The sequence below is a fragment of the Arthrobacter jiangjiafuii genome (assembly GCF_018622995.1).
Classification (GTDB): Bacteria; Actinomycetota; Actinomycetes; order Actinomycetales; family Micrococcaceae; genus Arthrobacter_B; species Arthrobacter_B jiangjiafuii.
The window spans coordinates 3,514,718-3,570,897 of the sequence record NZ_CP076022.1 but is presented as its reverse complement, the minus strand read 5'-3'; the positions used below and the strand labels follow the sequence as shown (position 1 = coordinate 3,570,897).

Below are 56,180 nucleotides of genomic sequence, written 5' to 3'. Positions count from 1 at the left end.
ACCGTCTGCCCCAGTCCGGCTCCGCGCACACGGAAGGACGGCCGCAGCCCCAGGCCGAGCTTCCGCAGCGGAATCAGCAGCACGGCCGCCTGCAGCACCACGCCCAGGGTGGTGCTGCCGGCCAGGACCAGGGTTGCCGTAGAGGTCCAGTTCTCCGGCGAGAAGCTGTTGGCCTCCTGCGTTCCGACCAGGGTTATAAACAGCAGGATGCCGGCGATGGCGATGATGTTGTTAACCACCGGTGCCCACATGTAGGCACCGAAGCGGCCGTTGGCGTTAAGGGTCTGGCCGATGACGGCGTAGGCGCCGTAGAAGAAGATCTGCGGAAACAGCCAGTAGGCAAAGATCGTGCCCAGCGGAAGCTGCGATTCATTCAGGGACGTGACCAGCCGCAGGATCCACGGGGCGGCCAGGGTGGCGGCCAACGCCAGGACGGCAAGTCCGAGCAGGCTCAGGGTCATGATCGAGGAGACAAACTCCCGGCCCCGGTCCGGCTGCTTGCTGGCCTTGATGATCTGCGGGACCAGGACGGCGTTGAACACGCCGCCGGCAAGCAGCAGGTAGATGAAGTTGGGCAACACGTTCGCGGAGCTGAAGATGTCAGTGACCAGGCCGGTGTTGCCGATGGCCACCGCCAGCAGGGCCGTGCGGACAAGGCCAAGGACGCGGGAAACCAAGGTTCCGGCGGCCATCACCGCGCTGGAACGCGCCGTACTGGGGGCAATATTCTTTTCGGCCATGGTGTCCCTATGCTCTCACTCCAACCGGGCAGTGCTTAAACCCGGTGGCCAGGGACTCAGAGGTAGCGGGGAAGAATCTCGCGGGCGAGGTCCGCGATGCGGCGCTCATTTGGAAAGGAAAGACGCTTGCCGAGCTCGGCCAGCGGAACCCAGGCGACGTCCACGGCTTCGTGGTCCGGATCGTTCTCGATGGTCAGCTGCCCGCCGGTGGCCTGCAGCAGGAAATGGTGCACCGTTTTGTGCACCCGGTGCCCGCTGACCGTGAACCAATAATCAATGCTGCCCAGCGCGGTCAGGATGCGGCCGTCGATGCCGGTTTCCTCGGCGATCTCCCGGACCGCCGCTTCCCGGCTGTCTTCCTCGTTTTCCGGGTGGCCCTTGGGCAGGCACCATTCCAGCCGCCCGCCCCTGTTCAGCCGGGCGATAATCGCCACGGGCAGCTCCGATGAGGAGGCATCCACCACAATTCCGCCCGCGGAAACCTCTTCCACGGTGGGCAGCGAGGCATGCACCGGATGCGCACCTGCGCCGCCCATTGACGCCGTCAATGGGGTTCGCTTGGGTGCGCTCGGTACGGGATGGGCCATACGACCACTCTAACGATCTTTGTCCGGCGATGATGACTGCCTGCCGGCACCCCGGAGGGGAAGCGGCAATGGTCGGCGTGTCCGCACCTCCGGCGTTGCCCGGTGTGCATCTTCGGCCCTTTTATCTGGCAGGCTTAAAGCACTATGGTGCACCTTTTTGATAGTTCGGCCCTGAAGACTCCCCTGCCCTCCGTCGTCGGTGAACTCGGGGAGCTGTTCCGGGACGCAGGATTCGAGCTGGCCCTTGTCGGCGGGCCGGTGCGTGACCTCTTCCTGGGCCGGGTTTCCCCGGACCTGGACTTCACCACCAACGCCCGGCCGGACGACATCATCGCCGTCATCCGCCGCTGGTGCGACACCTATTGGGAAATCGGCCGCGCGTTCGGCACCATCGGGATGCGCAAGGCCGGATACCAGATCGAAATCACCACCTACCGCGCCGATGCCTACGACCCGGACTCGCGCAAACCCGCCGTTGCCTTCGGCGACAAGCTGGAAGACGACCTCTTCCGCCGCGACTTCACCATGAATGCGATGGCGCTGCGGCTGCCGTCGATGGAACTCGTGGACCCCTTTGGCGGGGCCAAGGACCTGCAGGCGGGCCTCGTGCGCACCCCCGGTGCGCCGTCGACGTCGTTCTCCGATGACCCGCTGCGGATGATGCGCGCCGCCCGCTTCGCCTCCGCGCTGGAAGTGGACGTGGCGCCGGAGGTGTTCGAGGCCATGAAGGACATGGCCGGGCGGATCACGATCATTTCCGCCGAACGGGTCCGCGACGAGCTCGTGAAGCTGATCAACGGCAAGGCACCCTGGGCCGGGATCGACCTGCTGGTGGAAAGCGGGCTGGCCGAGCATGTGCTCCCGGAAGTCTCTGCCCTCAAGCTGGAAATCGACGAACACCACCGGCACAAGGACGTTTACCAGCACTCACTGACCGTGCTGCGCCAGGCCTGCGGACACGAGACAGGGCCCGACGGCGATGTTCCAGCCCCGGACTTCGTCCTGCGGTTCGCGGCACTGATGCACGACGTCGGCAAGCCCGCCACGCGCCGGTTCGAGCCCAACGGCTCGGTCAGCTTCCTGCACCACGACGCAGTGGGGTCCAAGCTCACCGCCAAGCGGATGAAGGCACTGCGCTTCGACAACGACACCATCAAGGCCGTTTCCCGGCTCGTTGAGCTGCACATGCGCTTCTACGGCTACGGCGACGCCGGGTGGACCGACTCCGCCGTCCGCCGCTACGTCAACGACGCCGGTGAGCTGCTGCAGCGGCTGCACCGGCTCACCCGCTCCGACGTCACCACCCGGAACCGGCGCAAGGCCGAACGGCTGGCCTTCGCCTACGACGACCTTGAGGCGCGGATCGCGGCGCTGGCCGAGCAGGAGGAGCTGGCAGCGATCCGCCCGGACCTGGACGGGGAACAGATCATGGCGCTGCTGGGCATCCGGCCCGGACCCGTTGTCGGCCGCGCCTACCGCTACCTGCTGGAGGAACGGATGGAAAACGGACCCGTTTCCCACGCCGAAGCAGCCGCACTGCTCCGCGCCTGGTGGAAGGAACAGCCTGAAAGCCGGGAGGCCCCGGCCGCGGGCGGGGAGCAGTCCGGAGAAGGAGAAGGAAGTAAATGAGCGACGCTGAGGACTTCGGTCCGGCAGTTCCGGATACGACGCCGGCAGGCACCCGCCTGCCCCGCTTGTGGCTGCTGCGCCACGGCGAGACCGAGTGGTCCCGCGAGGGAAACTACACCGGCCTGACAGACATCCCGCTGACCGCGGACGGCGAAGCCCAGGCCCTCGCCGCCAAGGAAAAGATCGGTGCGGTCGACTTTGACCTCGTCCTGTCCTCCCCACTGATCCGTGCCCGCCGCACCGCCGAACTGGTGGGCCATCCCCATCCGCAGATCCTGCCCTATGCCCACGAGTGGGACTACGGGGACAACGAGGGCCGCAAGAGCACCCAGGTCCGCGCCGAGAACCCCGGCTACATCATCTGGAACGACGGCGTCCCCAACGGCGAGACGCTGGACCAGGTAGCCGAACGGGCAGACCGGATCGTATCGCTGGTACAGGCCGGATGCGGCACTCCGATGGACCGCAGCCCGGACTCGACCCCGGTGGAGAAGGTGCTCCTGGTGGCGCACGGGCACTTCCTGCGGATCCTGGCCGCCCGCTGGCTGGGACTTCCCGCCGACCAGGGGCGGCATTTCGTCCTTGGCACGGCTGCCGTCTGCACCCTCGGCTGGGACAAGCACACCCCGGCCATTGTCCGCTGGAATTATTAGGTCCGGAATAAAATAAAGGAAAGTTCCACAAAGGCCTTGGCAGGGTGCCCGGGGGTGTTGTATGTTTTTCCTGCAGCCGCCTTTCGGGCGGCAGAACTTTATTCACCGGCTATCATCCGCCAGTCCACGCACTCATGAAAGGGAGGTGGGGTTATGGACTTCCACGCATTCCTCACTGCCTCGACGGTTTCCTGCCCGCAGCGAATCACGTCCATCCCTTCGACTGCACGGCCGGCCCTGATGCCGGTCGGCTGGCGGATGGCCGGCACGCCGGGACGCAGTGTCCGGGCCCCGCACGGAATGGGCGGGCGCGACTAACCGCGCACCCGCCGTCCCGGGTCCCGAACCCTCCTGGTAGTCCCCGGTAGGCCATCGGTCCTGCCCGTCCTCCCGCTCTATTGAAGCGCCCAGGTCCGCTCCGCGGTCACCTCGGGTGGCTTTGCCGCCGTGGCTTTGGCGGTCCTGGAGGGGGCCGGGTATGGACCCGCCTACGGGGACCCGCTAAAGGCATCCCGGAAACCCCTGCGACGTACTGGGCTTCCGCCCTATCCCGGGCACGGTGCCCAGGATGGGCACCTTATTCCCGGACCTGCACGTTTCGAATGGCGCATTTCGTATGCCGTATTTCGAACGCGGCACGGCTGCCTTAATGATCCCTCTTTTGTTGAGGGTTATTCCTTTCTTTCGCCACACCTTCCCTTTGCGCACCCAAAAACAGGCGCGCCATTCTTTCGGAGCTTTATTGTGCGTTATTTCAACCTGCCCTCCCTTTCCATCGAACCCTCCCCGCACCTCCCGGCCGCGGGGGAGTGCGAAACCACCCCGCTGCCCGAATCGGACCAGACGCACCCGGCGCAGGAGCACCCGCCGTCGGACGTTGCCACCACGGCAACGGCGTCCATGAAACCCAGAAAGGAAAGGATCTCCGTGTTCAGCATGCTGGTCCGCCTGCACGCTTCATTTGCCCGGGCCGAAGCGGTCCACCAAGCCAGGTTGGATGACTTCTGGGCTGGCCCGGAGCGGCACATGCTGGCGCACTACACCTACTCCGCGAAGTAGCAGCCCTTCGTTGGGCGAGTAACCGCCCGCGTTAGACAGGTCACCCCTGCTGCCGGGGGAACAAAAACCGGGGAGCCCGCGCTGTACTGGAAAGTGGGTACGGCGCGGGCTCTTCGCCGTGCTGCCGCAGCGTGATCCGCGCAACGGAGGGCCGGCGGAAACCACGCCGCGGGCCTTGGCGTTATAAAGTCAGTAGGGAAAAAGTCAGCAGCCGGCCATGAAGGGAGTGTTGTTGCTTCAGGTAAAGCGTGTCGCCATGCTCTCCCTGCACACGTCACCCTTGGAGCAACCGGGTTCCGGTGACGCGGGCGGCATGAACGTCTATGTGCGTTCCGTGGCAATGGAACTGGCCAAAGCCGGCGTGGAGGTCGAGATCTTCACCCGCGCGTGGGATCCGGCGCAGCCCGCCGCAGTGGAACTTGCTCCCGGCGTCACCGTCCGGCACATCGACGCGGGTCCCCGGCGCAGGATCGCCAAGGAGTCGCTCCCGGGCCTGGCTCCGGAACTGGCCTCCGGCGTCGCCGACCTTCACCCCTTCCTGGCGAACCGCCACTTCGACGTCATCCACTCCCACTACTGGGTGTCCGGAACCGCGGGGCTGGCCGTGTCCCGGGCCTGGAACCTGCCCCTGGTGCACACGATGCATACGATGGCCCGGGTCAAAAACCTGCAGCTTCAGCCCGGCGAAAAGCTTGAGCCGCAGGTGCGGATCGACGGGGAACAGGAGATCGTCGACGGGGCAACCCGCCTGATCGCCAACACCAGCACCGAGGCCGGTGAACTCGAATCGCTCTACGGGGCTGATCCGCGGGCGGTGGACGTGGTGGCTCCCGGCGTGGACCTGCAGGTGTTCTCCAGCCGGGGCTCGGCCGCGGCGCGCGCCCGACTGGGCATACCCGACGATGTCTTCCACATCGTCTTTGCCGGGCGGATCCAGCCCATGAAGGGCCCGCAGGTGCTGGTCCGGGCCGCGGCGGAACTGCAGGCACGACGGCCGGACATCCCGCTGCGGATCAGTATCCTGGGCGCCGGCAGCGGCTCCGAAGTGCTGGAACTGCAGCCGCTGGTGGATTCCCTGGGCCTGAACGCGCACGTTGCCCTGTATCCGCCGGTTGAAGCCGCCGTGCTGGCGGACTGGTTCCGTGCCGCCGACGTCGTCGCCGTACCCTCGTTCAGCGAATCCTTCGGGCTGGTGGCACTGGAGGCCCAGGCCTGCGGCACGCCGGTGCTCGCGGCCAACGTGGGCGGACTGCCCAAGGCCGTGAGCCACGGCCGGACCGGCCTGCTGGTGGACGGCCACGACAGCGCGCGGTGGTCCGCCGAACTGGAGCGGCTGTACGACGACGCCGGGCTGCGCCGGGCACTCGGTTACGGCGCCGCCGTCCATGCCTCCGCGTTTGGCTGGAAGCGGACCGCGCAACTAACGAATCAAAGCTACCGACAGGCCGCGGAGCAGTTCTCCACACAGTCCGTCCGCTGATAGCTTGGCATCACCTTAAGCACCTCAGCACCGTTGATGGGGAACCGCCGTCGACGGTCATCGGAAGGAACGCATCGATGCGCACTGCCCCCGACATGCCCAGCGATCTGGAAATCTCCCGCCGGGCGGTGCTCAGGCCCATGGCTGAAATCGCCCGCGCCGCCGGAATCCCCGAGGAAGCACTGGAACCGTATGGCCGGCACAAGGCCAAGGTGGATCCGCTGCTGGTGCCCCCGCGGAGTACCCGCGGCAAGGTGGTGCTGGTGACCGCCATGAGCCCCACTCCGGCCGGGGAAGGAAAATCCACCGTCACCGTGGGGCTCGGGGACGCCCTGGCCAAGGCCGGCGTCAATACCGTCATCGCCCTGCGGGAACCGTCTTTGGGCCCGGTCCTGGGCCTGAAGGGCGGGGCCGCCGGCGGCGGCTACTCCCAGGTGGTGCCGATGGAGGACATCAACCTGCACTTCACCGGCGACTTCCATGCCATCACCACGGCCAACAACGCCCTGACCGCGCTGCTGGACAACCATATCTACCAGGGCAACCTGCTGGGCATTGATCCTCGCCGCATCACCTTCCGCCGGGTCATGGACATGAACGACCGCTCGCTGCGGGACATCGTGATCGGCCTCGGTGGACCGACCCAGGGCACGCCGCGCCAGGACGGCTTCGACATCACGGTGGCTTCGGAGATCATGGCTGTGTTCTGCCTGGCCCGGGACCTCGCCGATCTCAAGGCCCGGCTCGCCCGGATCACCGTGGGATACACCTACGACCGGCGGCCGGTCACGGTGGCGGACCTGGGCATCGAGGGCGCGCTGACCCTGTTGCTCAAGGACGCGATCAAGCCGAACCTCGTCCAGACCCTGGCCGGGACGCCGGCGCTGGTCCACGGCGGGCCGTTCGCGAACATCGCCCATGGCTGCAACTCGGTGATCGCCACCGAGCTGGCCCGCAATGTCGCTGACGTGGTGGTCACCGAGGCGGGTTTCGGTGCTGACCTGGGCGCGGAAAAGTACATGGACATCAAGGCGCGGGCAGCTGACGTGGCCCCGGACGCCGTCGTCCTCGTGGCCACCATCCGGGCGCTCAAAATGCACGGCGGGGTGCCGCGGACCGAACTGGGGCGCCCGGACCCCGCCGCACTCGAGGCCGGAACCGCGAACCTGGGCCGGCACATCGGAAACATCCGGAAATTCGGCGTGGAACCGGTGGTGGCCGTCAACCGGTTCCCCACCGATACCCAGGACGAGTTGGACTGGCTGCTGCGGTGGTGCCGCACGCAGGGGGTGCAGGCAGCCGCCGCCGATGTCTGGGCCCAGGGCGGCGGCGGGCCCGGCGGCGACGAGCTGGCCGCCCTGGTCCTGGCTGCGCTCCAGGAGCCGGTGGACTTCCACCACCTGTATCCGCTGGAGCTGCCCGTGGCCGAGAAGATCCGCACGGTGGCCCGGGAGATCTACGGCGCCGACGACGTCGAATTCTCACCCCAGGCGCTGCGCCGGCTGGCGGAGATCACCGCCGGCGGCTGGGATTCGCTGCCGGTGTGCATGGCCAAGACGCAGTACTCGTTCTCCGACGACGCCGCGCTGCTCGGAGCGCCCACCGGCTTCACCCTGCACGTGCGGGACCTGATCCTGAAAACCGGGGCCGGGTTCGTCGTCGCACTCACCGGTGCCGTGATGACCATGCCCGGACTGCCGAAGACGCCGGCCGCGCTGGCCATGGACGTCTCCCCGGACGGCACCCCGCAGGGCCTGTCCTAGGGGCAGGTCCTGCGGAGTGCGGGGTCGGCCTGGTTAGCGCTCCACCTCGCCGCGGATGAACTGCTCCACCTTTTCCTTGGCGAGGTCGTCGTTGTACTGCTCCGGCGGAGACTTCATGAAGTAGCTCGAGGCCGAGAGGATCGGTCCGCCGACACCGCGGTCCAGGGCGATCTTGGCGGCACGGATGGCGTCGATGATCACGCCGGCGGAGTTGGGGGAGTCCCAGACCTCGAGCTTGTATTCCAGCGACACCGGCGCGTCGCCGAAGTTGCGGCCCTCCAGGCGGACGAAGGCCCATTTGCGGTCATCCAGCCAGGCGACGTAGTCCGACGGGCCGATGTGCACGTCGTCGGCCTTCAGGTCGGCGGAGGTGTTGGAGGTGACGGCCTGGGTCTTGGAGATCTTCTTGGACTCAAGACGCTCGCGCTCGAGCATGTTCTTGAAGTCCATGTTCCCGCCCACGTTGAGCTGGTAGGTGCGGTCCAGGATGACGCCGCGGTCCTCGAACAGCTTCGCCATCACGCGGTGCGTGATGGTGGCGCCGATCTGGCTCTTGATGTCATCGCCGATGATGGGCACGCCGGCGGCGGTGAACTTGTCCGCCCACTCCTTGGTGCCGGCGATGAACACCGGCAGGGCGTTCACGAAGGCGACGCCGGCGTCGATGGCGCACTGGGCATAGAACTTCGCTGCCTGCTCCGAGCCGACCGGCAGGTAGCAGACCATGACATCGACGGCCTCGGCCCTGAGGACCTCAACGATGTCCACGGGTGCTGCGGGGGATTCCTCGATGGTTTCGCGGTAGTACTTGCCGAGGCCGTCCAGCGTGTGGCCGCGCTGCACGGTGATGCCCGTGGCCGGGACATCGGCGATCTTGATGGTGTTGTTCTCGCTCGCCCCGATGGCCTCGGCCAGGTCCAGGCCGACCTTCTTGCCGTCGACGTCGAAGGCCGCCACGAACTGCACATCGTTGACGTGGTAGTTCCCGAATTTCACGTGCATCAGGCCGGGGACGATCAGGTCCGGGTCGGCGTCGCGGTAGTACTGCACGCCCTGGACCAGCGACGCTGCGCAGTTTCCGACGCCAACTATTGCGACCCGAATGGGGTTCTGTGCCACGGTTCTCCTTTGAAGAATGTCTAAATGTGTCAGCCGTCTCAGCGACGGCAAAGTCGGCCTAGTCTACTGCCTCACATCCGGTGCAACCTGTGAGCGGCCCCATGCCGCCGTGTCCGTGACCACGGTCTTACGCGTCATACTGTAGCGATGGAGCCCAGATCCCGTCGCCGGCCGCTGCGGATTGTGGTGCCCAGCCGCAATGATCCACTGCTGAAAAAACTCACTGCGGGCGTGGGTGGCCCGCTTGGCCGGCACACTGCTCCGGGCATCGTCAGCCCGGGATTTTTCACCATCGCGCGGGTGCTGATTCTCCTGACCACTGCCGCCGCGGTGATGGCCGTCCTGGTGAAGACCCCCTGCCGCAGCGGCGGCTGGAGTGTTCCCGGCCATTTCTACGCCGCGTGCTACTCGGACTGGCCGGTCCTGTTCGAATCGCGCTCCCTGTCTGAAGGTGTCGTTCCGTTCCTCACCCCGGGCAGTGTTTTTGAATACCCGGTGCTGCTGGGGCTGCTGGCCGGCGGCGCCGCGCTGCTGGTACCCGCCGGTGGCGATCCGGCCGCCCGCGCCCTGGCCTACTTCGACCTCAACGCGGCCCTGGCCGTCCTGGCGTGGCTGGCGACCGTGATGGCCACCCTGCGCATGACCAACCGCAGGCCGTGGGATGCTGCCATGGTGGCGGTGGCGCCCGCGATGATCCTCTCGGTGTTCATCAACTGGGACATCTGGGCGGTGCTGCTGGCGACTATGGGAATGCTGGCCTTCGCCCGGGACCGGCCGGTGGCGGCCGGGGTGCTGATTGGGCTGGGAACGGCGCTGAAGCTCTATCCGGTGCTGATCCTGGGGGCCGTGCTGGTCCTGGCCCTGCGCACGCTGCGCCTGCGGCCAGCCCTGCTGGCCTTTGGCGCCGCAGCGGCCGCCTGGCTGGTCGTGAACCTGCCGTTCATGCTCTCCGACTTCACCGGCTGGCGGTACTTCCTCACCTACACCGAGGAGCGGCCGGCGGGGTTTTCCTCGGTCTGGTTCGCGTGGAACCTGATGGCCGGCCGGCTCGGGGCGGCCGAGGCGGGGCCGGAGGCCATCAACTTCTGGGCCTGGTTCCTGTTCGCCGCGGCCTGCGCGGGCATCGCGCTGCTCACACTCACCGCGAAGCGCCGGCCGCGGCTGGCGCAGCTGGCCTTCCTCATCGTGGCGGCCTTCATCCTGGCCAACAAGGTCTACTCACCCCAGTTTGTGCTCTGGCTGATTCCGCTGGCGGCGCTCGCCCGCCCCCGGTGGGCGGACTTCCTGGCCTGGCAGTTCTTCGAAGTACTGCATTGGTGGGCGGTGTGGATGTACCTCGGGGCGCTGACTTCGGGCGGGGATGCCCGGCACAACATCGAGGCCGCCTACTACGTCTGGGCCGTGGCCGGGCATGTCCTGGCGACCGCATTCCTGATGGCCCGGATCGTGACGGATATCCTCTACCCGGAAGAGGATCCGGTGCGCCGGCGGGGCGTCGACGACCCCCAGGGAGGGCCGTTTAACGGTGCCCCCGACCGCTGGGTGCTGCGGAGGGGACCAACAGCAGATCAGGTACCCTAGGAACGCACGCGGCCCCGGCGAAAGAAGCATAGTGTCCCACGTTCCTTACCGTTTCGAACAGCTTAACCAGAAAGAATTTGAGGCACTCGCCGCCGCGCACCCCTATGTGGTGATCCCGCTGGAACAAACCCCCTACTGGGCGGACTTTGAACGGAAACTGGGACGCACGCCTTACGGCATCTGGGCCTATTACGACGGCGACAAGCTCGTGGCCACCGCCAGCTACCTGCGCTCGGACCGGCGGCTTCGACCCTCCCTCGTCGTCGTGAACGGCCCCACCTGGTTCGCCGAACGCACCGATACGGCCGAGGCCCGCCTGGTCGCCACGGTGCAGGAGCAGTTCCGCGACGATCCGGCCGTTGACCCGCTCTACATCCGCATGCAGGTGCTCTATCCGCAGGCGCCGGTATCCGGTCCGCTGGAGCACGGCTGGTACGAGCGCGAGATCGTGGTTGACCTGACCCCGGACACGGAAGCGATCTTCGCCTCCTTCCGCTCCAACGCCCGGAACCTGATCCGCAAGGCGGAGAAGCTCGGCGTGAAGGTCGTTCCGATCGAGCGGAAGCGCTGGGCCGAGGTCTTCCGCACCGAGCTCTACCCGATCATGCAGGAAACGGCTGCCCGGGACGGGTTCTCCAGTTTTGAGTCGACCTTCTACGAGACGCTCCTCACCGAACTCGGGGACCACCTGCGCCTGATGGTGGCCTACATGGATGGGGAGGCGGTGTCCTGGCTGATCACCACCGAGTACCGCGGCTACTCCGTCTACTACTTCGCTGCCAGCTCGCACAACGCCCGCAAGACCAACGCGCCCTACCTCCTTCTCTGGGAGTCATTCAAGGTCCTTAAGGAAGCCGGCAACACCGCGTGCGGCCTCACCGGAATCGTCAGCGAAAACTACCCAAGCCTGATCAACGTCACCACGTTCAAGCGGAATTTTTCCAAGACCGTGGTCACCATTCCCACCACCTATGACATCCCGCTGCGCCCGCAGCGGTACGCTCTGGTAGCAACGGCTCTGAAGCTGCGGCGCGAGGCGCCCCGGAAGCTCCGCGCCCTGCCCGCCTCCGCCAGGGCGCTTGCCGCCAGGACCGCCGGACGGAAGGACCCACAGGCACCCCAATGAGTGACGTCAGCGTGGTCGGAACCGGTCCCAACGGACTGGCTGCTGCGCTCGTCATGGCCCGGGCCGGGTTGTCGGTACGGGTGTTTGAAACCGAACCCACCGTGGGCGGCGGCAGCCGGACCAAGGAGCTGCTGGAACCCGGGCACCGGTACGACGTTTGCTCCGCGGTGCATCCCATGGCCCTGGCCTCGCCGTTCTTCCGCCGGTTTGGCCTCGCAGACCGCATCAGGCTGACCGTCCCGGAGATTTCCTACGCCCATCCACTCGACGGCGGCGATGCCGGGCTGGCCTACCGTGACCTGGATCGGACCGTGCAGGGCCTGGGGGACGACGGCGGCGCCTTCGACGCCCTGATGCGGCCGTTGGTGCGGCGCAGCGAGGCTATTACCGACCTGCTCATGTCTCCGCTGTTCCGCGCCTACCGGCAACCGGTGGCCGGAGCCCTTTTTGGCCGGGCTGCCCTCGAACAGGGAACCAGACTGTGGAACCGGAGGTTTTCCGGAGCCAGGGCGCCGGCCCTGCTGACCGGTGTGGCGGCGCATCCGGTGGGGCGGATGCCCTCGCTGCCCTCGGCCGGCGGCGGCCTGCTGCTCTCCCTGCTGGCGCACACGGTGGGCTGGCCCATTCCCGTCGGCGGCTCGCAGGCGATAGCGGACGCGATGGCCGACGACGTGCAGGCGCACGGCGGCGAGGTGGTCACTGGGCGCCGGATTGCATCACTGGACGAGGTGGCGGACTCCCGCGCCGTCATCCTGGATGTTTCCCCGTCGGTGCTCCTGCAGCTCGGCGGTGACCGGCTGGTCCCGCGCTATGCCCGCGCCCTGGAACGGTTCCGTTACGGCAACGCGGCCTGCAAGGTGGATTTCATTCTGTCCGGCCCGGTGCCCTGGGCCAACGGGGGCGTGCGGCAGGCCGGCACCGTGCACGTGGGCGGGCGGCGTGAGGAACTGGCGGCGGCCGAGGCGCAGGTTGCTGCGGGCCGGCATCCGGAGAAGCCCTACGTCCTGTTGTCCCAGCCGAGCAGCTTCGATCCCTCCCGGGCGCCGGCCGGCCGGCATATCCTCTGGACCTACTGCCACGTTCCGGCCGGTTCCACGGTGGACATGACCGAGGCAGTCACCGCGCAGATTGAACGCTTCGCGCCCGGCTTCCGTGACGTCGTCGTGCGTTCACAGGTGACGACGGCGGCGGACCTGGCCCGCTACAACGAGAACTACGTGGGCGGGGACTTCGGCGGCGGTGCCGTGACGCTCGCCCAGATGCTGATCCGGCCGGTCCTCTCGGCCAAGCCGTGGCGCACGTCCGTCCCCGGGGTTTACCTCAGCTCTGCCTCCACGCCGCCCGGCCCGGGAGTGCACGGCATGGGCGGCCTCCATGCGGCAGAGCTGGCGTTGAAGGATGTCTTTGGCCTGCCGGTACCGGATCTCGCACCGGCCTAGGTTTTCCGGCCCACGCCGGAACGGCAGCCGGAAATAGCAGCCATTCCGGCCTGCCGGGCCTTGGAGGGCCTTGCGCGCCGCAGCAGGTCATGGGGAACTGATAAGGAGGAGGTTCCCCATGACCGAGCACCTGAACAACCACCACCGGGACACCCTGGACAAGATCCTGCGGCATCCCTCCAGCGGCAACATCGAGTGGAAGGACGTCCGGTCCCTGTTGGACGCAGTGGCCGAGACCACCCGGGAGCACAACGGCAAGTACGAGGTCAGGCTGGCCGGGCAGACCGACTTCCTGTCCGTGCCGCACGGCAAGGACATCGACGAGCAGACCGTGGTGGACCTGCGGAAAATGCTTGAGCGGGCCGGCTACGCGCCGGACAAGAAGTAGCCCGGCAGGAGGCAGCTACTCCACCGTCAGCTCGCCCATCCGGGACCACTCTTCACCCTCGATGGTGGTGTTGATGATCTTCGGGGTTTCGGCCAGGGCAACAACCATGTCCTTCATTGCCTGCTGGAAGTGATCGCTCTGCACGTGGGCGGCGGCGGCGTCGTCCTTGAAGGCCTCGACCAGCACAAACTCGTTGGGGTTTTCCAGGCTGCGCGACCAGTCGAACCAGAGGTTGCCGGGCTCGGCGCGGGTGGCAGCGGTGAAGCCGGCGGTCAGTTCCGGCCAGCGCTCGGTCCACTCGGGCAGCACGTTGAATTTGACGGTTATGAAGATCATTCTCGCTCCTGGCGGTGGGGGGCCCGGCTGCCGGACAGGCAGCGGGATCTTCATCGTAGGCAGGTTGCGCCTGCTCCTGTCCACACGGATCCACGCGGGTGCCGCCCGCGGCCCGCCGCGGCCCGCCGTGTCCCGCCCGCCTGCCCCACGCCGTCGCCACCGTTCACACGCGCGGCGGATGGGAGGATAGGAGCGTGGCTCATCTCGACGTATCCAACATTGACTATTTCCTCTCCGACGGCCGGCAGCTGCTCAACGGCGTCAGCTTCAAGGTGGGGGACGGGCACAAAACCGCCCTGATCGGGCCCAACGGCACCGGCAAGACCACGCTGCTGCGCATCATTGCCGAGGACATCAAGGCGGACGAAGGCACCGTGGCCAAATCCGGGTCCATGGGCATCATGCGCCAGTTCGTGGGCCAGGTCCGCGACGACAGCACCGTCCGGGACCTGCTGGTCTCCGCCGCACCGCCGGCGCTGGCCGCCGCGGCCAGGGCCGTGGATGCCGCCGAGCTGGCCATGATGGAGCACGACGACGAACCCACCCAGATGCGTTACGCCACCGCCATCGCGGACTGGGGCGACGCCGGGGGCTACGAGCAGGAGACGGTCTGGGACGAGGTCACCATGGCAGCCCTGGGGCTGTCCTTTGACCGGGCCCAGTACCGCAAGGCCTCCACCCTTTCCGGCGGCGAGCAGAAGCGGCTGGTCCTGGAGGCCCTGTTCTCCGGCCCCGACGAACTGCTGCTCCTGGATGAGCCGGACAACTACCTCGACGTTCCCGGCAAGCGCTGGCTGGAGGCCAAACTGGCCGAATCCAAAAAATCGGTCCTGTTCGTCAGCCATGACCGCGAACTGCTGGATAACGCCGCCACCCGCATTGTCACCCTGGAGCCCGGGATCAACGGTGCCTCGGCCTGGATCCACGGCGGCGGCTTCAGCAGCTACGTCACCGCCCGCGAGGACCGCAACGCCCGGTTCGAGGAGCTGCGCCGGCGCTGGGACGAGGAGCACCTGAAGCTCAAGGAACTCGTCAACATGTACAAGAACAAGGCCGCGTTCCGCTCCGACATGGCCAACCGCTACCAGGCCGCGCAGACCCGGCTGGCGAAGTTCCTCGAGGCGGGCCCGCCCGAAGCACTGCCGATCGAGCAGAACGTCAAGATGCGGCTGCGCGGCGGACGCACCGCCAAGCGCGCCGTCGTCGCGCAGAAGCTCGAACTGACCGGCCTGATGAAGCCCTTCAGCACCGAAATCTGGTTCGGCGACCGGGTGGGCGTGCTGGGCTCCAACGGCTCCGGCAAGTCACACTTCCTGCGGCTGCTGGCCGCTGGCGGCACGGATCCGGAGAAGGAACACGAGCCGGTGTCGGAGGTGGAAATCGCTCCGGTTCCGCACGAGGGCTCGGTGAAGCTCGGCGCCCGCATCCGTCCCGGCTTCTTCGCGCAGACCATGATGCGCCCGGACCTGCTCGGCAAAACCCTGCTGGACATCCTGCACCGCGGCGACGACCACCGTTCCGGCCTGGGCCGGGAGGCAGCCGCCGGCGCCCTGGACCGGTACGGGCTGGCTGCGTCCTCGGAGCAGAAATACGATTCCCTCTCCGGCGGGCAGCAGGCCCGGCTGCAGATCCTGCTGCTGGAACTCTCCGGCGCCACCCTGCTGCTGCTGGATGAACCGACCGACAACCTGGACCTGCATTCGGCTGAAGCGCTGGAAAAGGCCATCGACGCGTTTGAGGGCACGGTGCTGGCCGTGACCCACGACCGCTGGTTCGCCCGCAGTTTCGACCGGTTCCTGGTCTTCGGCTCCGACGGAAAGGTCTACGAGTCCGAAACCCCGGTCTGGGACGAAAAGCGCGTCGTCCGCGCCCGCTAAGCCGCTCCGGCGGCAGGCAAGCGGCTATTCGCCGGCCGCTGCTTTTGGCCGGCGCCGGCCGGTGCGCCCGCGCGTCCGGTTTCCGCTGCGGCCCGGATTCCCTGCACAATGGTGGCGTGAAGAGCTCCCTGGATCGTGCCCTGATGTCCGTCTTCGTGATCTTCGCGCTCAACGGCCTCATCTTCGCCAGCTGGGCCGCCCGCATCCCGGCGGCGGCCGAATCCCTTGGCATCGGTGCCGGCGGCGTGGGGCTGCTGCTGCTGTTCTCGGCCGTGGGGTCGGTCTGCTCACTGCCGTTGGCCGGATCCGTAGCCCAGCGCATCGGCACCGCCGGCGCAGTGCGCGTGGGCGGTCTGACGACGTCGGCCGCGTCCCTGATCATTGCCGCCTCCCTGTTCTGGCCCAACGTGCCGCTGGCAGCCGGCGGCCTGCTGTTGTTCGGGGCGGGCATCGGGCTGTGGGACGTGGCGATGAACCTCGAGGGCGCGGAGGTGGAACGGCACCTGCGCCGCACCGTGATGCCCAAGTTCCACGCGGCCTTCAGCGGCGGCGCATTTATCGGCGCCATGATTGGCGCCGGGCTGTCCGCCGCCGGGATTTCACTGTCGCTGCACCTGCTGGGGATCCTCACGCTGGCTACCGTTCTGGTGCTGGCAGTGCCGCGGAACTTCCTGCCTGATCCGGTGCCAGCGCACGACGACGGCGGCACACAGGCCGCGGCGCCGTCGCGGTTTGCGGCCTGGAAGGAGGGGCGCACGCTGCTGATCGGGGTGGTGGTGCTGGGCGCTGCCCTCACCGAAGGAGCGGCCAACGACTGGGTGGCGAAGGCCACCGTGGACGGGCTGGGATCCAGCGAAACCGCCGGCGCGCTGATGTTCGGCATCTTCGTGGCGGCGATGACCGTCACCCGCTGGTTCGGTGCCCGGCTGATTGACCGGCTGGGACGGGTTCCCGCCCTGCGGATCTGCATGAGTGCCTCGCTGGCCGGGCTCCTGCTGTTCGTGCTGGCGCCGAACCTGCTGCTGGCCGCCGTCGGCGCGGTGTTCTGGGGCATCGGTGCCGCGCTGGGCTTTCCGATGGGCATGTCCGCCGCCGGCGAGGATCCGGCCCACGCGGCAAGCCGCGTGTCAGTGGTGTCCACGATTGGCTACATGGCGTTCTTCGTCGGCCCGCCCGTGCTCGGTTTCGTCGGGGAGCTGTGGGGCGTGCGCAACGCGCTGCTGCTGGTGGGTGCCGCAATGCTGCTTTCCATCCTGTTTGCCCCCGCGGCGGCGGAACGGGACAAGGACAGGGCAGTATCGGCCGCCTCCTGAGCTGCACCGGGAGCCGCGGCCCGGAGGGGCGCCGCGAGCCGCGGACCGGACGTGTCCGCAATGGGGGTACCGGAGCAGGATCGCCGGGTCTATCTTCGACCAATGTTCAATTCCCCAACCCCTCCTGCCGACAACCGCGGGTCCGTTCCGCTGATATCGGCGCGGGGAGTCACCAAGGTCTACAAGTCCAAGTCAGGTCCGGTCCACGCCCTGGCCGGCCTGGACATCGCAGTTCCCGAGGGCACAGTCATGGCACTGCTGGGACCCAACGGGGCCGGAAAGACCACGGCCGTCAAGGTCCTCACCACACTGATCAAGCCCGACGCCGGCGAGCTGAGCATCGACGGCATCGATGTCCTGGCTGACCCCAAGGAGGTCCGCCGCATCATCGGTGTTTCCGGCCAGTACGCCGCAGTGGACGAGAACCTCACCGGCACGGAAAACCTGCGGATGGTCGGGCGGCTCTACCACCTCCCGGACCGGGAGGCCCGGACCCGGGCCGGGGAGCTCATCGACATGTTCGAGCTCACCGACGCCGGAAACCGGCCGGTCAAAGGCTATTCCGGCGGCATGCGCCGGCGCCTTGACCTGGCCGGCGCACTGGTGAACAGCCCCCGGGTGCTGTTCCTGGACGAACCGACCACCGGGCTTGACCCGCGCAGCCGCCTGGCCCTGTGGCAGGTCATCAAGGACCTTGTTGCCGCGGGCACCACCCTGCTGCTGACCACCCAGTACCTCGAGGAAGCCGACCAGCTGGCGGACAGTGTGGCAGTGATCGACCGCGGGGCAGTGATTGCCGAAGGCACCTCGGACCAGCTCAAGTCGCTGATCGGCGGCCACAGTGTTGCCGTGGCCCTGGTGGACGGGAACGACGCCGGCGCAGCCCGCGCCATACTCGCCCGCCACGGCGCCGCCGAACCGCATACCGCCGACGACGGACGGACCCTGGAAGTCGCTGTCCAGAACGGCCCGGCCACCCTGCAGCTGGTCCTCGCGGACCTGCAGGAGGCGGACATTGCACTGCACGACGCCGGCATCCGCCGGCCCACCCTCGACGACGTGTTCCTGCAGCTGACCGGCCGGCCGGCCGAAGAGGATCCGGATGCCGGGGCGGCCGAGGGGGCCGCCAGCAAGGAAGGAGCCCGGCGATGAGCGCCGCTACAACACGGCTGCCCGCGGCCGGAAGCCGCGGCACATCAGCCACAGCCAACTGGGCAGGTGACGGCTGGACCGTTACCTGGCGCAACCTGATCAAGATCAAGCGCTCCCCGGACATGATCATTTTCGCCGTCCTGCAGCCGATCATGTTCGTGCTGCTGTTCAGCCAGGTCTACGGCGGGTCGATCTCCGTGGCGGGCACCGACTACACGCAGTACCTGATGGCCGGTATCTTCGCCCAGACCGTGGTGTTCGGCTCCACCTTCTCCGGTGCGGCGATGGCCCAGGACCTCAAGGAGGGCATCGTGGACCGTTTCCGGACCCTGCCGATGAGTCCGTCCGCGGTGCTGATCGGGCGGACCAATTCGGACCTTGTGCTGAACGCGATCTCGATGCTGATCATGATGGCCACCGGGCTGCTGGTGGGCTGGCGGGTCAACACCTCGTTTGGCTCCTTCCTGGCCGGTGTGGGGCTGCTGCTGCTCTTCTCCTACTCCTTCAGCTGGGTCATGGCCCTGCTCGGAATGTCCGTGCGGTCTCCGGAGACGATCAACAATGCCTCGTTCATGATCCTGTTCCCCATCACGTTCATCTCCAACGCCTTTGTGCAGAGTTCCACCCTGCCGGCTCCGCTGGAGGTCTTCGCGAACTGGAACCCCGTCTCGGCCCTGGTGCAGGCAGCCCGTGAGCTTTTCGGCAACCTGGGTGCCACCCCGGTGCCGGACACCTGGCCGATGCAGCACGCAGTTGCTACCGTGCTGATCGGCTCGGCCGTGATGCTGCTGGTGTTCATTCCGCTGGCGGTCCGGAAGTTCGAGTCGGTGAGCTCCCGGTAGCCGTCCACAGGCTCCCGCCACAGTAAGGACCCAGCATGATCGAGGCACAAGGCCTGTCCAAACGCTTTGGCGCCAAAACCGCCGTCGACAATGTCAGCTTCACCGTGCAGCCCGGCAAGGTCACCGGATTCCTCGGTCCCAACGGTGCCGGCAAGTCCACCACCATGCGCATGATCTGCGGCCTGGACAATCCCACTGCCGGAACCGTCACGGTCAACGGGCGGCCCTATGCCAGGCACAAGGCACCCCTGCATGAAGTGGGGGCCCTGCTGGAGGCCAAGGCGGTGCATCCCAAGCGGACCGCCTACAACCACCTCCGGGCGCTCGCAGCCACGCACGGCATCCCGGCCCGCCGCATCACGGAGGTCATTGAACTGACGGGCCTGGGCCCGGCGGCCAAAAAGCGGGTGGGAGGCTTTTCGATGGGCATGGGCCAGCGGCTGGGGATTGCCGCCGCGCTGCTGGGGGACCCGCAAACACTGATCCTCGACGAACCGGTCAACGGCCTGGATCCCGAAGGCGTGCAGTGGGTTCGGAATCTGGCCCGCGGCCTTGCGGCGGAGGGGCGGACCGTCTTCATCTCCTCGCACCTGATGAGTGAGATGGCCGTGACGGCGGATCATCTGCTGGTGATCGGCCGGGGCCGGATCCTGGCAGACGCTCCGATGGACGAGGTCACCGCCGGCAGCGCCAGGGAAAGGATCCGGGTCCGGACCGACGACGCCGAAGCGCTGATCACCGCCGTCGGCTCGGCCGATGTGGAGATCCGCCGGCTGGCTGCCGGCCACCTCGAGATCATCGGGCTGCCGGCCCGCAGCATTGCCGAGGCAGCGCTCTCCCGCCGCATCCTCATCACCGAACTCACCCCGCAGCAGCTCTCGCTGGAAGACGCCTACATGGAACTGACCCGCGACGAGCTTGAGTACCGGTCCCAGCAGCCGGCAGACGTCCCGGCGCAGGAAGGACGGACAGCGTGAGTACCGCCGCCGCCCCGGCGCCGCCGGCAGGCCGGCGGGACACGGTCCGGGTCACCTTTCCCCGGGTGCTGCACTCGGAATGGATAAAAACCGTCACGGTGCCCTCCACGCTCATCCTGCTGGCGGTGAGTTTTGTGGTGATGCTGGGGCTGGGTGCCCTTGTCGCCTGGGGCACTGTCCAAGTGGTCAGTGACCCCGCAGTGGGACCGCCCGGAGGCTTCGACGCCTCGGCACAGAGTCTGGCGTACGACGTGCCGGCTTCCGGCCTGCCCTTCGGCCAGCTGCTGATCGCCGCGTTGGCTGTGGTGCTGATGGGCAGCGAATACACCACCGGCATGATTCGAACCACCATGGTGGCCGTTCCCACCCGTACCCCGGCACTTCTGGCCAAAACCCTGGTGATAGCCGTCATGTCCTTTGTGCTGGGTGTCCTCGCGGCCTTCTCCACGTATCTGGTGTCCCAGCCGATCCTGGAGGGGGAGGACCTGGGCTTTGGGCTGGAGGCGGAGTGGGTGCTGCCCTCCATCATCAATACCGGCACCGTGCTGGCCCTGATTGCGGTCATGGGCGTGGCCATTGGTGCCCTGTTGCGCAGCACGGCCGGGGGAGTGGTGACGCTGGTGGGCGCCCTGTTTGTCTTGCCGATCATTGCCGGACTGCTGTCCGGGCTGGCGGACTGGGTGGATGATGCGGCCCGCTTCCTGCCCAGCAATGCATCGACGCAGCTGGTGGCCACCCTGATCCAGGACGGCCAGCTCAACCAGGTGGAAGGTGGCCTGGTCCTCGCTGCCTGGGCGGTGGTCCTGCTGGCCGCCGCCGTCGTCGTGGTAAAGAAGCGCGACGTCTAACCCCCTGCCTCATCCCTACGGCGGATAACATCCGGGCAACATCATCCCCTGGTGCCATGCCCACCGGCAGGCGTGCCCGTAGGCTGGGAGTAGCTGGGGAAACGCTGGAGCCGCCCGTCACCGGGAACCGGAACCGGACTCCCGACTGACCGCTTCCACTCCAACGTGAGGACGCACCATGATTGAGGCCCACAGCCTCGCCAAAACCTACGGCAGCAAGACCGCCGTCGACGGCATTTCCTTTACCGTCCAGCCCGGCAGGGTTACCGGCTTCCTGGGCCCCAACGGTGCAGGCAAGTCCACCACCATGCGCATGATCGTCGGACTGGACCGCCCCTCGGGCGGGGCCGTCACCGTCAACGGCAAGCCCTATGCCCAGCACAAGGCGCCGCTGCATGAAGTCGGCGCCCTGTTGGATGCCAAGGCCGTTCACACCAAGCGCAGCGCCTACAACCACCTGCGGGCCCTGGCAACAACGCACGGCATCTCCAAGAAGCGCGTCAACGAGGTCATTGAGCTGACGGGCCTGGGCCCGGTCGCCAAGCGGCGGGTCGGCGGCTTCTCCCTGGGCATGGGCCAGCGGCTGGGCATCGCCGCAGCGCTCCTGGGCGATCCCCAGACCCTGATCTTCGACGAACCGGTCAACGGCCTGGATCCCGAAGGCGTGCTGTGGGTGCGGAACCTGGCCAAAGGCCTGGCCGCAGAGGGGCGCACGGTGTTTCTTTCCTCTCACCTGATGAGTGAAATGGCAGTCACTGCCGACCACCTGATCGTGATTGGCCGTGGCCGCATCATCGCCGATGCCCCCATCGGTGAGGTTATCGACGGCGGCGGACGCCTGCGGACCCTGGTCCGGACAGACCAGCCGGCGGAACTGCGCCGCGAGCTGGAAAACCGCGAAACGTCCTTCGTGGAGATGGGACCGGACCTGATGGAAATCACCGGCCGGGATCCGCGCACTATTGCCGAGGTGGCACTGGCACGGCAGATCCTGATCTACGAACTCACGCCCCGGCAGGTCTCCCTGGAGGACGCGTACATGGAACTGACCCGGGACCAGGTCGAATACCAGTCCCATCCGGTCGGCCAGGCATCAGGCCAGGGCAGCCCGCCTCCGCAGGAGGACCCGGAACAGCAGGAAGTCCCGGCACCGGTCCGCAAGACCGGAGCCCACGCAGCGCGCAGCGGAGGAACATCAGCATGAGCACCCAGACAACACCGGCATCAACACCGGCTCCGGCCCGCAGCAGGGACGGCTCGGGCCTGAACTTCGGACGCGTCCTGCACTCGGAATGGATCAAGGTCACCACCGTTCCCTCCACTGTGATCCTGTTGACCATCACCCTGGTGGTCATGGTGGGCCTGGCCGCTCTCTTCGCGTGGCAGCTCATCGTCTCGCTGCAGTTCATGGCGGACAGCCCGCCGGAACTGCAGGCCCAATTGGGCGGCGTGCAGGAGCTGCGCGATACTGCCATCTCCACGCCTGGCATCGGCTACATCTTCGGGCAGCTGCTCATCGCGTCCCTGGCCGTGGTGCTCATCGCCTCGGAATGGGGCACCGGCATGATCCGCTCCACCATGGTGGCGGTACCCAAGCGGATTCCCGCGCTGCTGGCCAAGAACCTGGTCATCGCGCTGGTCGCGTTCCTCATTGGCGCTGGCGCGGCCCTGATTTCCTACTTCGTGATCCAGCCCATCCTGGCGCCCGAGGACCTCGGGTTCGCCCTGACCGACGACGGCGTGGCGCAGACCATTCTGGGCACCGGCATCTACCTGGCCCTCACCGCCGTCATCTCCATGGCGATCGGAACCCTGCTGCGCAATACAGCCGGGGGAGTGGTGACGGCCATCGGACTGTTCTTTGTGCTGCCGGTGATCGTGGTGAACCTGATCCAGGGACTGGCGGACTGGATTCCGAAGGCGGCACGCTTCCTGCCCAGCAACGCCGGTGACCGGCTGTTCGTGACGGAGGCCGTCGAGGGGCAGCTCACCGCCCTGGAAGGCGGGCTGGTCATGGCCGCCTGGGCGCTGGCGCTTCTGGTCATCTCCCTGGTGGTCGCCAAGCGCCGGGACGTCTGACCCGAAACACCCAGAATTTCGGCGAAGGCGGCGGAAGAACGGCCGCCGTTTTCGCCGATGCACCACCAACACCGGAAACTCCTCCACAGCGGGGAGTTTCCGTGTTTAAGCCGCGGTGTGTCCCGTGCTTTGGGGAGTTGTTACGCGGGCCGCTCCGGCTCTGGTTGAATCGGGGTATGTCTGACGCAATGGCCCACATCCATGACCTCGGCGCTTTTGTCAGCGCCGCTCCGTCCAGTTTCCATGCGGCCCGGGAAGGTGCGCGCCGCCTGATCGCCGCCGGATTCAGCGAACTCGACGAAAGCCAGGCGTGGCCCGGGGTCCCCGGCAGGTACGTTGTGGTCCGCGACGGCGCGCTGATCGCCTGGATCATTCCGGAGGGGGCCGGACCCCAGACGGGGTTCTCCATCCTGGGCACCCACACGGATTCGCCGTCCTTCAAGCTCAAGCCGCGCCCCACCACCGGACGGCTGGGCTGGCTGCAGGCCGGGGTGGAGGTCTACGGAGGTCCGCTGCTGAACTCCTGGCTGGACCGCGAGCTGCAGCTGGCCGGACGGCTGGTAACGCTCGACGGCGAGGAACACCTGGTGGCAACGGGCCCGTTGATGCGCTTCCCGCAGCTCGCCATCCACCTTGACCGGGCCGTGAACGAGGGCCTGAAGCTCGACAAGCAGCAGCACATGAATCCGGTCTGGGGGCTGGGGGACCCCTCGACCGCAGACCTGCTGCAGCTGCTGGCCGCCAAGGCGGGACTCAGCGCTGACCAGGTGGGCGGCTACGACATCGTGGCGGCGGACACCCAGGAACCGCGCGTCTTCGGTGCGGACCAGGAGTTCTTCGCCTCCGGCCGGCTGGACAACCTGTCCTCGGTCCACGCCGGACTGACTGCGCTGATCGCTGCCGCCGGAGCCAAAACGGACGGCTCCATCGCCGTGCTGGCGGCCTTCGACCATGAGGAAGTGGGCAGCGGCAGCCGCTCCGGGGCGGCCGGGCCGTTCCTGGAAGACGTGCTGAACCGGATTTCCGGCGGTCTGGGCGGTTCAGCGCTGGACCGGCAGCAGGCCTTTGCCGCGTCCTTCTGTATCTCTGCCGATGCCGGCCACGCGGTGCACCCCAATTACGCAGACCGCCACGATCCGGCCAACCATCCGGTCCTCAACGGCGGGCCGCTGCTGAAGATCAACGCGAACCAGCGTTACACCACGGATGCTCCCGGTGCCGCCCGCTGGGCCCGCCTGTGTCGGGCCGCCGGAATTCCCTACCAGGAATTCGTCTCGCACAACTCGGTGCCCTGCGGCTCCACCATCGGCCCGCTCACGGCCACCCGGCTCGGTATCCGCACCGTCGACGTCGGCGTCCCCCTGCTGTCGATGCATTCGGCCCGGGAGATGGCCGGTGTGCAGGACCCGTTCTACCTGGCCGCGGTCAGCGAAGAGTTCTTCACCGGGTGACCGGCCGGTCCGGAGCACCTTCCCCGGTCCGGTAGACTAGCTAAGTCTGTGCTGTCGGCCCTGCCGACGGCTTTCCCGCCTCCTGGTCACCCAGGACCGGCGGGACGACAACGCAAAAGAACCTCCTGTTACGGAAATGCCGTGACCGTATAGCCCAAAGGAGGTGGGTTCACAAATGCGTGCTTATGAACTGATGGTTATCATCGACCCCGAGGTAGAAGAGCGTACCGTCGAGCCTTCGCTCGATAAGTTCCTCAATGTCGTCCGCAACGATGGTGGAACCATCGACAAGGTCGATATCTGGGGCCGTCGCCGCCTCGCCTACGAAATCCAGAAGAAGGCTGAAGGCATCTACGCAGTGGTTAACTTCACCGCGACGCCTGCAGCTGCTGCTGAGCTTGACCGCCAGCTGAGCCTGAACGAGACCATCATGCGCACCAAGATCATCCGCCCGGAAGAGCAGAAGATCTCGAAGAAGGATGCCAAGAAGGCCGCAAAGGCTGAAGCTGCAAAGGTTTCCGCAGAGTAATTTCTGCAAACCAAACCGATATCAGGAGGCAACATGGCAGGCGAGACAACTATTACCGTCGTCGGCAACCTAACGAATGATCCGGAACTCCGGTTCACACCGTCGGGTTCGGCAGTGGCTAACTTCACCATTGCCTCGACTCCGCGGACCTTCGACCGGACGTCGAATGACTGGAAGGACGGCGAAACGCTGTTCCTCCGGGCTTCTGTCTGGCGCGAAGCCGCTGAGAACGTGGCCGAATCCCTGACCAAGGGGACGCGTGTTGTTTGCCAGGGCCGCCTGAAGTCGCGTTCGTATGAAACCAAAGAAGGCGAAAAGCGCACCGTAATGGAGCTTGAGGTCGACGAGATCGGCCCCTCGCTCCGGTACGCCTCCGCAAAGGTCACCCGCACCCAGCGCTCCGGCGGCGGTGGCGGCGGCTTTGGCGGCAACAATGGAAACTCCGGGAACAGCGGCTTCGGCGGCAATTCCAACCCTGCATGGGGCGGAGGCCAGCAGCAGCCTCAGGCTGCACCGGCCGAAGATCCCTGGGGTGCTCCGGCAGGCGGCGGCAACGCCGGCGGTTGGGGCAACGGACCGGATTCCAACGATCCGCCCTTCTAAATCACCACCGAAGAGCGGCACCTCCCCTCGCGGGGATAAGTGCATCCCTTCACCCTGCGCCTCCGGGCGCAACCTCAGACGGCATTCGCCGTCGAGCCCATCCCGTGGAATGATCCACGGGCTCCACTAGACATAAGGAGCTCCACGATGGCTAAGGCTGAACTTCGCAAGCCCAAACCAAAGTCCAATCCCTTGAAGGCCGCTGACATCACTGTCATCGACTACAAGGACGTAGCATTGCTGCGCAAGTTCATTTCCGACCGCGGAAAGATCCGCGCCCGTCGCGTAACTGGCGTAACCGTGCAGGAACAGCGCAAAATTGCACAGGCAATCAAGAATGCCCGTGAAGTTGCTCTCCTGCCGTACTCCGGCGCTGGCCGCGGCTAAGGAAAGGAACCTAACTCATGGCAAAGCTCATTCTGACCCACGAAGTAACCGGTCTCGGCGCTGCCGGCGACGTCATCGAGGTTAAGGACGGTTACGCACGTAACTTCCTTCTGCCCCGTGGCTTCGCTCTGACCTGGACGAAGGGTGGCGAGAAGCAGGTTGAGTCCATCAAGGCTGCCCGCGCCGCCCGCGAGCACGCTTCCTTGGAAGATGCTCAGAAGCAGGCCGCTGCACTTTCCGCCAAGCCGGTCACCCTGACCGTCAAGGCCGGCGAGTCCGGACGTCTCTTCGGAACGGTCAAGCCCGCCGATGTTGCTGCTGCTGTCGAGGCTGCCGGTCTCGGCACCATCGACAAGCGCAAGGTTGAACTGCCGACGCACATCAAGTCGGTTGGTTCCTTCCAGGCCAACGTTCGTCTGCACGACGACGTTGCTGCTGTCATCGACCTCAACGTCGTAGCCAGCTAGTACGGCCACCTGCACACCATCCGGTGTGCTGCTTGGCGCCCTCCACCCTTGGTGGGGGGCGCTTTTGCGTCTCCGGATGCGCCCAGCGGACGCCTGCGGCTCCTGGGTGGCGCCTCGACGCCTGGCCGCCTGTGCGCCAGTGCGGATCCGTTGGCGCCGACTGTGGAGATCATGCCGGAATCCGGGCGCGTAAGCGGCATAAGCCCGACAACGGACGAAGCCGAAGGGCGCGAGCTCGACACTCGGCGAAGCGGAAGGGCACCAACTCAACACTCGGCGGAGCCAGAGGGCGCGAGCTCAACACTGGGCGACTGGAGCGGGTCCGCTGGGCATCGAGTGTGGAGATCATGCCGGAATCCGGGCGGGAAAGCGGCATGTGCCCGACACCGGGCGAATCTACAGGGCACGAGCCCGACAATGGGCGAAGCAGAAGGGCGCGAGCTCGACACCTGACGGCACTATCCACAGCGCCCAGGACCGGCTGTGGATATCAGTTGTGGAAATCGGGCCGGAGTTAGGGATAACCGGCTTCCCTATGCCCATTTACGGCTCCTGTCAACCTGCAGGCATGGCCTGAATGTTGACGGAAAATAGTGTCTATACACAGGTGTGGACTAGCGTTTCTCCTAGTCAGAGCCGTATTTGCGCCAAAGATAATTAGTTATCCACATCCTTATGCCCAACCTGTGCACAAGACACGCCCAGTTATGAACATTTTATCCACAGGCTCTGTGGATAACTCGTTTGGGTCCGGCGGTTTTCGGGGCTACGGTTGCGGGTGAATCCCTTCTAAACGACTCCTGGCCGTTGCCTGTGACCGCCTCCTGCGGCCCGGCTGCCGTCCGCAAAAGTGTCACCGCGGCGGGATATACCTGAATCAACTGCCACCGGGCAGGGATCGCACCACAGAAGTACCTTGGGAAAGGGTTACACCGTGTCGCTCACGCATACCGACTCACCGGCACCGAGCTCCAGTGGGGATTTTGCGCGGACACCCCCGCAGGACCTGGTGGCCGAGCAGTCCGTCCTGGGCGGCATGATGCTCTCCAAGGACGCGATTGCCGACGTCGTCGAGGTCCTCCGCGGCATTGACTTCTACCGGCCTGCACACGAGTCCATCTTCGAAGCGATCATTGACCTGTACGGCCGAGGCGAGCCGGCCGATGCGGTGACGATCTCGGATGAGCTCACCAAGCGCGGCGAAATCGGCCGCATTGGCGGGCCCGCCTACCTGCACACGCTGATCCAGTCCGTGCCTACCGCAGCCAACGCCGGGTTCTACGCGGAGATCGTCCGCGAACGCGCGGTGCTGCGCCGGCTGGTGGACGCCGGAACCAAGATCGTGCAGCTGGGCTACTCCAGCGACGGCATGGAGGTTGACGACATCGTCAACGCCGCGCAGGCCGAGGTCTACGCGGTGGCTGAACGGCGCACCGCCGAGGATTATGTCCCGCTGAAGGACATCATCGAGGGCACGGTGGACGAGATCGAAGCCGCCCAGCACAAGGGGGAGGGGATGACCGGTGTGCCCACCGGCTTCTACGAACTCGATGAGCTGACACAGGGACTGCACCCCGGCCAGATGATCGTTATCGCTGCCCGGCCTGCCGTCGGTAAGTCCACGTTCGCACTGGACTTCGCCCGCTCCGCCGCGATCAAGAACAACATGACCACGGTCTTCTTCTCCCTGGAAATGGGGCGCAACGAAATCGCCATGCGCCTGCTGTCCGCCGAGGCCACCATCGCCCTCCAGGACCTGCGCAAGGGAACCATCAAGGACGAGCAGTGGGGCAAAATTGCCACCACCATGGGGCGGATGAACGACGCTCCGCTGTTCATCGACGACAGCCCCAACATGTCCCTGATGGAAATCCGCGCCAAGTGCCGGCGGCTCAAGCAGCGCCATGACCTGAAGCTGGTGGTCCTTGACTACCTGCAGCTGATGTCCTCCGGTAAAAAAGTGGAGTCGCGCCAGCAGGAAGTGTCCGAGTTCTCCCGTGCGCTGAAGCTGCTCGCCAAGGAACTCGAAGTTCCCGTCATCGCCCTCTCACAGCTGAACCGTGGGTCCGAACAGCGTACCGACAAGAAGCCGATGATCTCGGATCTGCGCGAATCCGGTTCCATCGAGCAGGACGCCGACATGGTGATCCTGCTGCACCGTGAAGACATCTACGACAAGGAATCCCCGCGTGCCGGCGAGGCGGACGTAATCGTAGCCAAGCACCGTAACGGTCCCACCAAGACCATCACCGTGGGCTTCCAGGGCCACTACTCCCGCTTCTCCAACATGGCGGTCGAGGGCGGCTCCGGCTTCTAGCGGCCGACTAGAATCGGTACTGCCGGTTTGCAGCCCGCAGGTCAATCCCCCACAGGTCAATTGCCGCACCGCCCCCTGACCAGTTCGTCCCAAGGAGTATTCCGTGCCCAAGTCCAAGCCCCGCAAGAAGGCCGCAGCGAAAAAGAAGCAGGCCCGCCGCACAGAACACGAGACGAACCTGCTCTTCGGCAACACCCCGACCTTCACCAGCGATGATGGCGAGGCGCTGCTCACGGCCCGCGGCTGGATCAGCGAGCGAAGCCAGCCCGGCGGCGCGCTCGACGGCGACGCCTGGTACTGGATGCCGTCGCAGCTGCCCGCCTACCTGGAGGAAGGCGAGCCGGTGCCCACCTCCGTGTATCCGCTCGAAACCGGATTTGTCAGCCAGCTCGCGACGCCGGACGGCTCGGTGCCACCCGAGGCCCAGACCGAGTATGCCTCCCTCGAGGAACTGGAAGCCGACCTTGACCGGCTGGAGGCCTACCGCGTTCCCGAAGGATCCTGGACAGCGCTGGGCGGCGGGCCGGGCCAGGACGAGACCCCCGGCGAACTGATCGACACCATCGCCGAGGAGTGGGAGCTTGTTGCCGAGCTGATCCACTTCCCCTACAGCGACGAGCAGGGCCCGCGGTCCTTCGACACCGTTGAGCAGGCCCGGAGTGAAGGCCGCCTGAGCGAGTACGCCTACCGGTCCGTCCTCGCCGGCCGGGGATTGCCGGTTCCAGACAGCGGCGCAGCCGAGGCCTGAGCGGTACCGCCCGCCAGGCAGGCCGTCTGTTCAATCGCTGACCGGCCTTCCGCGGTCCCGGTCCCGGCGCCGACGCCGGCGCGACAGTCAACGCCGCAACCGGCGCCGGCGCTAGAGTCCGGACCCGGGCGTGGGCGTGGCGTTGCTGTCGCGGCTGGAGGCGAGCTGCCAGGGAACGCTGGCGATCATGATGCCCGGTTCGAAGTGCAGCCGCGCCTTCATCCGCAGAGCGGTCTGGTTGTGCACCAGCTGCTCCCACCAGCGCCCCACCACGTACTCGGGAATGTAGACGACAAACAGTTCCCGCGGTCCCGTGCGCCGGGCCTCGCGCAGATACGCCAGTACGGGGGAGACCGTCTCGCGGTACGGCGAGGAGAGCACCGTCAGCGGGACCGGGATCTGCAGCCGGTCCCATTCCTCCATGACCCGCCGGGTGTCCTCGGTATCGATGTCCACAATGATGGCATTCAGGGAGTTGGGCCGCGAGGCGCGGGCATAGGCCAGGGCGCGCAGCGCCGGCTTGTGCACCTTGGAGACCAGGATGACGGCATTCACCCGCGAGGGCAGGGCCAAACCCTGCACGCCGTCGTCCACTGCCAGTTCCCGCGCCACCGAGTCGTAGTGCGAGCGGATGGTGAACATGAGCAGGTACAGCCCGCCCATCGCCAGCAGGGCGATCCATGCGCCGTGGGTGAACTTGGTGACCAGCACGATCAGCAGCACCAGGGCAGTCATGCCGAAGCCGACGGCGTTGATCACCCGGGAGCGCTGCATCCGGTGCCGGTTCTCCCTGCTCCGCTCCGTGCCCAGCTTTGCCGTCCAGTGCCGGATCATGCCCAGCTGGCTGATGGTGAACGAGACGAACACGCCCACGATGTAGAGCTGGATCAACCGGGTGACATCGGCGTCGAAAATGATGATCAATGCCAGGGCACCAACACCCAGGGAAATGATGCCGTTGCTGAAGGCCAGCCGGTCGCCGCGGGTGCGCATCTGCCGGGGGAGGAAGCCGTCCTTCGCGAGGATCGAGGCCAGCACGGGGAACCCGTTGAATGCCGTGTTGGAGGCGAACACCAGGATCAGGCCGGTGGCGGCCACAACCACGAAGAACGCGATGCTGCCGTCACCGAAGACGGTTTCCGCCAGCTGGCTGATCACTGGATGCTGCACGTAGTCCGGGCCCACCGGGACGCCGTCGCGGGTCAGCTGCGTGGCGGGATCCTGGACCACACGGACCCGGGTGGCACTGGCCAGGGCCAGGATGCCGGCCAGCATGGTGGCACTGAACACGCCCAGGAGGAGCAGGGTGCTGGCGGCGTTGGTGCTTTTGGGCTTGCGGAAGTTCGGCACCCCGTTGCTGATGGCCTCCACCCCGGTCAGGGCGGCCGCCCCGGAGGAGAAGGCACGCAGGAGCAGGAAGGCTCCGGCGAGTCCCACCAGGCCACTGTCCAGCCCGGACTCGGGGACCAGGTCAAAGCCTGCAGAGGGCGCATCGGCAAGGTTTCCGGTGGCCGCCTGGAATGCGCCAATGGCGCACATGCCCAGCACGGAGGCCATGAAGAGGTAGGTCGGCAAGGCGAAAACGGCTCCCGCCTCGCGGATTCCGCGCAGGTTCACCAGGACAAGGACGGCGACGCCGACGGCGGCAATGGGCGCCTGCTGGCCGTTCAGGGCGGGGACGGCGGTCACCAGATAATGCGATGCCGAGGACATGGATACCGCCACGGTGAGCACATAGTCGACCAGGAGCGCTGAAGCCACGGTCAGTCCGGCGGGCTTGCCCAGGTTGGCGCTGGCAATCTCATAGTCCCCGCCGCCGGAGGGATAGGCGTGGACGTTCTGCCGGTAGGACGCCACCACGGTCAGCAGGACCACTATGACGGCGAGTCCCACCCACGGTGAGAGGGTCACGGCGGTGACCCCGGCCAGGGCCAGGGTCAGCAGGATTTCGTCCGGCGCGTACGCGGCGGACGAGAGGGCATCGGAGGCATACACGGGAAGTGCGATGCGTTTGGGGAGAAGGGTGCGCGAAAGCCGTTCGTTGCCAAAGGGACGCCCCACCAGAATGCGTTTCAGCGCATTGAAGAATGTGAGCACGTGGACAAACCCTAGACCCGGTCTCCGGTGGTGTCCACAACGCGGCCGCCGGTGCAATATGAGGTTTCGCACACCGCGAAGTATTCCTTATACAGGATCCGCTTATCCATGCTGATCTCGGATGCATAACGATTCAATGTGTTGCATACCATTTTGGCATCGGGCCGGATGTGTCTTAGCGTGGTTAACGGTTCGGGAAGAGACCGGACCGGGTTCGAAATGAGACCGGACCATTCGCCGGGTGTTCGTAAATCCCGGCAAGGCTGGCACCGCTCCAGGTGCAGCCGCACGCTCGGTGCCGCGAGCCACCAGATGTCGCCACTTCGTCAGGCACCGTTACCATGCCCTCGATTCACTATGGGGCTGGCGACAGCGTAGGGAAACCCTGGGAAGGGTGGAGCGCCGGTGGGCCCCTGGGAGCAGCCGATTTTTATGACCAAGTCTATGATCAGCCGAAACGTGCGCCGGGGACTCGCTGTCGCAGCACTCTCAGGTGCAGGCCTCGCCCTGACCGCAGTACCGTCCCAGGCTGCCGAACCGAGTACATGGGATGCCCTTGCACAGTGCGAGAGCGGCGGTAACTGGAACACCAGCACCGGCAACGGATACTCCGGCGGCCTTCAGTTCTCCCCGAGCACTTGGGCTGCCTACGGCGGTTCCGGCGACCCTGCCTCCGCCAGCCGTGAACAGCAGATCGCGGTGGCTGAGCGTGTTCTCGCCGGCCAGGGATGGGGCGCATGGCCCGCCTGCTCCGCCAAGCTGGGCCTGTCCGGCGGTGCCACCGGCTCGGTGAGCACCCAGAGCCAGGCTCCGCAGGCCACGCAGGAGTACGTGGCTCCCCAGGCCGCCCCGGCCCCGGTCCAGGAGACCGTGCCCGTGGAGACCTACACGGTTCCCCAGGCGGCAGCACCTGAGGCCGCCGTGCCGCAGGCCCCCGTGCAGGACCTGAGCGGTGAAACCTACACCGTCCAGTCCGGCGACACGCTCTCCACCATCGCCGAGAAGCTGGGTATCGAAGGCGGTTGGGAGGCCCTCCACAACGCCAATATCGATACCATCATCCACCCGGACCTGATCACCACCGGCCAGGTCCTGCAGCTGCCGGCCTAGTCGTCAGCGCGTGGGAAACGCAGCAAAGCAGGCGCTCCGCCAACCGGCGGGGCGCCTGCCCCGTTAACGCCCCGTTATCGGACACGGCCCGGGACGCTCAGCCGCCGGCCACGGACTGCAGGATCAGGACTTCGGACCCCGGCGGCACGGGACTGGCCAGTCCGTTCAGGGAGCGAAGTTCCTCGCCGTCGATATAGACGTTGACATAGCGGCGCAGCCGGCCGGCCTCATCGCGGATGCGGCGTTCCAGCCGGGGAAATTCGACCGCGAGGCCATCCAGCAAGGCCGCAGCGGTCAGCCCGGCCGAGGATTGAACCTCCAACTCGCGGGCGCCGCCGGCCGCTGCAGACAAAGCAGCGGGCAGCACCAGGCGCACCGGCGTTCCGCGCATCAGCTGGCCCCGGACGGCACGGCCCCGGACGGCACGGCCCCGGTCGGCACGATGCCGGCGCGGACGCAGAGCACATCGGGCAGGTTTCCCGCCACCAGCGAGAAGGTGTCCCCCTCGTCGGCGCTGCCGAACACCTGCCCGCCGCGCGTACCGAAGTAGACCCCTGCCGGCTCGGCGGTGTCCACCGCCGCAGCGTCGCGCAGCACAGCATTGAAGTCTGTGTCCGGCAGGCCCTCATCGAGCCGCGTCCAGGTGTCTCCGGCATCAGAACTGCGGTACACCGCAAGATGCCCGTCCGGTGGAATCCGCTCACCGTCGGCCTTCAGCGGAATGGTCCAAATGGTGCCGGGACGGCTCGGATGGGCCAGCATGACAAAACCGAAATCCGCCGGCAGGCCGTCGGCGATCGAGATCCAGGTATCGCCTGCGTCGTCGGAGCGGTACACGCCGTGGTGGTTCTGCACATAGAGCCGCCGCGGGTCACCGGCGTCCCGGGCTGCCTTGTGCACGCACTGGCCAAACTCCGGGTTGGGGTCCGGCAGGAAGTACGCGCTGATGCCGTGGTTGCGCGGCGTCCAGGAGGCGCCGCCGTCGTCCGTCCGGTATACCCCGGCGGTGCTGATCGCCACGTGCACAGTGTCATCGGCTGGGCTGGGCAGCACCGTGTGCGCCGCGGCTCCGCCGAACCCGGCACCCCATTCGCTGCGGTGCGGGTGGTCCCAGAAGGGCTGGTTCAATTCGAAGTGCCCGCCGCCGTCGGTGGACTTCCACACCGAAATGGGCTCCGCGCCGGCCCACACCACTCCCGGCCGTCCTGCGCTGTCGGGCTGCAGCTGCCAGACCCGGGTCAGCGCCTCGCCGGTGCCTTCGGGAAAGCGGACCGCGCCGTCCTCCGGCTCACTCCACGTAGCACCCAGATCATCCGAATGCACCACGCACGGCCCCCAGTGCCAGGACATGACTCCGGCCAGGATCCGCGGCGTCCCGCTGCGGGTATCAATAGCGAGGGCGGCCACCTCATCCATCAGGAAGTGCGGGCCGGTGATGTTCCAGTTGGCCCTGTCGGCGCTGGTCGCCAGCCACAGGCCCTTGCGGGTTCCGATGGCCAGGACGGCGGTGTCCCCATTCTCCATGCCCCACATTCGACCACGGGTGCCGGGGACGGACAAGGGGTGCCGGAGGACCGGCGTGGAAATACCCGGTTCGGTCCGGTAGGTATGGAACATGATCTACATCGATCCGCCGCGCTGGCCGGCGCACAACACCCTCTTCTCCCATCTGGTCTCGGATACCTCGCTGGCCGAGCTGCACGGCTTCGCCGCCGATGCCGGGATAGCCGCCCGGGCGTTCGACCTGGATCACTACGACGTGCCCGCCCGACGCTACGCGGACCTGGTGCAACGGGGCGCGGTGGAGGTCGACGGCGGCACCCTGGTCCGGCTGCTCATCCGCAGCGGGCTGCGGATCAAGGCCCGCGAACGCAGCGCCAGCCTGGTCCATCCGCTGTTGATGCGCTGGGAGGCGTTGATACCGGGCACCCGGGTGCTGGGCGCCGAACTGTTGAACCGCTGGGGCGAACCCCACCGCCGCTACCATGACCGGCGGCATTTGCTGGCCGTCCTGGAGGCGGTGGAGGCCCTCAGTGACGGTCCGCCGCCGCGGCCGGTGCTGCTGGCCGCCTGGTTCCACGACGCCGTCTACCGCTGCGCCGCCGACGACGAGGAGGCCTCCGCCCTCCTGGCCACCGCCCTGCTGGCCGAGGCCGGCTGCGGCCCTGCCGAGATAACCGAAACCGCACGGCTGGTCCGGCTGACCGCCACCCACGATCCCGCTCCCGGAGATGCGGCCGGGCAGCTGCTGTGTGACGCGGACCTGTCGGTGCTGGGCCGGGGCCCGGAAGCCTACCGGCGTTACGTTGCCGATGTCCGCCAGGAGTACCGGCACCTGGACGACGACGCCTTCGCCGCAGGACGCGCCCGGGTGGTGCAGGGGCTGCTGGCGAAGGACCCCTTGTTCTCCACCGACGCGGCCCGCCGGCTGTGGGCGGAGTCCGCCCGCCGGAACCTGCATGCGGAACTGCAGCTGTCCCGAACCTGAGCGTGGTCCCGCCGGTGTAAGGCCCTACAGTTTTACTGTGCACAAGGGAGAGGTATGAGCGGCCGTCGGCAGGCCTGGGTCGGCCATGCCAAGGGCAGCCCCGGCTACCGGGGCGTGCTGGTCGGGCTGGCTGCCGCGGGCATGGCCACCTTTGCACAGCTCTATTCGCTGCAGGGCGTGCTGCCCGGACTGGCGCAGGACCTGGACATTTCCGCGTCCTCGGCGGCACTGACCGTTTCCGCCGCGACGCTGGGCCTGGCCGCAGCCGTTATCCCGTGGTCCGCCGCCGCTGACCGGTTCGGCCGGCTGCCGGTGATGCGGCTGGCGATCACCGCCGCCGTGGTCCTGGGCCTGCTGGTGCCGTTCAGCCCCAACCTGCCGGTGCTGCTGGTGCTGCGCTTCATCGAAGGGGCGGCCATGGGCGGGATTCCCGCCGTGGCCCTGGCTTACCTGAGCGAGGAGGTCTCCCGGATGCACGCCGCGGTGGCCGCCGGCAGCTACGTCTCAGGCACGACCATCGGCGGGCTGGCCGGGCGGATTGTTGCCGCTCCGCTGTCCGATGCGGCGAACTGGCGCGTCGGCGTCGGCGTGGTCAGCCTGCTGGCCGCCGGCGCGGCAGTGGTGTTCATGCTCACCGCGCCCCGGCAGCGCGGCTTCTCGCCGCTGCGCCGGGCCGACCCCGGGCCCGGCCTGGCCGGGCGGCTGCTGGCGAACCTGCGCAATCCCCGGCAGGTGGTCCTGTACCTGCAGGGATTCCTGCTCATGGGCGGGTTTGTGGCGGTCTACAACTATCTGGGCTTCCGGCTGGGGGCAGCACCGTTCTCGCTGCCGCAAAGCGTGGCCAGTTCATTGTTCCTGGCCTATCTGGCCGGGACCTGGTCCTCGCGGGCCGCCGGTACGCTGGCCGGCAGGCTCTCGGCCCGCGGCGGCCGCCGGACGGTGCTGCTGGGGTCGATCACCGTGATGGCGGCGGGCCTGGCACTGACGTTGTCCGCCTGGCTGCCGGCCGTCATCGCCGGGCTGGTGGTGTTCACCGCCGGCTTCTTCGCGGCACACTCCATCGCCTCGGGCTGGACCCCGTTGCTGGCCACCGAAGGCAGGGCCCAGGCATCGTCCCTGTACAACCTCTTCTATTACGTCGGCTCGAGCCTGCTCGGCTGGGTGGGCGGCATCTTCTTCCAGATCTGGGGGTGGGCCGGGCTGAGCACGTTTGTGGGAGCGCTGCTGGCCGCGGCGGCCGCGGCAGCCGCCGTCGTGCTCTCTCCGCAGGCCGGCCCGGCGGCAGCCAGCACTGCGCTCAAAGCGCCGTAGGCTTTTGCACGTGCGCACTTCATCTCCCACCACCGGACCGGCCCTGGGCCGGCGGATTCTTGCCCTGGCCGTCCCGGCCCTGGGCGCCCTGATTGCCGAACCGCTGTTCCTGATCGCCGATTCCGCGATCGTGGGACACCTGGGCGTCAACGAGCTGGCCGGCGTGGGGCTGGCGTCCACGGTGCTGCAGACCGCCGTCGGGCTCATGGTCTTCCTGGCGTATTCCACCACCGGCACCGTGGCCCGCTATCTGGGTGGGGACCGGCACCGCGAGGCCGTGGCGGCGGGCCGGGACGGGATGGGACTGGCACTGATCCTCGGCGTCCTGCTCTCCACCGCAGGCATCCTTGCGGCGCCCGCGCTCGCCTCCGCGATGGGGGCCACCGGCGAGGTGCACCGCTTCGCAGTGGACTACCTGCAGTACTCGATGCCCGGGCTGACCGCCATGCTGCTGGTCCTCGCGGCCACCGGCGTGCTGCGCGGACTGCAGGACACCCGGACCCCGCTGGCCGTGGCCGGCATCGGCTGCGGGGTGAACATCGGGCTGAACTTCCTGCTGGTGTACGGCTTTGACCTCTCCGTGGCCGGATCGGCGCTGGGCACCAGCATCACCCAATGGGGCATGGCCGCCGTCTATCTGGTGCTGGTGGGACGGATGGCCCGCCGCGCCGGGGTGTCGCTGCTGCCCTCGCTCCCGGGGATCCGGGCCACCGCCCATGTGGGATCCTGGCTGATGCTGCGCACGCTGAGCCTGCGCGTGGCAGTGCTGGCTGCGGTGCTGGTCGCCACCGCGCAGGGGCCGGCGTCGCTGGCCGCGCACCAGTTGGTGATGACGCTTTTCACCTTCCTGGCCTTTGCCCTTGACGCCCTGGCCATCGCCGCGCAGGCACTGATCGGCAGGGAACTGGGCGCCGGCAACCGGTCCCTGGCCCGGGAGCTGACCCGCCGGATGATCCGCTGGGGAGTCGGTTTCGGTGCGGTGACCGGACTGGCGCTGGCGGCGGCAGCGCCCTTCGCCGGGTTCCTCTTCACCACCGACCCCGGGGTGCATGCCGCGCTGACCGCCGGTCTCTGGGTGCTGGCCGCGTCGCAGCCGGTCTGCGGGCTGGTGTTTGTGCTCGACGGCGTGCTCATCGGCGCCGGGGACGCCCGGTACCTGGCCGTCACCGGAGTGCTGAACCTGCTGGCCTACCTGCCGCTGCTCTGGTGGGTGCACGCTGCCGGGCTCGAGGGACCGGGCGGGATCGCTTGGCTCTGGGCTGCCTTCGCGCTGGCGTACATGGCCGCCCGGGCCGCGACGCTGGGCTGGCGGATCCGCTCCGATGCGTGGATGGTCACCGGTGCGGCACCGGGAAGCCCAAGCGACTAAGCTGGTTGGTGGCCAACCGGCCACACGATTGTGCAACACGAAAGCGGAGGCTCGGCAGTGGGCGAATCAAACCACGGCACCCCGTGGGTACCCATCCTCCTACGGTCCGCCGTGGCGGCGGCCTTCGGCATCCTGACTGTCTTCTGGCAGCAGCCCGGCGAGGGCGTGCTCGGCATGGCCGGCGGGCTGTATCTGCTGCTGACCGCCGTCGTGCTCTGGCCGATGGCGGCCCTGGCGGGAGGCCTTGGGCAGGCACGGATCCGCAGCCTGGTGCTGCTCGAAGCCGCGCTCTACGCGCTGGCCGGCGTTGCGGTGCTGGCGCTGCGGTCAGCCGAAGTCTTCTGCGTGGCGGCCGGCCTGGCTCTGGTAGTGGGAGGCGCGGTGGAACTGTACCTCTGGAAAACCACCCGTGCCGCGTTCCTGCCGGCCCGCGACTGGCTGATCACCGGCGTAGTGGGCGTGGGAACGGCACTGATCCTGCTCGCCGTGCAGCTGATGGGCCTTGGGGCGCATGCCATGCTCGGGGTCACCGGCGGATCCGCGATCATCATCGCCGTGGCCCTGGCCACGTCCGGGCTCGGGGCCCGCTGGGATGCCCGCCAACCGGCCGGAACAGGTCCGGCAACAACCGCCCGGCAAAAGCCGTAAACTGGAATACTTGCGGTTCTACCACCTGTAGAACCGGCAGATTTTCAACACAGCAGGAGGAAGAACAGTGGCGAACAGCTCATCCGGAGGCCCGCAGAAGCGGAACTCCGTGAAGGCCCCGCTCATTTTTTCCGCCGTTCTGGCGGTGATTGCGGGTGTTGCCACCACGATTTTCGCCACCGGCGGCGCCGACAAGGAACTGCGCCTGGATCTGGGCCTGACCGCTGCCGGCATCGCCTTCATTGCCTCGCTGCTGATTTGCTCGCTGCTGTTGATGACGGAAAAGCCGAACCCGGACCACCTCAGCGAAGGCTCCGGTGTGCACCGCAGCTCGGCCAAGATTCCCGGCGGTGCCGGCACCATTGGCGGGTCAGCTGCCCAGCGCCCGGCCGCAGCCGGCACCGAAGAGGTACCCGGCGCGGACTCCCGCCCCACCGACCCGACCGCCTAGCAGGCCGTACCGCTTAGCCGACCGGGCGGGTTCCGCACGGCGGAAACCGCTCACTGCCCGAACATCAGCTCGGCAGCGTCTGTGGAACGGTCCCGGACCGTCGTGGGTGATTCCAGGTGCACTGCCCCGGAAGGCACCAGCCCGGCACCGCCGTAGCGTTCCATGACCCGCCATTGGGCTGCCACGTCCTCGCCGGAGTGTCCTTCCGGCAGGTCGGTCCAGAAGCCGAATCCGCCGCAGTCCAGCAGTTTCCGTCGGTCAAAGAGCACGCAGGCCCCCACCCACGCCACCTTGTACAGCAGCCAGGAGCCCGGCTCCAGCTCCAGCGGTGCCGCCAGATGCGCCAGGTTCGCCGCATTGTGCAGGGGCCAGCGCTCGAATCCCGGATCTCCGCGCCGAATCCGTTCCGGCTCCACCGGCCCGGTCCACGGCTCGAAAGACACCTCTTCATCCGGGCGCCGGTCCTGCAGGTAGGAGAGCCCCTGCACGGCTGAGCCGACAAAACCGCAGCCGCTTTCTGCCAGCGCCCCGGCCAGGCGGCGGAGCAGGCCTGGTTCCAGCCAGACGTCGTCGTCCAGGAACAGCACCATCGGGGCGCGGGAGCCCTCCAGCAGATGCGCCCGCTGCTGGGCCAGCCCGCGCACGGGAAGGTTGCGCTCCAGACGGACAGGCCGGCCCTGCGCCCGCAGCACCCGCACCATTGCGGCTGCCGCCGGATGCTCCCAGGACGCCGCCGCCGGGCTCTGGTCACTGACCAGCACTCCGAAGTCCGGCTCCTCCTGTGCGGCCAGGCCCGCCAGTGTGACCGCCAGCTCGGCACCCCGTTCCCGGGTGGGAATCAACACCTCAACGGGGAGCGGGGTGCCCCCGCGTTCCGCGGGCACCCCGCCGTCGGGCTCCGCGCCCCAATCCCCGGACCAGCGCCGGCTCATCTGCGCGTCCCGGCTTCCTCTTCCGGACCGGACAGCGGCCGCCGCGCGGCAGCTCCGGGGTTCCCCTCCTGGCCCTGCGCCGCCCGGATCCGCTGCACCACCGCCGACGTGGAATGGTCCGGCACATAGTCGAGGATCCGCACCGTTCCGCCGCAGGCCCGCACCACCGGGGTTTCCTGCAGCATTTCGGGGGAGTAGTCACCGCCCTTGGCGTAGATGTCCGGGCGGAGCGCCTCGATCAGCGGAATCGGCGTGTCCGTGTCGAAAACCGTCACGTAGTCCACGCAGCTGAGGGCGGCAATCACCCCGGCGCGGTCGTGCACCGGATTGATCGGCCGGCCCGGGCCCTTTAGCCGGGTCACTGACGCGTCCCCGTTCAGCGCCACCACCAGGACATCGCCCAGGGCCTTGGCCTGGTTCAGGTAACGGGTATGGCCGCGGTGCAGCACGTCGAAACATCCGTTGGTGAGCACAATGCGTTTGCCGGCGGCCCGGTCCGCGGCGATCCGGGAAGCCAGCTCCGACGGGGACAGGGCGGTGTCTGCCAGGGCGGTCAGGTGCAGTTCCAGGTCGAGGGTGGTGCAGACCGAGGTCCCGGCCCGGCGCACCACAATATCCGCAGCATTCTGGGCCAGGTCGGCGGCGGTGCTCAGCGGCAGCCCGGCGGCCCGTGCCACGGTCAGGCACGCTACAAAGGTGTCACCGGCACCGGAGGCCTGCTTCTCGGTGGCCGGCCGCGCCCAGGTGCGGTGGCTGCCGCCCTCGGTGAGCAGCACGGTTCCTTCCCGGTCCAGGGTGACCACGACGGCGCGCGCGCCGGCAGCACGCAGCAGGTCCGGGCCGCGGCTGCCGAGGAGCTCCGCGCGGTCACTGTCCGGGCCCAGCCGCAGGCCCAGCAGGCTGGCCGCTTCCTGCGCGTTGGGGGTTACGACGTCGGGGGCCAGGGCTTTCCACAGCGCCGGATCGTGGGCGTCCACCACGGTCAGCCTGCCCCCGGCCAGGGCAGCCAGGGCGTCACGGACCGGCCCATGCAGCAGCCCGCTGCCGTAGTCGCAGACCACCACGGCATCGGTGTCCGCGAGCCAGGCCGGCAGCGCCGCCGCCAGGCGGTCCTGGGCGTCGGGCGGTACCGTTTTGCCGCCGTCGTCCAGTCGCAACAGCACCTGGTCCGAGGCCAGGATGCGGTATTTGGTGGCCGTACGCGCTCCGGGCTGCGAGGCCAGGAGGCCAACGTCGATGCCTGCCGCGCCGAGCAGCCGCCGCAGCCGCTCCCCGGCCGAATCCTCGCCCACCAGTCCGGCCAACTGCACCCGTGCGCCCAGGGCCTGCAGGTTCATGGCCGTGTTGGCTGCTCCGCCGGGGGCATAGTCCCGCCGGACCAGATCCACTACCGGCGCCGGTGCCTCCCGGCAGAAGCGGTCGGTGGTGCCGGAGAACCAGCCGTCCAGCATCACGTCGCCGATGACGGCGATCCGCGGGGCGTGCCCGGCCAGCCGGCCGGGCAGCCAGGGCGCCAGGCTGCGCAGCCGGCTCAGGTCCTGCGGCGTGCTCACAGCTGCCCCCGGACCCGGGGCAATCCGACATGGACCACCTTGACCAGGCTGAATTCGTCCAGCAGTTCCGGTCCGTAGCCGAAACCGCGGCCGCTCTCACCCCGCGGCTGGGCCGACCCGCCCGGGGCGCCGCCGAAGACCGCGTTGATCTTGACCGTACCCACGGGCAGGGCCGCCACTGCGCGGTGCGCCGGTTCGATACCGGGGGTCAGTACCGTGGCGGCCAGCCCGTATTTGTCGTGGGCGGCCAGAGCCAGGCCTTCCTCGAAGCTGTCCACCACCTGGACGGCTGCCACCGGGCCGAAGGTCTCCTCCGTGAACACGGCCATGGGCCTTGCGCAGTCCAGCAGCACTGTCGCCGGATAGTGGGCGCCCGGCCCGTCCGGAACGACGCCGCCCTCGGCCAGCCGCGCTCCGGCAGCCACAGCGTCTCTCACCTGGGCATGGACTGCCTCACGGAGCCGGGTATCAACCAGGGGCGCCAGCGGCGCCTCGCGGTTGCGCCGCCGGGCTTCGCGCACCAGCGCGTCGCAGAACTCTCCGGCCACGTCGCGGTGCACGTAGATCCGTTCGATGGCGGTGCAGATCTGTCCGCTGTTGCTGAACGCGCCGGCGGCTGCCTGCCCGGCCGCCCACTCCGGGTCCACGCCGGCGTCCACCAGCAGCGCATCGTTGCCGCCGTTCTCCCGGATCACGTGGGCGCCGGACAATGAAGCCGCCCGGGCTATCCGGGCGCCCGCGGCACTGGAGCCCACATGGGCGAGGACATCCACGCCATCGGTCCTGGTCAGCAGGGCACCGGTGTCCGCGGCTCCGGTCACAGTGCTGAACACGCCGGACGGGAAGAACGGGGACAGGAGGTCCCCCAGCAGCGCGCCGGTGTGGGGAGAGCGTTCGCTGGGCTTATGGATCACGGTGTTGCCCGTGACCAGTGCAGCGCCGATCAGCCCGGCGGCCACCGCCACCGGATCATTCCAGGGGGTCAGCAGCACCGCCACTCCGCGCGGCCCGATCACGGTGTAGTCAGCGGCGAGGGCTGCCCCGCGCAGGCTGTGGCCGCGGTGCACCGGACCCAGTTCGGCGTATTGCTCCAGGGTAGCGACGCCGGCGGCCACACCGCCGAGGGCCTCGGGCAGCGGCTTGCCGGTTTCGCGGTGGTTCAGCGCCGCCACTTCGCCGGCCCGCGCTGCGAGGGCTGCAGCGGCTGACCGCAGGGCCTTTCCCCGGTCGGCAGGATCGGTGGATGCCCATCCGCCGGCCGCCTGCCGGGCCGCCGCCACCGCTGCGGCCACCTGCCGCCCGTTTGCTGCCGCGAGTTCTCCCACCAGGGTGCCGTCGGCCGGATTGTGCACGGTCAGCAGGGTTGCGGTGTCGCCGGGGCCAGGGGCGGCGGCATTGATGGCATTGGCGGCCGAGGATGCGGGGGAAGAGACGCTGGGGGACATGGACTTCCTCGGATCGGTTTGGAGTGCTGGCTCTCGTCTAGGTTTCCTACCCCGTTTGCGCTCCTCTTACACAGGTCGACGGCGGAAGTTTTGGACCCGTGACCACTGGTTGGGTTCGGCCGCTCCAGGCCCTAGGGTGAAGCACAGAAAATGACCACCGGGCACGGCGCCGGCCACGGAAGGCCCGGGGAACCGCCCGGGCAGAAGGGGGAGGGTGGGCCATGAGGAAGACGCCGGGCGGCCGGGACGGGGTGCTGCGCCGCGGTATCGGGCCGGTGCTGGAGCCCTTCGCCGGAGTATCCCGCATAGCGGTGCTTCGCGGCGGCGGGCTGGGGGACCTGCTGTTCGCGCTCCCGGCCCTGGACGCGCTGGCGGCCGCCTATCCGGACGCCGAGATCACCCTGCTGGGCATGCCGCTGCATGCTGCCCTGTTCGATGGCCGTCCCGGCCCGGTGGACCGGGTGGAAATCCTGCCGTTTGCGCCGGGAATCCGGCCCGGCGCCGAAGACCCGGCAGCGGTGGCGGCGTTCCATGACCGGATGCGGGCCAGGCGCTTTGACCTGGCCGTCCAGGTCCACGGCGGCGGACGCAATTCCAATCCCTTCCTGCTGGGGCTGGAAGCGGCCCACACCGTGGGCACCCGGACCCCGGATGCCGCGCAGCTGGAGCGGACCATCCCTTACATCTACTACCAGCACGAGGTGCTGCGCGCCCTGGAGGTCGCCGGGCTGGCCGGTGCCGTTCCGGTCGCCCTGGAACCGCAGCTGGCGGTGCTGCCGGTCGAGGAGGAAAAGGCTGCCGCCCATCTGGTGCCGGGCATGGACCTGGTGACGCTGCACCCCGGCGCCACCGATCCGCGGCGCCGCTGGCCGGCGTCGTCCTTCGCCGCCGTGGCCGTGCAGGCCGCGGCCGACGGCTGCCGGGTCCTGGTGGTGGGCGACGACGGCGACCGCCGCCTGGCGGAGCAGGTCGTCGCGCTCGCCCTGGCGGCTGCTCCCGGGGCGGACATTGGCTCCGTGGCCGGGGAGCTGGAAATCGGCACGCTGGCCGCGCTGCTCCAGGCCAGCGCCGTCATGGTCGGCAATGACAGCGGGCCGCGGCATCTGGCCCAGGCCGTCGGCACTCCCACCGTGGGGGTCTACTGGTTCGGCAATGTCATCAATGCCGGCGCTATGGGCCGCACCCGGCACCGGGTGCACATGTCCTGGGTCTCCGCCTGCCCGGTCTGCGGAGTCGACGTCACCCAGGTCGGATGGACCGCCGAACGCTGTGAACACGACGATTCGTTTGTGGCGGCAGTGGATCCGGCGGCCGTGTCAGCGGACGTGGCTGCGCTGCGGACGGCACCGCCCGCCTAACCCTGGATCACGGCCAGGATTCCTCCTCCTCGTGGCAGATGACCATTTCCCGGACCTCGCATCCGCGCGGCTGGTGCAGGACAAAGAGGATCGCTTCGGCGACGCGCAGCGGATCGTTGAGCCGCGAGTCGTCCTGCGGTTTGTACTGCTCCGTGCGGTCATCGAAGAAGTGTGTCTTCATCCCGGAGGGAATCATGGTGGTGACGCCCATGCGGCCGCGGGTTTCGGCGGCCAGCGCCCGGCTGAATCCCACCACCCCGAATTTCGAGGCGCAGTACGCGGTGGCGTCCCCGACTGCCTTGATGCCCAGGCTGGAGGCAATGGTGACGGCCCGGCCGTGGCTGTCCAGCAGATACGGCAGTGCCGCGCGGATTACCGAGACGGTGCCGAGCAGGTTCACGCCGATCACCTTTTCCCATTCCTCGGCGGCGACGTCCTCGAGCCGCCCGCAGCGGTCGATGCCGGCTGCGGTGACCACCGCATCCAGCCCGTCCAGTGACGCGGCGGCCTCCCGCACGGCCGCTTCAACGGCGGCACGGTCCGCAACATCCACTTCGATCGCCTTGGCTGCGCTCACCGCGCTGATATCGCGGTCCAGCACGACGGCGGTGCCGCCGGCTTCGGTGACGGCCTGGACCACTGCGGCGCCCAGGCCTGACCCGCCGCCGGTGACGAGCACCCGTCCGGGGCTGGATAGTTGTAGTGACATGCGTGTTCCTTTCACGGGTTGTACCGGGGGTTCGGTGGAAAAGGGGATGCGTGGACGCTGCTAGCCGACCCTGGCCAGCGCGGCGGCCAGCCTGGAGGTGGAACGGGCCGGGTGGTACGGAACGGTCACGGTTTCCCCGCCCCAGGTCTTGACTAGGCGGGCCTCGGGCAGCTGGTCCTCCCGGTAGTCACCGCCCTTGACCCAGATGTCCGGGCGCAGCCGGTCCAGTGCCGCCTCCGGAGTGTCCTCCTCGAAGATCAGCACCCCGTCAACGCAGCCCAGGGACAGCAGCAGTTCGGCGCGGTCCTGTTGGCCGATGATGGGGCGCTGCTCGCCCTTGAGCCGGCGCACGGAACTGTCCGAGTTGAGGACCACAATCAGGCAGTCGCCCAGCCGGCGGGCTGCGGAAAGGGTGCGGGCGTGCCCGGCATGGAGCAGGTCGAAACAGCCGCCGGTTGCCACCACCGTTCCGCCGTGGCGGCGCACCTGCTCCGCCGCCCGCAGCGCATCGAGGCTTTCACTGCGCAGTTGCCGGGGAGCAGGGGCCTGCAGCAGGGATGCCACGCCGCCGGCGGCGAGGAAGGCGGCAGCGGCCTGCACGGCTTTCTCGACGGCCGGTTCCAGGGCCGTTCCGTGCTCCAGTCCCAGTGCCAGCGTGGCGGTGAAGCGGTCTCCGGCACCGCAGGTGTCACCGGCGGCGGCCTCCGGGGCGGGGATCATCTGCGGCAGGCCCGAGGCGGGCAGCACCAGCGCGCCCAGGGCACCCAGCGTGACCACCACTGCCCGGCTCTGCCAGCGGCCCAGCAGCGTTTCGGCGGCGCGCAGGGCTGCGGGAATTCCGCCGCCGGTCCCGTCCCCGGTCGCCGTTGCGTCGTCGGCAGGGCCGGCTGCGCGCAGCGCTTCGGAGAGGTTCGGTGTCACGGCGGCCACCCCGGGCACCGGGTCCGTCCCGGCCGGATGCGGATCCCACACCACCGGAATCCGCCCCGCCAGGGCAGCGAGCGAACGGCGCAGGCGCGGGTCACCGGTCAGCCCCCGGCCGTAGTCCGCTACGACGACGGCGTCTGCCGTCTCCAGGACGGCCAGCATCTCGTCGGTCGCCACGGGTGGCGGCGGGGGAGCGCAGCCCTCATCGAAGCGCACCACGGCGTGGGAGCCGGCACGGATCCGGGTCTTCACCGGGGTCGGGGCCCCGGACGGACCGGCCGTAACAACGATTCCGGCCAGTGCCTCGCGCAGGACGGCGGCGGCGCCGTCGTCGGACAATACGGTCACCAGCTGTACGGCGTGCCCGTCCCGGGCCAGCATCCGGGCCACCAGTCCGGCACCTCCGGCCCGGTGCCGGACGTCGTCCACGTCCACCACCGGTACCGGTGCGTCCGGGGACAGCCGCTGCGCGCTGCCGCTGATATCGGCGTCCAGCAGGACGTCGCCGACCACCACGATGTTCATGGCCTCTCCTCTGTGCCGCGGCGGGATACCTCGGCGTCGAAGGCCCGGCACAGTGCGTGCAGGGCGATCAGGTGGGCTTCCTGGGCGTTGGCGGCGCCCGCGTCGATGCACACCGCGTCGTCGCAGGCCTCGCTGAGCGGATTCGGACCCCGGCCGGTGACCGCCCACGTTCTCACGCCGGTGCGCCCGGCGGCCTCTGCGGCGCGCAGCAGGTTGGGGCTGCGGCCGGACGTGGAGAACAGGATCAGCACGTCCCCGGGCCGTCCGTGGCCTGCCACCTGCCGGGCGAAGAGCTGGTCATAGCCGTAGTCGTTGGCGATGGCGGTCACCGTGGAGGTGTCGGCGTGCAGGGCAATCGCGGAAAACGCCCGGCGCTCGCCGTCGAACCGTCCCACGAGCTCAGCGGTCAGGTGCTGGGCCTCGGCAGCGGACCCGCCATTTCCCGCCGCGAGCAGCCGCTGCCCGGCCAGCAGCCGCCCGGCGAGCTCCACGCCCCAACCGGTGAGCCGCAGGGCCTGGGACTGAACCGACGCGAGGGCAGGCCCCAGCCCGGCCAGATGCTCCAGGACGGCCCGGTGGGCGGTGGACTCCACGTCTGCCGGACCGGATGACGGCTTCACATCGCTCAGCAGCGTTCCGGCCCCAGCGCCTGAGGCAGCGGTTGCCTGGTCGGGTGTCACAATGCCTTCCCTCCCAGGGGCTGCAGGTGGGTCCGCCGTGCAGCGGCGCTGCCGCCAACCGTCATTTGGTAGGCCTTTTCGGTGTCTGCCGCCACGCGGTCCCAGGAATAGCGGGCCCGGGCCCGCTGCCGTCCGGCCGCGCCGAGCCGCCGGGCGTAGCCGGGGTTCTGCAGCAGTTCGGCCAGCGCCCCGGCGAGGGCCTCCGGATCCCGCGGCGGCACGTGCAGCCCGGTTTTGCCGTGCACCACGGTATCGATCAGCCCGCCCACGGCGGAAGCCACCACCGGCACCCCGCACGCCATGGCCTCCAGCGGAACAATGCCGAACGGCTCGTACCAGGGTGCGCAGACCACGGCGTCGGCGCTGCGCAGCACGGCCGGCATCGCCTCTCGCGGTGCCTGCCCGCGCAGCAGCACCCGGTCCGCCACGCCGAGCGCCCGCGCCAGTGCGAGCAGCCGCCGCGCCTCCGGGTCCGATTCCAGCCCGGCGGAATCGGAGGCACCGCCGACAATCAGGAGTTCGACGTCGTCGATTCCTTCCTCCGCGAGCAGGGCCAGGGCCTGGACCGCCAGATCCACGCCCTTGCGCGGGACCAGGCGGCCGACGGCGGCGATCCGGTGCGTGCGGCCGCGGGGCTCGGCCGGGCCCTGGCTGCCGAACAGTTCCAGGTCCACGCCGCAGGGCGCCACGGAGATCCGGTTGCCCGGGATGCCCATCGCCTTGAGTTCAAAGACCTCGTCGGAGCAGGTGGCGATAATCCGGTCCGCGCTGCGGCCCACCGACGGTTCCAGCCAGGTGCGCTCCGGCGGACTGGTGTCGTCGCGGCCCTGATGCCGTTTTTTCACCGTGCCAAGGGCGTGGAATGTCTGCAGCACCGGCACCGGATAGCCCATGGTGTCGGCCCGGCGGGAGGCATCCAGGGCTGCCACACCGGACATCCAGAAGTGGGCGTGCACCACGTCCGGCGGCGCCGTGCCCCAATCGGAGGCAATACCGGCAGCCAGTTCGCCCATGTAGGGCAGCAGGGCGTCCTTGGGCAGCGACCGCGCCGGCCCGGCGTCCACATGCATCACGTCCAGGCCGGGGCATACCGGCACCACTGCCGGCAGGTCCGGGTCGTCACGGCGGGTATAGACCCGGACCGTGTGCCCGCGGCGGGCCAGCGCCACCGACAGTGCCGCGACATGCACGTTCTGCCCGCCGGCATCCACTGAGCCCAGCGCCGCCAGTGGACTGGCGTGCTCCGACACCATTGAGATTCTCACTGCTTGCCCCCTCCTGCAGCTCCTGACAGTTCCGTTTCCCGCATCGGCGGCCCTCCGGCTGCCCCGGATCCCGTGCCCCCGGACACCGGTCCCGTCGTGACGTTGCCGTCCGCAATATCCGAGAGGACGGTGTCCCACGCAGCCAGGAAGGCGTCCAGTCCGTAGTGCTCCAGGGCGAAATCCCGGGCCGCCCGCCCGCGGCTCCGGGCGTCGTCGGGGTCTTCCACAAGCTGCGCGGCGGCCTGGACCAATTCCCCGATGTCCGTCGAGATGGCTCCGGCTTCCGGCGGCACCGCGCGGCCGGCCTCCGTGGCCGCCAGCGCCAGCACGGGCAGGCCCAGATGCATCGCCTCGAGCAGCGACAGGCCCAGGGACGTCCAGCGCATCGGGTGCAGGTACGCCCGGCAGCCCGCGAGCTGCGCATGCAGGTCCTCCGGGGGCAGGTCGCCGCGGACGGTGAGTTCGTCAGCGCCCAGGCCGGTGGCTTCGGCCAGCCCGTCCGCGCCCATCCCGAAGACTTCCAACGCTGCGGCGCGGGCAAAACGAGGCAGCAGGTCCGTTCCGGTCACCCGCCAGCGGCGGACCGGATCGTTGATGACCACGCCCAGGTGTTCCCGCTCTCCGGTGTAGCGGTAGCCGGGGTCCGGGACGCCGTGTTCAATGACCCGGACCGGTGCCCGCCCGCTGTCCCAGAACAGCTGGTTGAAGTGGGTCACGTGGATGATTGGGATGTTGCTCTGGTCGGCCAGCGGATGGACGGCCGCCGGCACGTTCCCCTTGGGAGTGTTGTGCTCCAGGTACACCGCAGGAAGGTCCCTGCCCGGCCGGCGTCCCATCAGCCGGACGCATTCCCCGATCTCCTCGACACGCTGAAGCACGACGACGTCGATGTCGGCGTCCCGCAGCTGTTCCGGAGCGATCTCGACGGCGGATGCGGGCCAGTTCCGGCCGCCCCGCCCGAGCCCCCAGGGGCCTCCGGCGGCAGTCTTCGGAAGGAGGTACTGGTGCGGCCCGCGGATAAAGGCCTCCATCCAGCCTCCGTGCACGTGCCAAAGCAGGATCCTCATGCAGTCCTCGTTTCGCTGCGTGTTCCTCGCCGCGTCCCCAGCGATGCCACGCCGGTGGTCAGCCGGTGGACGGCCTCCACCACCTGCTCCGGGGTCACGCCGGAAAGGCAGGGGTGGCCGGGCACCGGACAAATGCGCGCACGGCTGAGCCGGCAGGTTGCGTTCTGGTCACCGAGCAACTCCAGCGGCACCTTGTAGGGCGCCCAGCGAATGGCCGGCACGACGGGCGCGAACAGGCTCACCACCGGGGTTCCCACCGCCGCGGCCAGATGCGCCGGGCCGGTATTGCCGACGACGACGGCGGACGCCCCGGCCAGCACCCCGGCCAGGGTCCGCAGGTCGGTCCGCCCGCCCAGATCCAGGCCGGCTACTCCGGCCACGGTGGCGGTCAGCCGGGTTTCCGCCGGGCCGCCGGTAACGACCACCCGGTAGCCGGCGGCGGTCAGCAGCTCAACGGCCGCGGCGTGGTGCAGGGCAGGCCAGGCACGGGCGGACACCGCTGCGCCGGGATGCACTACGACATAGGGGCCCCCGCCCGCCAACTCCCCGGCCGGAGGGGTGCCGCGCAGCCGCAGCCTCCCGTCGTCCTCCGGCGGCAGCCGGAACCCCGCGGCTGCGGCGATCCGCAGGGCACGTTCGGCCTCGGGCTGGTCTTCGGGAAAGTCCTCGCCGGGCGTGAGGCGGGTGTCCAGCAGCGATCCGGGGTAGTCCACGGACGCTGCGGTGATCCGGCGGACTCCCGCCAGCCGCAGGACCAGGGCCAGCGGAAGGGGTGACTGGTGGAAGGACGTGAGGATGACCGCTTCGGAGATGGCTGCCCGGCGCACGGCATCCGAGAGTTCAGCAACCGCGGTTGCGGTGACCGGCGGCGCCGGGTCCGCCACCCAGGGCCCGGTCCAGGTCAGCACCGTTTCCACCCCCGGCAGGAGGTGTCCGGCCTCGGTCCCCTGCGGTCCGCAGAGCAGCACGACCCGGGTTGCCGGGGCGGCGGCGACGGCGCGGACCGCAGGTCCGGCGAGCAGTACGTCCCCGGCGCTGTCCAGCCGGGCCACCAGGATGCGGCGGGTCATGGGCTGCCCAGCAGCAGGTCCACGGCGCCGGCCAGATCGGCGGCCACCAGGGTGGCGGCGGCCGCTTCTTCGGGCCGCGTCACGGACGTGGGGACCAGGACGCCGCGTGCCCCGGCGGCGGCGGCGGCTTCGACGTCGGCCCCGATATCGCCGATCACCGCAGTGTCGGCCGGCCGCAGGCCAAGCCGGGCGCAGGCGCTGTGGATCATGCCTGGCGCCGGTTTCCGGCAGGGGCATCCGTCCTCGGCGGAATGTGGACAGATTTCCCAGACATCGAAGGGGCCCAGCAGCTCCTCCACCCGGGCGTTGACCGCCTGGACCTGGGCGGGCGTGAGCAGCCCGCGGGCCAGGCCGGACTGGTTGCTGATCACGCCCGTCCGGATACCGCGGCTGCGCAGTTCCTGCAGCACGGCGGCGGCCTGGGGGAAGGGGTCCACCAGCGCAGGGTTGCCGTTATAGGGGACATCGCGCACGAGCGTGCCGTCACGGTCAAAGAGCACGGCGCGGGGCGGTGCGAAGTCCGAAGATCCCATAACGAACATGTTCCCCATCGGTCACGCTCCTAAACACTGCTGCTGCTACTTCTTCTTCTCCACTGGTTCCTGCGCAGACGGTGCTGAAGCTGCGGGAAGCGCTCTGGCAGGATGATGACCACTCGTCCCGCGCCGCGGACGGCAGGGACGGACCGGGGTGGAAGGACACGGAGATGGGAAGCATCTGATGGCGAGCATCAACGGATTGCGGGAGCAACCGGAACTGCTGGCCCTGCGCGCCCTGAAACTCGGCGACCTGCTGGTGGCTGTCCCGGCGCTGCGGGCCCTGCGCCGGGAGTTTCCGGAGCACCGGATCCTCTACGCCGCCCAGGAGTGGCTCGCTCCGGCGGTGGAGCTGGTGGGCAGTGTTGATGCGCTCCTGCCGCTGCACGGCCTGGATGTGCCGATCGACCTGGCTCCCGGCCGGATCGACGTGGCGGTGAACCTGCACGGCAGCGGCCCGGAGAGCACCGGACGGCTGGAGGCGCTGGCGCCGCGCCGGCTGATCGGACACGCCGCGCCGGGGCTGCCCGGGCCGGAATGGCGCCACGGCATCCATGAACGGGAGCGGTGGGCGGGGCTGTTGAGCTGGCACGGGATTGCGGCCGATCCGCTGGACTATCTGCTGCTGCCGCCGCGGGCCGCGAACCCGGCGCCCGGGGCGGTGGTGCTGCACGTGGGTGCGGCGTACGGCAGCCGGCTCTGGCCGGTGGAGCGGTTCGCCGCAGTGGCAGCCGAGTTCAGCCGCACCGGCCGCCAGGTGCTGCTGACCGGCAGCGCCTCAGAGCGTCCCCGGGCGCTGGCCGTCGCCGGGCGGGCGGGCTTGCCGGAGAGTTCCGTGGCGGCGGGGGAGCTGGACTTGCAGGCGTTTGCCGCGGTAGTGGCCGGTGCGGCCCTGGTGGTGTCGGCGGATACCGGCGCCGCCCACCTGGCCTCGGCCTACGCGCGTCCCTCGGTGGTGATCTTCGGCCCGGCGCCGGTGACGGAGTGGGGCCCGCCCGCGGGGCCGCATATCGCGTTGACGGATGAGACGGTGCGGGTGGGGGATACCTTTGCCGTGGATCCGGATCCGGCGCTGCTGGCGGTCACGGTGGCGGATGTGCTGGCGGCGGCGGAGAAACTGGAGGTCCTTTAGGGGCGGGTCCGCTTCTGGCACAACGGTTTCAGGCGCAACCGCTCTAGGCGCTGGCGGCCTCGCTGCCTGCGGCCCGGGCGGGACGGCCGAGGATTTCGTGCTGGAGCTTGACCAGGATCCGCGCCAGTTTCCGCGAGACCTGCATCTGCGTCATGCCCAGGCGCTCGCCGATCACCTGCTGCGGCTCTTCATGGAAATAGCGGCGGAAGAGCAGGTCCTTTTCGCTGTCCTGCAGTTTGCGGATGGCCAGTGCAAGCATGGCCAGGTTCTCTGCCTGCTCCAGGCGCGTGTCAATGCCGGCGGGGAGATCGGCGGGATAATCGCCGTCCAACGCCGCGTCGAGTGAATCGGGCTGCAGGCTGCTCTGGCAGTTCAGGGCCTCGGCGACCATCTTTTCCCCGTGTCCCAGTTCCTCGGCCAGTTCCGGGACGGACGGTTCCCGGGCCAGGCGTTGGGCGAGGGCCGGATAGACCTTGGCAATGTTGGTTCTCAGGTCCTGCACCTCCCGCGGCGGACGCACCATCCAGGACTGATCCCGGAGGTAGCGCTTGAGCTCGCCGTGGATCGTGGGCACCGCAAACGCCGGAAAATGCACGCCCACGGCGGGGTCGAAGCGTTTGACGGCCTTGATCAGCCCCAGATAGGCGACCTGGCGGAGGTCGGCGCGGTCACGGCCCTGCCCGGCGTAGGAGAGGGCAACCCGGTGGGCAAGGTCGCGGTGCGCCAGGACCAGTTCGTTGTGCAGCGCCTGTTGCAGGTCCCCCCGGGCGCGGCGGGCTTTTTCGAATTGTGGCAGGTCGTGGGGTGGCAGGTCAGGAGGCGTCATCAGGCAGCTCTTCGTCGTTGCTGATGGGCCCCCTGCTGGACCGCCCCCTCAGGGAACCAGAAGCACCGATGGTTTTTCAAGGGCGGCGGAAAGGAAAATGCGGTTCGGGGCTTTACGTCCCCGCGGAGCAGAAGGTATAGGCTCTCCGGCCCGGCAGCCGGACGGGGCCTGGAAGTGCTTACCGGGTTCCGGCGCCTACCGGGCTCCGCGGTCGGGGTCGTCCAACATCCGGCCGAGGTCGGCGAGCTGGTCCTGCCCGTCCTGCTGACCCTGCCCGGCGTGCCCGTCCTGGTGCGGCACAGGATCCTGGCTTTCCGGGCTCTCCTGGCTCTCTTGGCTTTCCGGACTCTCCTGGGCGCGGCGGCGCCGGACCAGCAAGGCTGCTGCAGCACCGATGACCGCCACGCCGGAAGCCAACACCAGCATCAGCATCGCGTAGAACCAGAAGAGGGTGATGCTCGCCGGCGCAGAGAGTGGAGGGGTTAGCACCCCGCTCAGGCACAGCACCCACAAGGCCACGCAGCTGCCCATGGTGATCCATGCGGTGCGGGGTGAGACGGAATGAAAGAGGGACTGCAGTTTCTGGTCCATGGCGAAAATCCTGGGGGGAGGGGCCTAAGTGCCGTCTGCTCGACGCCCAACAGTCTAGGTAGCCCAGCCCCCGCCCGAACGGTTTCCGGGTCTTTAGGGTCCTTTTGCGGGCCTGGGGCTTGTTTCCCGTCCCGCCCGCCGGGTCCGGTAGGAACGAACGTGCTCCCGGTTGCCGCAGTTCCCGGTGTCGCAGTAGCGCTTGGATCGGTTGCGGGTCAGGTCCAGGGTCACGGCAGAGCAGTCCGGGGCGTCGCAGATGCCGAGCCGGCCCAACTCGCCCCCGCGGAGGACATCGGCGAGGGCCATGGCTGCTTCCGTGGCCATTCGTTCTTCCAGGGGTGCAGCGGGCGAGGTGCAGTGCAGATGCCAGCCCCAGTTGTCGTGCCGGAGCACCTGGGGTAGGGCCCGGGAGTTTCGCAGCAGCTGGTTGACGCCGTCGGCCAGCGCCACCTCGTCAGCCGTCCACAGCTGCGCAAGGAGCGCGCGCAGGTGCCGGACGGCCCGCAGCTCACCCAGAGTGTGGGCGCGGGAGCCGCTGAACTGCTGCTCATCCAGGAATCGGTCCAGGTCTGCGGGCGTGCGCAGGGTATCCGGGCTGCCCACGCCTGTGTTGATGAAGGCCGCCGCGGTGGTTAGTGCCGCAGTTGTGTCATGAGCTAAAACCATGTTGACCCCTGACAGTAGCTGTAAGTCCTTCCATGGTAATGGTCTAGAACACATAATGGTCCTGTCAGGTCCCGTCGGGACGCCGTTTCTGTTGCTCCCGGAGATTCCAGTGCCCACCCCGCCTCCCCGCCCGCTGCCGGCTCCCGATGCAGCTTCCCTCGTTGCCAGAGTGCCCGGCGGGGCGTCCGCGCTGGCCGTCGCCCTGCTGTCTTCGGCGGTGTTCGGGCTCTCCGGATCCTTTGCCAAATCCCTGTTGGAGACCGGCTGGACCTCCACCACCGCCGTCGCCGTCCGCATGGGCGGCGCGGCACTGGTCCTGCTGGTCCCGGCGCTGATCGCCCTGAGGGGAAACTGGCACCAGGTGAGGGAAAACTGGAGAACGATCCTGGCCTTCGGTTTCATTGGCGTGGCCGGCTGCCAGTTCTTCTTTTTCAACGCGGTGGAGCGGCTCTCGGTAGGTGTGGCACTGCTGCTGGAGTTCCTGGCTCCCGTGCTGATGGTGCTGTGGATCTGGCTGGCCACAAGGCGCCGGCCCGGGATCAGGACCATCGGCGGAACCGTCGCCGCCGTCGCGGGCCTGGTGCTGGTGCTGGACGTTACCGGCAACGTGCGGGTCGACCCCCTGGGCGTTCTTTGGGGCCTGGCCGCGGCAGTGTGCCTGGCGATCTACTTCTTCATTACCGCCCGGCAGAACGAGTCCCTGCCACCGTTGGTGCTGGCCACCGGAGGGATGATTGTCGGTGCGGCGACCATGCTGGCGCTGGGAGCCTCAGGCGTGCTGCCCACCGGCTTCAGCACGTCCGACGTCGTTCTGGCGGGCTGGAGCACCGCCTGGTGGGTGCCGCTGGCGGGGCTGGTTCTGTTCTCCACGGTGCTGGCCTATGTCACCGGCATCGTTGCTGCCCGCCGGCTGGGCTCGCGCGTGGCGTCCTTTGTTTCGCTGACCGAGGTGCTGTTCGCCGTCCTGTGGGCGTGGCTGCTCCTGGCGGAGCTGCCACGCCCGGTCCAACTGGTCGGCGGTGCCCTGATTGTCCTGGGCGTTGTCCTGGTGAGGTCGGACAAGGCGGCGGGCCTGCCGGCGGCGGAGACCGGTACAGCCTGACCCGCCCGGGCTTTCCCGGATACCCCTGCCTCACGGCACGGGAACCCGGGGCCGGGGCCGCTACACCGTCTCGGCTTCCCCTGCCGGAATGTCCACCCGGATTTCCCGCTTCAGGATTTTCCCGGTCGGGCCCTTGGGCAGCTCATCGGTCAGCACCACGCGGCGCGGATACTTATAGGCGGCCAGCCGGTCTTTCGCGAAGTCCCGGATTTCGGCCAGCAGCGCGTCCCGGGCGTCGTCGGCGTCGGGCAGGGCGCCCTCCTTGAGACCTACCACCGCCACGATTTCCTCGCCGTGCAGATCATCGGGCACCCCGATCACAGCGGCCTCGGCCACAGCCGGGTGCTCATACAGCACCTCCTCGACCTCGCGCGGGTAGACGTTGTAGCCGCCGCGCAGGATGACGTCCTTCTTGCGGTCCACGATGTACAGGTTGCCCGCCTCGTCGGCACGGGCCAGGTCGCCGCTGCGGAACCAGCCGTCCGGGATGGCAGCCTGCGTCGCTTCCGGGTTGTTCCAGTACCCCTTCATCACGCCGCTGCCCCGCACCGCCAGCTCGCCGACGTCGCCCACCGGCACCTCGGCGCCCTCCGGATCCACGATCCGCACTTCCATCCCCTCCACCGGCTTGCCAATGGAGCCGGCCATCCGGTCCGGCCCGGGAAGGTTGAAGGAGACCACCGGGGACGTTTCGGAGAGGCCGTAGCCTTCGAGCAGTTGCGTGCCGAAAACCCGCTCGAACTCGTGCAGGACCTCCAGCGGCATCGCGGACCCGCCGGTGATGGCACCGCGCAGGGTGGACACCTCGGTGGAGGCCAGGTCCGGATGACGC

Annotated in this window: 55 protein-coding genes (2 of these 55 running past the window's edge); 34 read left to right on the top strand and 21 right to left on the bottom strand. The window is 68.4% G+C overall.

Annotation, left to right across the window (positions count from 1 at the left end):
- Together murJ and KKR91_RS16810 are read right to left on the bottom strand one after the other, a co-directional pair.
- Positions 1-740: the 5' portion of a murein biosynthesis integral membrane protein MurJ gene (gene murJ, locus KKR91_RS16815; RefSeq protein ID WP_210227149.1), read on the bottom strand. The gene continues 922 nt to the left of window position 1, outside the view; only the first 740 of its 1,662 coding nucleotides appear in the window; its start codon is at positions 738-740; its stop codon lies off the left edge, out of view.
- 56 nt (positions 741-796) lie between these two features.
- Entirely contained in the window at positions 797-1,327 is a 531-nt protein-coding gene (locus tag KKR91_RS16810) for an NUDIX hydrolase (protein ID WP_210227150.1), read from the bottom strand.
- 144 nt (positions 1,328-1,471) lie between these two features.
- On the opposite strand from KKR91_RS16810, the gene KKR91_RS16805 reads away from it, so the two are divergent.
- The 6 genes from KKR91_RS16805 to KKR91_RS16780 all read left to right on the top strand — a co-directional run bounded on the left by KKR91_RS16805 (position 1,472) and on the right by KKR91_RS16780 (position 7,911).
- Positions 1,472-2,956, top strand: a complete 1,485-nt coding sequence (locus KKR91_RS16805; protein WP_210227151.1) for a CCA tRNA nucleotidyltransferase — start codon at positions 1,472-1,474, stop codon at positions 2,954-2,956.
- A complete protein-coding gene (locus KKR91_RS16800; protein ID WP_210227153.1) occupies positions 2,953-3,609 on the top strand; it encodes a histidine phosphatase family protein in 657 nt (218 codons plus the stop codon). The genes KKR91_RS16805 and KKR91_RS16800 overlap by 4 nt, the downstream gene beginning before the upstream one ends.
- Positions 3,610-3,762: 153 nt before the next feature.
- Positions 3,763-3,927 carry a hypothetical protein gene (locus tag KKR91_RS16795; RefSeq protein ID WP_215057251.1) on the top strand — a complete coding sequence of 55 codons (165 nt, stop codon included), beginning with the start codon at positions 3,763-3,765 and terminating at the stop codon, positions 3,925-3,927.
- A 426-nt stretch (positions 3,928-4,353) separates the two neighbouring features.
- Positions 4,354-4,668 carry a hypothetical protein gene (locus KKR91_RS16790; protein ID WP_210227154.1) on the top strand — a complete coding sequence of 105 codons (315 nt, stop codon included), beginning with the start codon at positions 4,354-4,356 and terminating at the stop codon, positions 4,666-4,668.
- 217 nt (positions 4,669-4,885) lie between these two features.
- On the top strand, positions 4,886-6,148 hold the full coding sequence (gene mshA, locus KKR91_RS16785; protein ID WP_420481409.1) for a D-inositol-3-phosphate glycosyltransferase: 1,263 nt from the start codon (positions 4,886-4,888) through the stop codon (positions 6,146-6,148).
- Positions 6,149-6,225: 77 nt separating this feature from the next.
- Complete coding sequence (locus KKR91_RS16780) at positions 6,226-7,911, top strand: formate--tetrahydrofolate ligase (RefSeq protein WP_210227156.1); 1,686 nt, start codon at positions 6,226-6,228, stop codon at positions 7,909-7,911.
- A gap of 33 nt (positions 7,912-7,944) precedes the next feature.
- Here KKR91_RS16780 and KKR91_RS16775 read toward each other — a convergent pair whose 3' ends face one another.
- Positions 7,945-9,030, bottom strand: a complete 1,086-nt coding sequence (locus tag KKR91_RS16775) for an inositol-3-phosphate synthase (RefSeq protein ID WP_210227157.1) — start codon at positions 9,028-9,030, stop codon at positions 7,945-7,947.
- Positions 9,031-9,177: 147 nt separating this feature from the next.
- Between KKR91_RS16775 and KKR91_RS16770 the strand changes: the two genes are divergently transcribed.
- The 4 genes from KKR91_RS16770 (at position 9,178) to KKR91_RS16755 (ending at position 13,564) form a co-directional block, all read left to right on the top strand.
- Positions 9,178-10,611 carry a glycosyltransferase family 87 protein gene (locus tag KKR91_RS16770; protein ID WP_210227158.1) on the top strand — a complete coding sequence of 478 codons (1,434 nt, stop codon included), beginning with the start codon at positions 9,178-9,180 and terminating at the stop codon, positions 10,609-10,611.
- Between the two features lie 31 nt (positions 10,612-10,642).
- Entirely contained in the window at positions 10,643-11,737 is a 1,095-nt protein-coding gene (locus KKR91_RS16765; protein ID WP_210227159.1) for a lipid II:glycine glycyltransferase FemX, read from the top strand.
- A complete protein-coding gene (locus tag KKR91_RS16760) occupies positions 11,734-13,176 on the top strand; it encodes a phytoene desaturase family protein (RefSeq protein WP_210227160.1) in 1,443 nt (480 codons plus the stop codon). The genes KKR91_RS16765 and KKR91_RS16760 overlap by 4 nt, the downstream gene beginning before the upstream one ends.
- Positions 13,177-13,294: 118 nt before the next feature.
- On the top strand, positions 13,295-13,564 hold the full coding sequence (locus tag KKR91_RS16755) for a hypothetical protein (protein ID WP_210227161.1): 270 nt from the start codon (positions 13,295-13,297) through the stop codon (positions 13,562-13,564).
- 15 nt (positions 13,565-13,579) lie between these two features.
- Here the strand turns inward: KKR91_RS16755 and KKR91_RS16750 are convergent, their stop codons facing one another.
- Positions 13,580-13,900 (bottom strand): putative quinol monooxygenase, encoded by a 321-nt coding sequence (locus KKR91_RS16750; RefSeq protein ID WP_210227163.1) that lies wholly within the window; start codon positions 13,898-13,900, stop codon positions 13,580-13,582.
- 194 nt (positions 13,901-14,094) lie between these two features.
- Between KKR91_RS16750 and KKR91_RS16745 the strand changes: the two genes are divergently transcribed.
- The 15 genes from KKR91_RS16745 to KKR91_RS16675 all read left to right on the top strand — a co-directional run bounded on the left by KKR91_RS16745 (position 14,095) and on the right by KKR91_RS16675 (position 29,490).
- Positions 14,095-15,777 carry an ABC-F family ATP-binding cassette domain-containing protein gene (locus tag KKR91_RS16745; RefSeq protein ID WP_210227165.1) on the top strand — a complete coding sequence of 561 codons (1,683 nt, stop codon included), beginning with the start codon at positions 14,095-14,097 and terminating at the stop codon, positions 15,775-15,777.
- Positions 15,778-15,920: 143 nt separating this feature from the next.
- The gene (locus KKR91_RS16740; RefSeq protein ID WP_210228214.1) at positions 15,921-17,090 is read left to right on the top strand and encodes an MFS transporter; all 1,170 of its coding nucleotides are present in this window, start codon (positions 15,921-15,923) and stop codon (positions 17,088-17,090) included.
- Positions 17,091-17,192: 102 nt separating this feature from the next.
- Complete coding sequence (locus tag KKR91_RS16735) at positions 17,193-18,242, top strand: ATP-binding cassette domain-containing protein (RefSeq protein WP_210227167.1); 1,050 nt, start codon at positions 17,193-17,195, stop codon at positions 18,240-18,242.
- Complete coding sequence (locus tag KKR91_RS16730) at positions 18,239-19,084, top strand: ABC transporter permease (RefSeq protein ID WP_210227169.1); 846 nt, start codon at positions 18,239-18,241, stop codon at positions 19,082-19,084. The genes KKR91_RS16735 and KKR91_RS16730 overlap by 4 nt, the downstream gene beginning before the upstream one ends.
- Positions 19,085-19,119: 35 nt before the next feature.
- Positions 19,120-20,061, top strand: coding sequence for an ABC transporter ATP-binding protein (locus tag KKR91_RS16725; RefSeq protein ID WP_210227171.1), 942 nt, complete (start codon positions 19,120-19,122; stop codon positions 20,059-20,061).
- Entirely contained in the window at positions 20,058-20,909 is an 852-nt protein-coding gene (locus KKR91_RS16720) for an ABC-2 transporter permease (RefSeq protein ID WP_210227172.1), read from the top strand. The genes KKR91_RS16725 and KKR91_RS16720 overlap by 4 nt, the downstream gene beginning before the upstream one ends.
- 178 nt (positions 20,910-21,087) lie before the next feature.
- A complete protein-coding gene (locus KKR91_RS16715) occupies positions 21,088-22,113 on the top strand; it encodes an ABC transporter ATP-binding protein (protein ID WP_210227173.1) in 1,026 nt (341 codons plus the stop codon).
- Positions 22,110-22,988, top strand: coding sequence for an ABC transporter permease (locus tag KKR91_RS16710; RefSeq protein ID WP_210227174.1), 879 nt, complete (start codon positions 22,110-22,112; stop codon positions 22,986-22,988). The genes KKR91_RS16715 and KKR91_RS16710 overlap by 4 nt, the downstream gene beginning before the upstream one ends.
- Before the next feature lie 176 nt (positions 22,989-23,164).
- Entirely contained in the window at positions 23,165-24,439 is a 1,275-nt protein-coding gene (locus KKR91_RS16705) for a M18 family aminopeptidase (RefSeq protein WP_210227175.1), read from the top strand.
- Positions 24,440-24,614: 175 nt separating this feature from the next.
- A complete protein-coding gene (gene rpsF, locus KKR91_RS16700) occupies positions 24,615-24,968 on the top strand; it encodes a 30S ribosomal protein S6 (protein ID WP_152220935.1) in 354 nt (117 codons plus the stop codon).
- A gap of 33 nt (positions 24,969-25,001) precedes the next feature.
- Positions 25,002-25,571, top strand: coding sequence for a single-stranded DNA-binding protein (locus tag KKR91_RS16695; protein ID WP_210227176.1), 570 nt, complete (start codon positions 25,002-25,004; stop codon positions 25,569-25,571).
- 147 nt (positions 25,572-25,718) lie between these two features.
- Positions 25,719-25,958, top strand: a complete 240-nt coding sequence (gene rpsR / locus KKR91_RS16690; protein WP_003800144.1) for a 30S ribosomal protein S18 — start codon at positions 25,719-25,721, stop codon at positions 25,956-25,958.
- Positions 25,959-25,975: 17 nt separating this feature from the next.
- Complete coding sequence (gene rplI, locus KKR91_RS16685) at positions 25,976-26,425, top strand: 50S ribosomal protein L9 (RefSeq protein WP_104053440.1); 450 nt, start codon at positions 25,976-25,978, stop codon at positions 26,423-26,425.
- Positions 26,426-27,359: 934 nt separating this feature from the next.
- On the top strand, positions 27,360-28,742 hold the full coding sequence (gene dnaB / locus KKR91_RS16680; protein ID WP_210227178.1) for a replicative DNA helicase: 1,383 nt from the start codon (positions 27,360-27,362) through the stop codon (positions 28,740-28,742).
- A gap of 103 nt (positions 28,743-28,845) precedes the next feature.
- The gene (locus KKR91_RS16675) at positions 28,846-29,490 is read left to right on the top strand and encodes a hypothetical protein (RefSeq protein WP_210227181.1); all 645 of its coding nucleotides are present in this window, start codon (positions 28,846-28,848) and stop codon (positions 29,488-29,490) included.
- Positions 29,491-29,601: 111 nt separating this feature from the next.
- On the opposite strand, the gene KKR91_RS16670 is transcribed toward KKR91_RS16675, so the two are convergent.
- A complete protein-coding gene (locus tag KKR91_RS16670) occupies positions 29,602-31,587 on the bottom strand; it encodes an APC family permease (protein WP_210227183.1) in 1,986 nt (661 codons plus the stop codon).
- A gap of 444 nt (positions 31,588-32,031) precedes the next feature.
- On the opposite strand from KKR91_RS16670, the gene KKR91_RS16665 reads away from it, so the two are divergent.
- The gene (locus KKR91_RS16665) at positions 32,032-32,697 is read left to right on the top strand and encodes a LysM peptidoglycan-binding domain-containing protein (RefSeq protein ID WP_237687426.1); all 666 of its coding nucleotides are present in this window, start codon (positions 32,032-32,034) and stop codon (positions 32,695-32,697) included.
- A 97-nt stretch (positions 32,698-32,794) separates the two neighbouring features.
- Here the strand turns inward: KKR91_RS16665 and KKR91_RS16660 are convergent, their stop codons facing one another.
- A complete protein-coding gene (locus KKR91_RS16660) occupies positions 32,795-33,088 on the bottom strand; it encodes a MoaD/ThiS family protein (RefSeq protein ID WP_210227187.1) in 294 nt (97 codons plus the stop codon).
- Positions 33,088-34,230: a WD40/YVTN/BNR-like repeat-containing protein gene (locus KKR91_RS16655; RefSeq protein ID WP_420481438.1), complete on the bottom strand. Its 1,143-nt coding sequence runs from the start codon at positions 34,228-34,230 to the stop codon at positions 33,088-33,090. The genes KKR91_RS16660 and KKR91_RS16655 overlap by 1 nt, the downstream gene beginning before the upstream one ends.
- 82 nt (positions 34,231-34,312) lie before the next feature.
- Here KKR91_RS16655 and KKR91_RS16650 point away from each other — a divergent pair, with 82 nt between their 5' ends.
- The 5 genes from KKR91_RS16650 (at position 34,313) to KKR91_RS16630 (ending at position 38,964) form a co-directional block, all read left to right on the top strand.
- Positions 34,313-35,185, top strand: a complete 873-nt coding sequence (locus tag KKR91_RS16650; RefSeq protein WP_210227189.1) for a DUF4031 domain-containing protein — start codon at positions 34,313-34,315, stop codon at positions 35,183-35,185.
- A 54-nt stretch (positions 35,186-35,239) separates the two neighbouring features.
- Positions 35,240-36,496, top strand: coding sequence for an MFS transporter (locus tag KKR91_RS16645; RefSeq protein ID WP_210227190.1), 1,257 nt, complete (start codon positions 35,240-35,242; stop codon positions 36,494-36,496).
- Positions 36,497-36,506: 10 nt separating this feature from the next.
- Entirely contained in the window at positions 36,507-37,865 is a 1,359-nt protein-coding gene (locus KKR91_RS16640) for an MATE family efflux transporter (protein WP_210227191.1), read from the top strand.
- A gap of 57 nt (positions 37,866-37,922) precedes the next feature.
- The gene (locus KKR91_RS16635) at positions 37,923-38,513 is read left to right on the top strand and encodes a hypothetical protein (protein WP_210227193.1); all 591 of its coding nucleotides are present in this window, start codon (positions 37,923-37,925) and stop codon (positions 38,511-38,513) included.
- 67 nt (positions 38,514-38,580) lie between these two features.
- Positions 38,581-38,964 carry a hypothetical protein gene (locus KKR91_RS16630; protein WP_210227194.1) on the top strand — a complete coding sequence of 128 codons (384 nt, stop codon included), beginning with the start codon at positions 38,581-38,583 and terminating at the stop codon, positions 38,962-38,964.
- Positions 38,965-39,014: 50 nt separating this feature from the next.
- On the opposite strand, the gene KKR91_RS16625 is transcribed toward KKR91_RS16630, so the two are convergent.
- Genes KKR91_RS16625 through KKR91_RS16615 form a run of 3 tightly spaced genes read right to left on the bottom strand, consistent with a single transcriptional unit; the run spans position 39,015 to position 42,894 of the window.
- Positions 39,015-39,896, bottom strand: a complete 882-nt coding sequence (locus tag KKR91_RS16625) for a glycosyltransferase family 2 protein (RefSeq protein WP_210227195.1) — start codon at positions 39,894-39,896, stop codon at positions 39,015-39,017.
- Entirely contained in the window at positions 39,893-41,449 is a 1,557-nt protein-coding gene (rfaE2, locus tag KKR91_RS16620; RefSeq protein WP_210227196.1) for a D-glycero-beta-D-manno-heptose 1-phosphate adenylyltransferase, read from the bottom strand. Before rfaE2 ends, KKR91_RS16625 begins: the two co-directional genes overlap by 4 nt.
- Positions 41,446-42,894, bottom strand: coding sequence for an aldehyde dehydrogenase family protein (locus KKR91_RS16615; protein WP_210227197.1), 1,449 nt, complete (start codon positions 42,892-42,894; stop codon positions 41,446-41,448). Before KKR91_RS16615 ends, rfaE2 begins: the two co-directional genes overlap by 4 nt.
- Before the next feature lie 221 nt (positions 42,895-43,115).
- Here KKR91_RS16615 and KKR91_RS16610 point away from each other — a divergent pair, with 221 nt between their 5' ends.
- Positions 43,116-44,252, top strand: coding sequence for a glycosyltransferase family 9 protein (locus KKR91_RS16610; protein WP_210227199.1), 1,137 nt, complete (start codon positions 43,116-43,118; stop codon positions 44,250-44,252).
- Positions 44,253-44,259: 7 nt separating this feature from the next.
- Here the strand turns inward: KKR91_RS16610 and KKR91_RS16605 are convergent, their stop codons facing one another.
- The 7 genes from KKR91_RS16605 to KKR91_RS16575 form a co-directional block, all read right to left on the bottom strand.
- The gene (locus tag KKR91_RS16605; protein ID WP_210227201.1) at positions 44,260-44,961 is read right to left on the bottom strand and encodes an SDR family oxidoreductase; all 702 of its coding nucleotides are present in this window, start codon (positions 44,959-44,961) and stop codon (positions 44,260-44,262) included.
- Between the two features lie 60 nt (positions 44,962-45,021).
- Positions 45,022-46,413 (bottom strand): PfkB family carbohydrate kinase, encoded by a 1,392-nt coding sequence (locus KKR91_RS16600; RefSeq protein WP_210227203.1) that lies wholly within the window; start codon positions 46,411-46,413, stop codon positions 45,022-45,024.
- Positions 46,410-47,006, bottom strand: coding sequence for a D-sedoheptulose-7-phosphate isomerase (locus tag KKR91_RS16595; protein WP_237687652.1), 597 nt, complete (start codon positions 47,004-47,006; stop codon positions 46,410-46,412). The genes KKR91_RS16600 and KKR91_RS16595 overlap by 4 nt, the downstream gene beginning before the upstream one ends.
- An 83-nt stretch (positions 47,007-47,089) precedes the next feature.
- Positions 47,090-48,358, bottom strand: coding sequence for a glycosyltransferase (locus KKR91_RS16590; protein ID WP_210227207.1), 1,269 nt, complete (start codon positions 48,356-48,358; stop codon positions 47,090-47,092).
- Positions 48,355-49,425, bottom strand: coding sequence for a glycosyltransferase (locus KKR91_RS16585; protein WP_210227209.1), 1,071 nt, complete (start codon positions 49,423-49,425; stop codon positions 48,355-48,357). The genes KKR91_RS16590 and KKR91_RS16585 overlap by 4 nt, the downstream gene beginning before the upstream one ends.
- Positions 49,422-50,495, bottom strand: coding sequence for a glycosyltransferase family 9 protein (locus tag KKR91_RS16580; protein ID WP_210227211.1), 1,074 nt, complete (start codon positions 50,493-50,495; stop codon positions 49,422-49,424). Before KKR91_RS16580 ends, KKR91_RS16585 begins: the two co-directional genes overlap by 4 nt.
- The gene (locus tag KKR91_RS16575; RefSeq protein ID WP_210228216.1) at positions 50,492-51,028 is read right to left on the bottom strand and encodes a D-glycero-alpha-D-manno-heptose-1,7-bisphosphate 7-phosphatase; all 537 of its coding nucleotides are present in this window, start codon (positions 51,026-51,028) and stop codon (positions 50,492-50,494) included. Before KKR91_RS16575 ends, KKR91_RS16580 begins: the two co-directional genes overlap by 4 nt.
- A 187-nt stretch (positions 51,029-51,215) precedes the next feature.
- On the opposite strand from KKR91_RS16575, the gene KKR91_RS16570 reads away from it, so the two are divergent.
- Positions 51,216-52,163 carry a glycosyltransferase family 9 protein gene (locus tag KKR91_RS16570; RefSeq protein ID WP_210227213.1) on the top strand — a complete coding sequence of 316 codons (948 nt, stop codon included), beginning with the start codon at positions 51,216-51,218 and terminating at the stop codon, positions 52,161-52,163.
- 43 nt (positions 52,164-52,206) lie between these two features.
- Here KKR91_RS16570 and KKR91_RS16565 read toward each other — a convergent pair whose 3' ends face one another.
- From KKR91_RS16565 to KKR91_RS16555, 3 genes are all read right to left on the bottom strand, one after another.
- A complete protein-coding gene (locus KKR91_RS16565; protein ID WP_210227215.1) occupies positions 52,207-52,989 on the bottom strand; it encodes a sigma-70 family RNA polymerase sigma factor in 783 nt (260 codons plus the stop codon).
- A gap of 195 nt (positions 52,990-53,184) precedes the next feature.
- Positions 53,185-53,580 carry a hypothetical protein gene (locus KKR91_RS16560; protein WP_210227217.1) on the bottom strand — a complete coding sequence of 132 codons (396 nt, stop codon included), beginning with the start codon at positions 53,578-53,580 and terminating at the stop codon, positions 53,185-53,187.
- A 93-nt stretch (positions 53,581-53,673) separates the two neighbouring features.
- Positions 53,674-54,246 (bottom strand): CGNR zinc finger domain-containing protein, encoded by a 573-nt coding sequence (locus tag KKR91_RS16555; RefSeq protein WP_210227219.1) that lies wholly within the window; start codon positions 54,244-54,246, stop codon positions 53,674-53,676.
- Between the two features lie 103 nt (positions 54,247-54,349).
- On the opposite strand from KKR91_RS16555, the gene KKR91_RS16550 reads away from it, so the two are divergent.
- The gene (locus KKR91_RS16550) at positions 54,350-55,348 is read left to right on the top strand and encodes an EamA family transporter (protein ID WP_420481437.1); all 999 of its coding nucleotides are present in this window, start codon (positions 54,350-54,352) and stop codon (positions 55,346-55,348) included.
- Positions 55,349-55,408: 60 nt separating this feature from the next.
- On the opposite strand, the gene KKR91_RS16545 is transcribed toward KKR91_RS16550, so the two are convergent.
- Positions 55,409-56,180 carry the 3' portion of a long-chain-fatty-acid--CoA ligase gene (locus KKR91_RS16545; RefSeq protein ID WP_210227222.1) on the bottom strand. The gene runs 767 nt beyond the window's last position, so only the last 772 of its 1,539 coding nucleotides appear in the window; the start codon falls outside the window, past its right edge; it ends in the stop codon at positions 55,409-55,411.

What these genes read in the sequence shown, in the direction of transcription:
- rpsR (WP_003800144.1), top strand. Translation starts at nt 25,719, where the DNA reads ATGGCTAAGGCTGAACTTCGCAAGCCCAAACCAAAGTCCAATCCCTTG.
- KKR91_RS16800 (WP_210227153.1), top strand. Translation starts at nt 2,953, where the DNA reads ATGAGCGACGCTGAGGACTTCGGTCCGGCAGTTCCGGATACGACGCCG.
- KKR91_RS16770 (WP_210227158.1), top strand. Translation starts at nt 9,178, where the DNA reads ATGGAGCCCAGATCCCGTCGCCGGCCGCTGCGGATTGTGGTGCCCAGC.
- KKR91_RS16805 (WP_210227151.1), top strand. Translation starts at nt 1,472, where the DNA reads ATGGTGCACCTTTTTGATAGTTCGGCCCTGAAGACTCCCCTGCCCTCC.
- KKR91_RS16575 (WP_210228216.1), bottom strand. Translation starts at nt 51,028, where the DNA reads ATGGGATCTTCGGACTTCGCACCGCCCCGCGCCGTGCTCTTTGACCGT.
- KKR91_RS16810 (WP_210227150.1), bottom strand. Translation starts at nt 1,327, where the DNA reads ATGGCCCATCCCGTACCGAGCGCACCCAAGCGAACCCCATTGACGGCG.
- KKR91_RS16740 (WP_210228214.1), top strand. Translation starts at nt 15,921, where the DNA reads ATGTCCGTCTTCGTGATCTTCGCGCTCAACGGCCTCATCTTCGCCAGC.
- KKR91_RS16615 (WP_210227197.1), bottom strand. Translation starts at nt 42,894, where the DNA reads ATGTCCCCCAGCGTCTCTTCCCCCGCATCCTCGGCCGCCAATGCCATC.
- KKR91_RS16555 (WP_210227219.1), bottom strand. Translation starts at nt 54,246, where the DNA reads ATGGTTTTAGCTCATGACACAACTGCGGCACTAACCACCGCGGCGGCC.
- KKR91_RS16625 (WP_210227195.1), bottom strand. Translation starts at nt 39,896, where the DNA reads ATGAGCCGGCGCTGGTCCGGGGATTGGGGCGCGGAGCCCGACGGCGGG.
- KKR91_RS16660 (WP_210227187.1), bottom strand. Translation starts at nt 33,088, where the DNA reads ATGCGCGGAACGCCGGTGCGCCTGGTGCTGCCCGCTGCTTTGTCTGCA.
- KKR91_RS16725 (WP_210227171.1), top strand. Translation starts at nt 19,120, where the DNA reads ATGATCGAGGCACAAGGCCTGTCCAAACGCTTTGGCGCCAAAACCGCC.
- KKR91_RS16560 (WP_210227217.1), bottom strand. Translation starts at nt 53,580, where the DNA reads ATGGACCAGAAACTGCAGTCCCTCTTTCATTCCGTCTCACCCCGCACC.
- KKR91_RS16710 (WP_210227174.1), top strand. Translation starts at nt 22,110, where the DNA reads ATGAGCACCCAGACAACACCGGCATCAACACCGGCTCCGGCCCGCAGC.
- KKR91_RS16565 (WP_210227215.1), bottom strand. Translation starts at nt 52,989, where the DNA reads ATGACGCCTCCTGACCTGCCACCCCACGACCTGCCACAATTCGAAAAA.
- KKR91_RS16665 (WP_237687426.1), top strand. Translation starts at nt 32,032, where the DNA reads ATGATCAGCCGAAACGTGCGCCGGGGACTCGCTGTCGCAGCACTCTCA.
- KKR91_RS16600 (WP_210227203.1), bottom strand. Translation starts at nt 46,413, where the DNA reads ATGAACATCGTGGTGGTCGGCGACGTCCTGCTGGACGCCGATATCAGC.
- KKR91_RS16655 (WP_420481438.1), bottom strand. Translation starts at nt 34,230, where the DNA reads ATGTGGGGCATGGAGAATGGGGACACCGCCGTCCTGGCCATCGGAACC.
- KKR91_RS16580 (WP_210227211.1), bottom strand. Translation starts at nt 50,495, where the DNA reads ATGACCCGCCGCATCCTGGTGGCCCGGCTGGACAGCGCCGGGGACGTA.
- KKR91_RS16570 (WP_210227213.1), top strand. Translation starts at nt 51,216, where the DNA reads ATGGCGAGCATCAACGGATTGCGGGAGCAACCGGAACTGCTGGCCCTG.
- KKR91_RS16610 (WP_210227199.1), top strand. Translation starts at nt 43,116, where the DNA reads ATGAGGAAGACGCCGGGCGGCCGGGACGGGGTGCTGCGCCGCGGTATC.
- mshA (WP_420481409.1), top strand. Translation starts at nt 4,886, where the DNA reads ATGAAGGGAGTGTTGTTGCTTCAGGTAAAGCGTGTCGCCATGCTCTCC.
- KKR91_RS16755 (WP_210227161.1), top strand. Translation starts at nt 13,295, where the DNA reads ATGACCGAGCACCTGAACAACCACCACCGGGACACCCTGGACAAGATC.
- KKR91_RS16760 (WP_210227160.1), top strand. Translation starts at nt 11,734, where the DNA reads ATGAGTGACGTCAGCGTGGTCGGAACCGGTCCCAACGGACTGGCTGCT.
- KKR91_RS16585 (WP_210227209.1), bottom strand. Translation starts at nt 49,425, where the DNA reads ATGAGGATCCTGCTTTGGCACGTGCACGGAGGCTGGATGGAGGCCTTT.
- rplI (WP_104053440.1), top strand. Translation starts at nt 25,976, where the DNA reads ATGGCAAAGCTCATTCTGACCCACGAAGTAACCGGTCTCGGCGCTGCC.
- KKR91_RS16735 (WP_210227167.1), top strand. Translation starts at nt 17,193, where the DNA reads ATGTTCAATTCCCCAACCCCTCCTGCCGACAACCGCGGGTCCGTTCCG.
- KKR91_RS16605 (WP_210227201.1), bottom strand. Translation starts at nt 44,961, where the DNA reads ATGTCACTACAACTATCCAGCCCCGGACGGGTGCTCGTCACCGGCGGC.
- KKR91_RS16695 (WP_210227176.1), top strand. Translation starts at nt 25,002, where the DNA reads ATGGCAGGCGAGACAACTATTACCGTCGTCGGCAACCTAACGAATGAT.
- KKR91_RS16780 (WP_210227156.1), top strand. Translation starts at nt 6,226, where the DNA reads ATGCGCACTGCCCCCGACATGCCCAGCGATCTGGAAATCTCCCGCCGG.
- rpsF (WP_152220935.1), top strand. Translation starts at nt 24,615, where the DNA reads ATGCGTGCTTATGAACTGATGGTTATCATCGACCCCGAGGTAGAAGAG.
- KKR91_RS16645 (WP_210227190.1), top strand. Translation starts at nt 35,240, where the DNA reads ATGAGCGGCCGTCGGCAGGCCTGGGTCGGCCATGCCAAGGGCAGCCCC.
- KKR91_RS16705 (WP_210227175.1), top strand. Translation starts at nt 23,165, where the DNA reads ATGTCTGACGCAATGGCCCACATCCATGACCTCGGCGCTTTTGTCAGC.
- KKR91_RS16730 (WP_210227169.1), top strand. Translation starts at nt 18,239, where the DNA reads ATGAGCGCCGCTACAACACGGCTGCCCGCGGCCGGAAGCCGCGGCACA.
- KKR91_RS16750 (WP_210227163.1), bottom strand. Translation starts at nt 13,900, where the DNA reads ATGATCTTCATAACCGTCAAATTCAACGTGCTGCCCGAGTGGACCGAG.
- KKR91_RS16715 (WP_210227173.1), top strand. Translation starts at nt 21,088, where the DNA reads ATGATTGAGGCCCACAGCCTCGCCAAAACCTACGGCAGCAAGACCGCC.
- KKR91_RS16795 (WP_215057251.1), top strand. Translation starts at nt 3,763, where the DNA reads ATGGACTTCCACGCATTCCTCACTGCCTCGACGGTTTCCTGCCCGCAG.
- KKR91_RS16650 (WP_210227189.1), top strand. Translation starts at nt 34,313, where the DNA reads ATGATCTACATCGATCCGCCGCGCTGGCCGGCGCACAACACCCTCTTC.